Here is a 46,792-nt window from a genome sequence, read left to right as displayed (position 1 = left end):
CGAATGTAGATAGTGATGTTTTGACTTGAACCGGGTTCTAAATAGCCCCAGTTGATAGTGGATACTTCGTTTATGCATGTGTTTTCCCAGTAGACGCCTACTCCTATAGAGTTGACGTTGCCTTGATTGTTGATGGTTCTGTTTCCGAATAGTATTCCGGAAGTGAGAACCACTGCTGTGACTGTCATTGTCATAACTGTTAAGAGTATTATTATGGAGAACCTTTGGTTGAGCATTTTTGGACCCAACCGTGTATGATATATGAAGTCTTAATAAACATTTTTGTAGGAATGTCGCACACAAATACACCAACACATCAATCCTCAAAAAAGAAGAACACTTCACCATTCTGAATCCAAAAAACTGTTCTACTCAAAAAGAAAACCTTCAAGGCTTCTTTAGAAGCACTAAACTAAAATTGCGGGGAAAGATATGTCGTTCCACGTAATATGGAATCTTGCGAAACACCCCTTTTAACACACCCTACCCGAGAATGTTATAGACAACATTTCTAGACAAGGTGTACAGATTGATAAACTGGGATAACCCGCGTAAACGTAGAGACCGCTTATTGATTATTGCAGAAATCCTTGACATTTCTAAAGATGGAGCACTGAAAACTCAGATTATGTATAAAGCCAACTTGAGTTTTTCCCAATTGAATACGTACCTTAAATTGTTGCTGAAAATACAGCTGCTTGAAATTATAGAAGTAAATGGAAAGAATGTGTATAAGACGACGAAGAAAGGTGTTGAATACATGCAAAGTTACAAGGAAGTCATTGAAATATTAAGTGGCAATTCTAGCAACAATAACTGTCCCCGGATTAAGGGCGGCCCGACAATATATTGGATAAAGAAGCCTTAACGATTAGGTTCGCTTAGCGCATCTTTTTCTCTAACGCAGCAAAGACGAGAAATAGTCCAGTGAATAAGAGAAGCCAGATAAAAATGGATACGCCAAGAATATTGCATTCGGCGATGGAGTTAATGGAGTTGAAGAATGATTTTAGGAGAGTGTGTAAATCCAACTTTGCTTCCTCCTCTTCTCTAGAAAAAATGTTTGTAGCTTGATTAATTGTTTATGAAGGGGAAGTATTTATTCAGACTTAATCCGACTAGCCTATGGGAGTGCTCAATCTATATTTTTTGGGGATCTGAGTTATCTTTGGAGATATTATTCGACTTTCTGCGTAAGGCTGGGAATTCGTCGAGAATTGCATTCTAAGTTCTAGATATATGTTCTCTTGCGGGCAGTCTGAAAAACCGCAAAAAAAGAAAAAAGGTGTGGTTTATAGGGTTCCTACGATGTTTAATGCTTTTCTTTTCCAGCGGACAGCTAAGATTACTAAGGTAATGATTGATGCCGTGCCAACCAGTAGCAGAAGTAGCTCGGGGGTTATTAGTGTTGGAAGAGTTTCCAATCCCAGTGAAGGGTCGTGTTCCAGAGTTTTGTTGCCAAAGTATGGGTAGCAAAGGAATAATCTCATGTGGTGACCTGCGGGAATATAGGAGGCTTTGACATCTACCACTGTCATATTTTCGCCGTCTCGAAGTATGGCTTTTGGAACGAATTTGAAGAATCCTGCAAAAGTTGCGTTTCCTCTTTCGAAGCGTAGTCTGAAGCGTTCTCTAAGCCTTGCTCGTGCTGTCATCGGTTGCTCGTGCTCAGTTAACGTTTTGTTTTGAATTATGCCTACTTGTGTTCCTTCAACATACATGCTTTGAGTCATCGATGAAGCCTCTATATTTCCATCTGTAGTTTCTACGTCTTGTTCGGCGAGATTGATTTTTTCTATCGGAATCGATGCAAGGTTTATCCACAAAGCCAGCCCTGCTTTTCTAATGGGCACATCTATGCCGTTTTCTGCAAGCTCTGCTAGTAGTGGTTGTATTAGATCGATGTTCCATGTCCAGTTTTTGACAATGAGGTCCATTTTGAGTTCGCCTCCACCGACGGTGTAAGTGTAGAGATCATCAACGTTTTCTGTTGCAGGAGTGTAGTAAAACCTACATCTTATGATAACGTTGTTTTCTGCGAATTCGAGGTTTGTAAACGGCACTTTGACTAAAGTAAAGTTGAAGGATAGGTATTGTACGTCGCCTTGTGTCACTTCTGTCGGACCCGTTAAGTTCCATTGACAAGCGCTAAAAGGTAAATAAGGCCTGTGTAACCCATACAAAAACGCAAGTTGCTGAAGTTGCTGTTGTATTCTATTTCGTATCGCTGCTTGAAGAATGTGCTGTTTCGGACCAAAGTATCTTTCATTTAACATTGTCTGCATTTTTTGCTCAGTTGCTTCGTATACACGTCTGTAGTATGGATAATCAAAGGTCATGAATTCGATAAGGCCTTTGTATTTAACCACATAGATGTTGCTTGTGTCATTTGCATACCACCACAAAAACATAGGTTTCTTTCCGCCAGATGGAAAAATTATGTTTATTTTGTCGGTTTTGATCCACTGCCATTTCTCACGGTAGGTCAAGATTTCAGGTTTTGTCAAAGTCTGCGCAGACGCTGGTTGAGCAATCAACGGAAGCGCTAGAGACATCGTCAAAATCGCCAAGATTGTTGGTCCGATCAAGTTTTTCCTTGTTTTCAAGCGTTTTTCACCAAAATAAACTTAGAAGCGGCTTCTTTTAAGGAAATCGCTTCTAGAAAACTCGAATATCGCGATAGAACAGTTCTAGAAACCTCGAACTTTTTATGATAACTGCCCTGTTGCTAGCAAGACTGCAGTGTTTAAGTAAAGCACCAACAAGCTCATCACGATAGATTTGTCTATGCGTAGTCCTTTGCTGAAGGAATACGCTGAAGACAGCAACATTACACTCCAAATTATGAGAACTAAAAGAAAGTAACGGGCAATCTCGTAAGAGAGGAACATGTAGATGTAGGGAAACAAAGCCGTAGGAAAGGACGCAATTCCAAGGCAGACAAACAACTGCAAATCTCCACCAATCCGTCTGAAGAACAAATAGATGACCAAGTCTGAGAAGAGAAAGAGGCTGACCCAGTTGAAAAGGTACAGCAGAGCCGTCGTTTCAAATTGGTAAGCGGTAAAGGACGAGTAAAAGAATAATAATGACTGCGATGAGGCAAAAGCGGAGCCGAGAGCACCCAAAACCAAAACTACAAGCGAGAGAGGCAACAGCCTTAAGGGTTGAGTGGTCTTCGCGAAGATAGGCGACAAGAACAGCCACTTAGCCAAGCGATGGCTAAAAGTTTCACCTAGCTGCAGCGTCGACGGCACACTCACACCTTTCAACGATTTATAAAGAAGCCGCCCACGATCATTCAGCTTGTATTTCCGCCGTTTATCTTGAGTTAGGTAGTCTGAGAGCATGTCCAAATGGTAGTAGACAGTGCCAACGCCTAGCCCCAGCATCTGTTTTAGCCCTTTGAAGCCTATCTTCTCCTGTTCGCCCAGTATCTCAATTATTTTTCGGCGAGCAGGGTCTCGGAGCAATGTATGGTAGCGGGATTGTTCGTCCATTGACGACACCGTGGTGTTGTCTCTTCTTAAGATTGCTAATAAGTTATTTATGGCTTGTGTGATGCTTTTTTTGGTGGAATATTGTTTTTTGGGGAATAGGGCTTTATTTCTAGTCTAACCCTAGTTTCTGCTGAAGGGAGAAATGTGGCGTTTTCGAAGCCGAAAACCAGTCGTCTATATTACTTACTGTTGGTGCTACCATTCGTTTTGGCGTTTGTTTCGTGGTGGGGTTTTCCTGTTTTGGCTCAGTGGTTATCAATGAATGTTTTTGGGTATGAGCCTCTGCTTAAGCCTGCGGGTTTGCTGTGGCATGTTGCTGTTATGTTGTATTATTCGTGGTTTACATTCTTAGCCATCGGCGTTGGAGGTTTGTTAGCGGTTGGTGCTTGGCTATCGCGACGCAGGGCGAAGCGGTGGAGGATTGGGTTTTATCCGATGGTTTCGTTTGTGGTACCGGCTTTTAATGAGGCGAGGCAACTACCGCGGTGTATCGGTAGTTTGTTCCGGTGTGCGGCTGAGTATCTTGGACCTGTTGAAATTATTGTGATGGATGATGGGAGTATGGATAATACGTATGAGGTGGCATTTGCTAGTGTGCAGTTGAATATGCAGAAGTATCCTAAGGTTCGGGGGCGGGTTGTGCGGCATATGGTGAATTTGGGGAAGGTGGAGGCTCTTCGGAGTGGAGCGAACCGAGCGTTGGGGCAAGTGATAGCGGTGGTGGATGCTGATTCCTGGTGGCAGCCAGATGCTCTCAGTAGTTTGGTGGAGTATATGCGAGCGGATGGGAGGGTGGCAGTGACAGGTTACGTTCATCCTAGTGATGGCGAAGCCGAGGAGAATCCGCTGGTGATTTTGCAGCAGTTAGAGTATAGCCAAGGATTAGGTGTTTTTCGGTGTGCTCAGGGTTTGGGGGATGCGGTTTTAGTGGTTCCTGGGGCGATTGGGTTGTTTGAGGCGGATATGCTTAGGGATATTCTGAATGAAAGGAGTTTAAAGTCAGTGGCTGAGGATTCTGAGATTACGCTAGAGCTACAGAAGAGGGGATACAAGATAGGATATTTGAACACTGCGAGAAGCGGGACGGTGGCACCTGGGGATTTTAGTAGTTTTGGGAGTCAGCGGTTGCGGTGGTTTGTAGGTTGGTTGCATAACACGTTGGGAGTTCATCGGGACGCGTTGTTGAGTCGGCGTTGGTTGAGTTTGTTGTTGTGGTATAGTTTAGTGGTGGAGTATTTTGGAGCTTTTGTGGAACTTGCTGCAGTTGCGAGTTTTCCGTTTTTGTTTTGGTTTGCCCCTGACAGGATCTTGTTTGTGTTGAATTTGCTGTGGTTTGGAGGTTATGCGTTGTCGGTGGGAGTTGTAGCTCAAGCTATTGCCTTGCGGTTTGCATATGGAGAACATAACCATAAGTGGTTGTTGTATTATACGCCGTTTTATACGATTTTATGGTTTGTGAATTTGTGGGCGAGGTTGTTTAGTTTGGTGAGGTATGCTTTTGGGTATAGAGGACAGTGGCGCACAACAAAACAAAGATTAACAACCAAGAAAAGCTGATGTTCAGTCAATCGCTGCCAAAAAGCGAGTACCAAGAACAACATTTCAAGAACACCTTAAGAAAGCTGAGAACAAGCTTTTCGCAACTCTCGTTTCCTGCATCTAACATATAGTCACGCGCCGCCAGAGAAAAGAGAAAGCCTTAAAATAAATAAACACGCGCAGAAAAGTTATAGGAGAACCAAAAGAACTAATTAGCATCGAGAAGAAACATCAGTAAATAATCCAAGTATTGGAACTCAAAAGTGGTAAAATGTGTATATGGTTTCTCATTTCCATATTAGGCGCGATTGCAACAATACCACTTCATTTTTTGTCGGTTGAGCATCTAAAACTTCAAGAAAGATATGGAAAGGGGAAAGGAACTAAAATTGGTGAGATTTATGGGCTCATTTCAGGATGGGGTTTCTTTTTCTTTTGGATGGGAATCTGGGGTTCACCTCAGCACAGATTTACTATTCCAATTCTTCAGAATTTATCAGTCCTACTTCCAGTTGTCAATTTCCCAATTCCTCTGCTCCACCTGACAATCTGCATATCATTCCTTATAGCCGGTGCTTGGCTTGCAATCAACGGCGTAAAAGAGACAACCCTAAAGGCAGCAGAAACGCATAGAACAGAGAAAATTGTCACCAGAGGGAGCTATTCTATTGTTAGACATCCACAATACCTTGGCGGATTACTTGCACATGTGGGAATCTCGTTTCTATTATCCGCATGGTATTCTTTACTCTCTACCCCCTTGATGATTGTGCTTGTTTTCCTCATATCAAGGAAGGAAGAGGAAGAGCTGATTAAAGAATTTGGCAAAGAATATGAAGATTATAAGAAAAAGGTGCCAATGTTAATACCAAGATTAAGAAGTCAATAAAAAGAACTTATCAAAAATACAGATGTGGAGATTGCTAAGCCGAAAATAGTCTACCCCGGAAAAAGCATGCACTTCTTCGCCTACGAAAGCTTAGTAATGTACACATTTGGATGCAAAAACAACGGCTTCAAACAAAAAGTCCTAGACGCAATAGAGTTCTCAAACCAAACATGGAGCAAATAACCCACACAAACACACCCCTTTTCTATAATGATTACAGCCAATAAACACCGAACAAAACCTTAAGAAACCAACCTACCTCAAGACTTCACAGGTGAGCTAGAATGAAAGAATACATATGCATCCAAGTCGGGCACCACAAAAAAATCGCCAAAGCAATCCAAGAGTACCAAAAACAAGGCTGGCACCTCCACACTTACCAAGCCCAAGGAACCCCAACCCTAGTCAACCACTACCTCCTCTTCGAAAAAGAAACCAAACCCTAACTCCCCCTTTTCTTCAAATGCCAGCCTATTTGCCGCCTAATAGGGCAGTCTAGTCAAAGCACCAAACACACACAAACCAACAGAAAACCATAAGGAAGCCCCGAGCGGGAATTGAACCCGCGACCTACAGCTTACAAGGCTGTTGCTCTAGCCACTGAGCTACCGAGGCATACACATCCACCTCAACAAAATCAACAAACATCTTAAATGTTTTGTCAAATCCTCAACTTAACCGCTACGCTTTTTCCAAACTCTTTACATTTGGGAAACTCTTCCTCTAGAATCGGACCCTTCATTCCCTGAACCTTTATTGACAGCCCAGAAATCAACAATTTAGATTCTGGAATTTTTTCTTTTATTCTCTTCTCCATCTTCTTCACAGCTTTTTCAAAATCTCCTTTGATATGTGTGTGTCAAAAACAGCAAACATCGTTCCCTTTAAAGAAAGCTTGCCGAGTTTGTCGATGAACTTTTTGATGCCTCTGGTTGGTCCGCCCCAATGATTCGGAGATCCAATCAAAATCGCATTATAATCAGGGATTTTCTCAAGATCAACTTCTTTGAGTTTACTGAGGACAACTTCTGTTCCTTCAACTTCTCTCATTCCTTCTATGATTGTTTTCGCCACAAGTTTAGTGTTACCATACTTCGACTCATAAACAATGATGACTTTAGACAACATGTTCACCTTTCACTTTTCCAACTTTAAGAGACTACGAGTATAAAGTTTTCTTCCGTAAGTGTTATTTTTGCAAAGATCTATCTTAGTGCTAATCTAGGTGCAAAAAGTATATAAGCATGACACATGTCATATTATTATGACGCATGTCATAGGCACAATGGAGGAAACTTGTTTTGAAAAAGAACTCTTCTCCTTTCTCCTTTCAAAAAAACAGAAATGGCAATGATCAAAGGCCTGTGACATACGTTCTCCTGCGCTTATCAGATCAGCCTTTAGAACCACTTTATCCTTTTGATCCGTTTGAACCGTTGAATCCTATAAGACGTCGCCCAATGCCCAAAAGACCATTCGAAGGTCCAGAAGGTATTTGAAATCGACCTTAAAATGACTTGTAAATATCACGCGTGCGGAATGATGGAGGAACATTTGTTTGGAAAAACTTCTTCTCCCTTCTCTCCTCAAAGGATAGCTACAATGATGACCAAGTTCCTATGGCAGATGCCAGTGCACATTCAACATCCTTAGTTGATGTTGTTCTTAGCTGCTGAAGCGTCAGACATTATGAGCGGAAGGAAATTCCTAAGGATGTATTATATAAGATTCTTGAAGCGGAGAAACAAGCTCCATCAGCAATGAATAGAAACCATTGCACTTCATCGTTTTAACCGAATATGAGATCAAAAAAGAGTTACCCAAACGACTCTTCACCAAGCATATCAAAGATTCACCAATTACCGTCGTCGGATGTGCAAATATGAGGTTTCTTAATAGAAAATGGTCTATTATTGGGACTTCAATTGCATTACAGAACATGGTCATTACTGCTTGGGTTATGGGAGTCGGATCATGTTGGATAGGAAGCTTCAACGAAGACAAGGTCAAACGACTGTTAAACATTTCTGACAATTGGAGAGTCGTAGCGCTTGTTTATTTTGGATATCCCAGTGAGAAACACCACCAAAAAAGAAGGAAGCCTCTTGAGAAGATAACAAGCTTCAATAAGCTCTAGAAAAGATACTAAACGATATGCATGCATGCTGTTAGAAAATTATAAACTTAGAAAGTTTATGGCTACATGCAACCTAGTTAAGCTCATACGACCTTCTAGTATATTCAAACCATCATTACAGAGAGACTTGAATGTAGTGTTTCAAGCGCACGCGTTATTGTGCTAAAGAGTTTATATTGTGGGATAGATCAGACTCCATATCTGCATCTGGTGGACTTGTGGTAAAGGGGGATTTTAAGCTTAGATTGCTTTTTTTATGTGGTTCTCACACTTTGCTTCATGTCTACACAAATCTCCCCCTTGCTCTTTTACCTATTCTAATTAGTGAATATAGGTTATCTATTGTCATTGCAAGCATTATTGTATCTCTCCCTCGAGCCTTCTCACTAATTTTTTCAGTTCCGAGTGGTTTGCTTGCTGATCGCTTGAGTCACACGAAGCTTATATCGTTCAGTCTATTTCTGGAAGTGCTTGCTGCTTCTTTGATAATGTTATTTCCTACGGTGGAGATTATCGTTCTATGTTTTTCCTTAACTGCTCTGGCATCAACCTTTTATCATCCGCCAGCTTTGAGTGCGACCAGCAGCATTTCATCTTCAGATTTCTTAAGTAGGGGGTTAGGTTTTCACGGTGCAAGCGGTACTTTTGGAATTTCTCTCGGGCCTATTACATTAGGACTTATTCTAAGTTGGTTTGATTGGAGATACGTTTATTTAATTTGGGTTGTGCCAATATCGGTTTTTGCAGTTACAGCCTTTTTCGTGAATGTGAATAAGCCTTCTCTTGTGGAGCATGATGAGAGAAAAGGAAAAGGTCTGACTACACCGTTAAAGGATGTTCTGTCTGTCACTTTCTTGTCTTTTCTTCTACTAATGCTTTTCAGAAGTGCTGCGGATGGAACAATTTCAACATATCTAACAACCTATCTCACTGGAAGTAAAGGGCTAGATGCTAGTCTGGCAAGCATCATTTTCGGTTTAAGTCCCCTAATTGGTTTGACAAGTGTCATTATAGGAGGTTATGCAGGGGATAAGTTAGGATGGAGAAGATCCCTTACATTGATTGTTTCAACGGTGACTATCGCTTTGTTCTGTATGTTTGTCTCAACTTCAACAATCCAAACTGTAGTATTCTACCTTGCTTATGGATTCTTCAATATTATGACTATGCCAATCACAACTTCGTTGGTCGCAAAAATCATACCGCCGAAATCAAGAGGAACTGCTTACAGCCTGCAGTTTATTCCTATGAGCATTATAGGGATAGTTATGCCAATAATATTAGGTGTATTAATCAATTTCCTTGAGATTTGGATAATTTTCCCAATGGCAATAGTTTTCTACATTATTGCTCTTGTTATTACTCAAGTTTTGAAAATGTAAAAGGAAATATTCTGGCGCGCACCTCAAAGTCGCACACAACCTTGAAGACACAAGTAAACCAATGTACTTGACTCGATATGAGTAGCAATGAACATAGAGATTTTGCTCTAGTAACAAATTGTGACTGCAATTTGAGTTTTCTTCAAGTGTCTTCAACATGTGCGTCGCTATTTAAAGTAACTTCATCGTAACGGTTTATTCGAGGTGAAAAATCATGCAAAGTGAATATAAAGCAAAAAAGGCTGAAGCGCTAATGCAATACGGGCGTTTTCAGCGTCTAAGAGCAATTTAGAACCCTTCTCTACTTTTTAGAATTAAACTCTTCAAAGACTTGCTCAACAACAAGTCAAAGGTTTCTAAGTTTCCATTTCTAAACCAATCAAAAAGTTAGAAATCACAAATTAGAAAATCAAGGAAAAAATATATAAAAAATAGGAGTTGCGTGCTCAGAATTTAGTTTACCAGAATTTCTTTTTCCTCGGCATAGCGATGATTTCTCTAAATTCTATTCCTTTCTCTCTATGGAAGAAGTCATTTGAATGGCACGATTTTACAATTACTGAAGTATCTGCTCCCTTTCCTGTCCCAGCAATGGAGACTACATCCTCACCAGGAGGTACTGCACCGACATCAGTCGCCATCATCACTATCTCGGCAGTGACTTTCATACCCTGCGAGAATCTTCTCAGGACATCCTTAATTATCGTGTTCTCACTGCAGTAGCCTGTGTGGAGCTGAGATATAGATTCGGCAGGGGATAAGAAAGAGTGTGTGCTTGTAACGATCTTCGCGTTCATCTCTTCAAGCTTCTTTCTGTTAGCTTCCGTGAATTCCGCCATTCCTGCATATTCGGTTACTACGACAACCTTCACGCCTGTATCCTTTAATGCCTCTGTTGTCTTCACGCCAGTCAATCCAGTCGCAGATGCAACAACTAAGTATTTCAAGCCCAGACTCATGGCAGCATTTTTAGCTGCTTCTATTGTCAGATCGGTATTCTGAGCTCCAGACTCTTCAAAATAGTGAACTTCCCTTTTCACCAAAAATCTTTCACCAGCAATAAAATCCTTACAGAATTGGTATTTAATACCTGCGATTGAAATCCCTTTAAACAAAGAGACTTAAGAGAGGCTAAACCAAAAATCTTACTGCACCGCAATAATCTGTTAAAGCATTTCATCTAAAAACACATTTCGCATTCCAACTTCTTTTCGAGGCAAATGTCTTGAATAATCGATCGAACTCTCACATAGTAGTCATTTTTCGAGCGTAGAACAGTCTGCCATTCACTCACTAGTTGAGGGTATTTCATCTTCACAGTTTCTTCAAGCACATTCCAAAGACCTGGCTTAAGGTTTAGCTTGTCGACGTACACATAGTCAACCTTCAGCTCTGCGAGAGTTTGAAAGTATTCTTCTAGGTTTCTATCGGATAGAAGAGGCAGTATCGGTCCGAAGAAAACATATGTGATAATTCCTTTTTTCTTCAGCTTCTTTATTGCATCTAGTCTCTCAGAAGCAGGCGAAGAGTGAGGTTCGAATATCTTCCTAACGCTTTCATCAAGACTAGTGATGGTGAAACCTACTTCGCAACTGTCAAACTTTGAAAGCAAATCCAAGTCTCTGAGCACTAGAGAAGATTTCGTTTGGATTGAAATTGGAAACTGATAATCTAGAAGAATCTTCAGAATTTCCCTAGTGATTCCATACTTGCTCTCTAATGGTTGGTAGGCGTCTGTAAGGGAGCTTAAGAATACTCGACCTTTTGGATGTCTTGGAATCGCTTTCTCTAAGACTTGTAGGGCATTAACCTTAACATCTACGAATTGTCCCCATAGTTCCTTATGCCTTGTAAAACGTCGAGTATATGATTCTGCATAGCAATATTTGCAACCGTGACCACAACCAACATATGGATTAATACAGTAGTCTGCCAAACGACTTCGATTAAGTAGAGACTTGCATGTTATCTCACTGATAAGCATCAAGAGGCACTAAACTTCAAATCAAAGTCGCTATATATTTGCTTTAGCATTTCAACCGTGTTAGCAAAGTTAGAACTTTTTTTCGCGTAAGGATCTATAGCGGAGTAGTGTGAGCGATAGAAAAATCTTCAGAAATGACCGTTGGCGTTGGTAGCATCTCTTTTAGTTCTTTGATTCGTATGTTGACTGTTGCATGTAGTTTCATTTTCAAATCGAAAGTGTTAGGGTTGATGTTGCCAATTCTTCTCGCTAGAGCAGAATCTCTTATGACATCTCTAATCCAATTCCCAAAATCTTTTCGCCTCAGATGAAAGACTAGTGATGCGGACGGGACAGTGTTTACTTTATCGCGGAAATCAATTAGGCTTGTGGCCACTTGTTCAGTGGGCTTTCCTATTCCTTCGTAGAAGTAAAAGGCCTTATCGCGACGTACAGTTCTCAAGATTGTCTTGATTTCAGACAATGATAGCTTTGCATTACTGCCTTGTGGATATGTTTCTGGTTTTTCCTTCTTATTGGAGAACATGTTTAATCGATGAAAGTTAGATTCTGATCAAGATATGTTTTATGAATCTCTGATTAACTTGCACGTAGCGTGAGCAGTTAGGGTTTCTAAGTTTCTATTTCTAAACAAATTGAGAAATTAGAAATTATAAATTAGAAACCTTAACTTGGCGGTGTGGATATGAGAATGTGAGCAAATATGAGGTTCTGTGATGAATGTGGCTCTTATCTGAGGGAAACAGCGGAAGGATTATGGTGTCCAAAGTGCAAGAGACTGATTTTCTCGAGACCAAGAGTAGAAGCTAAAAAGGTTGAGAAAAAGAGTCCTGCTATCTACGTTGTTGATAAGTCCAAAGAACATTATGCGAAAGTTTCACGTACATGCCCTAAATGTGGAAACGGAGAAGCGTTTCGTTGGTTCTCAAGCATTTCTGGTGAACATGCAGGTATAAGACGAGAAAGAACTTTGGAGCATTTCAAATGTACTAAATGTTCTCACTCGTGGAGCAAGAGTTCTTGAAGTAAGAGCGTTTGAAAGATTCTAATTGAGAGCATTACAAGGAATCAGAGTATGTTTGAGTTTGAGAAAGTGTTAGCCAATAGTTTTCTGGTTTTTGACTTAGAGATTCCTTTGTTTATAGAGTTCGCGCGCGCACTGGACTCTAACGAATCTTACCTAGATGATGTGCCTCAACAACTGTTCCGATCATTAGAATGACAAGACCGCCAACAATTAACGATAGTCCAAACGCTAATTGTCCAGTGGTTATTGAGGTTAATAATCCGAGAATGATGGTAATTATGCCGACTCCTATGCACATTCCGTCCACAAGTGCTGAGAACCTATGTCTCTTTGTTTCTTCAATAGTGTCTGAAGGCACGTATTCATTTATGGCTGTCTGAACAGGTTTAGAGTAATTTTCTGCTCCCACTTTAGAGCACCAAGAAAACATGGTGTTTCTTGTCGATATAATTAGTTTATTAATTGTGTATCCTTATTCAAAATCAAATTAAATGCGTGCGCATTATGTGTTTCTACTTTCTACTTTGCAACATGATTGAAATTTTATAAACTCCTATTTTTTCTCCAGTCAGAAAGTTATAAAATTAGAAAGTCCATTTAGATTGTGAGTGTGTATAGGTGAAATGTAAATGAGTCTACACTCTGCAGGCAATATGGTTGCAGCATATTCTCTTCTAGTTGGTCTTATGATGATTGGAATGTGGCTTTCTCTCTTTTTGAAGAAACAAGTACCAGAACTGCGAGAAAAACCTAAAGCGATATCATTTCATCTTATAGCTGAAGTCTCCACTGCTGTTCTGTTGATTGTCTCTGGGATTGGATTATTCCTGAGTAGTGAATGGACATGGATGCTGTCACCTATATCGCTTGGAATGTTGCTGTACAGTATCATCAACAGCCCAGGAAAATATGCTGATGAAAATAATTTGCCTATGGTAACTGTGTTCTTAGTACTCATCATACTAACAGTAATAGCTATAGTCGCACTGTTCATACTAGTCTAATAATACAACGCTTCAGTATGTTCAAACTATCAGTATAGAGAGACTAGAGGGAAGAGAGAGGCTGAGGGAAGGCTAAACCAAACGATTGTGAGTAGTGGTGATCCATAGATAGTGTTTTATTCGCTTTGACACCATATGTGTTATTGGTGTTTGAGTGTCTCATAGAAGAGCGAGACATGATATAATTATGGAGATTCTGAAAATCGGTAGAAAGGGAGCAAAGAAGACAAACATAATGTACAAGGCTAGACTGAGTCACACTCAGCTTGAGAAATATCTAAGAGCTTTAGAAAGGGAAAACTTCATAGCTGAAGAGTCTGGTGTTTGGAAAACAACTGAGAAAGGTCTATATGTTATAGAAGCTTGTAAGTTATGTCAGCGTCTAGTAGAAGAAGTTCCATGAATACACAAAGTTTTCTAAGTTTCTATTTTCTAAACTAGCTAAAAGGTTAGAGAATTCTCAAATTTTTTCTTAGCTCGGAAATTATAAATTAGAAGAGAATCTATTTCTACGAACAAATAAGAACTGCCATTAAGAATTAACACTGAGGAAAAGGAAATGAAAAATCCATCCGAGTGGAGCGCAAAGATAGCATTGGCTTGTTACTTTGCCCTAATCGGCGGAATCTTAATAAGTTCAATAATGGTGTCACTCGTACTATTTGGCATGGGAATGGATTTCATAGACTTGCCTTTTCCGATTGCACTAATATCTCTACCTATAAATGAGACGATTCTTCTAGGAGTTACACTTTTGTTCGCTAGATATAAAGATGTCAGTTTGAAGGAATTAGGTTTGAAAAAGGCGAGTTTTAGAATCCTAGTGATCGTTTCGGTTCTTGCAGTGTTTCTTTTCCTTTTAGGTTTAAGTATTTCCATCGGTGAAGAGATTGTTTTTGGGCCCGATCCTATGGCAGAGCCTTTTTCTCAGGCAGTAATACCCAAAGACTTTTCTCAACTGGCTATTCTAATTGTTCTATCTTTAGTTCTGGTTGGACCTGTAGAAGAGTTGGCTTTTAGAGGATTTGTTCAGAAAGGCTTTGAAAACTCATTTGGGAAGATGAAAGGTCTATTGGCCGCTTCTGTTCTATTTGGGGTTTTACATGGTCTCAATACTCTGTATGCGATTGTTCCTGCGTTCATTGCTGGTATGGTCCTTGGTTACGCGTGGCAGCGAACTGGTGGAAATACCATTGCTTCAGCATTAATGCATGGGATAAACAACTCGATATCTATTGCAATAGCGTATTTTGCTACTGTCTGAAGACAATGTGCTCGCATTAGAGTCTCCTAACGCTTGCTAGAGAAGTATTGGCATCGAATCTTAAAATTGAGAGAAACGAAGCATACACTCATTTTGCTCATAACTTGACTTTTGGAAATTTCTTATATAAAAAATTAAATAAGAAAACTCTTAGAATAACCTACAAAAATTCCAAGCACCAGCCCACCTCTCTTTAGCCCTTTAGTTCTCTTCAGCCTCTACACGACCTAAGCCTCCCTCCAGTCTCTCTATTAAAACATGTATGAAAATTGTACGAATCTTATACATTTATTCTTTAAACCAAAAATCGTAAATTCAACTTTGACAGATTGTTAATTATGCGAAAAGATCTACCTAAGAAATTATTAATAGAATTACTAAGAAACTCTAAGGAAAGCGATAGAAAGTTAGCTAAAAAGCTAGGAGTTTCACAGCCAACTATAACACGAACTCGTAGCAAAATTGAACGTGAAGGTTTCATCAGAAGTTATACAATCATCCCTGACTGGAGAAAGCTAGGCTTTGAAATGCTTGCTTTGACATTCACAAAAATGGATCCGAAGATAGTTTCTGAAGAACTAATTGGAAAAGTTAGAGCCTATGCAGCAAAGTTTTCAAACGCAATTTTCGCTTCTTCAGGTGAAGGATTAGGAATGACTGGAGTAATAATGTCATTGCATAAAGACTACAGAGACTACGCTAAGAAATTAGCTCTATTCCGAAGCGATTGGGGACAGTACATGGAGGATATTCAGAGCTTCGTTATGGTTACTGATGAAGGCGTAATCAAAGAATTTTCATTCAAATATCTCGACGAAAGCCTTCTTTAGCGAATTGAACGAATACCACTCTATAATTAGTCTATCTTCAACTCTTAGTCTCCCTTCAGTCTCCATATTCAAACAGATTTGAAAAATGATCAGTCACCTAAAACCTCTTAAATAGTCAAGGTTTTCATGAAACAAAAGCAAATAACACGTTTACTATGCATTGTGTTGTAGTGCCGGGGGCGGGATTCGAACTCGCGACCTCTGGGCTTGGGCTCACAAGGCCCCTTTCTTCGCTCTCCAGATTATGAGTCTGGCGCCCAAACCAGGCTAGGCTACCCCGGCTCAACCAATCTTTTTCCACAAGCTACAATAAAGCCTTTCCGAAACAAAACCATCCTTTTTTAATAAAAACTTATCTAAGCAATCACTTTCTTAACTCTTTTAGTCAAACCTCACAAAAAATAACAACAGGAGAAAAAACCTATGGATTACGAACAATGGTGGAAAACCCTAGAAACCCTCATCGCCGAATTTCGGAAAAAGCAATTAACAATTCCCACAGAAGTTATGACGTCCTTGCGATCTGCAAAAACCATGATAAACGTTTACAACGCAGACCAATCCTACCTAGAGTCCATCCCAACCATAGAGAATTACCTAATAAACGTCGAATCCAACCTCATAAACATGGCGAAAGAAAAATTCGGTCAGGCCTTCATGGAGCGTTGGATTAAAAAACTGGAAGATGCTAGAAAGGAAGTGAAACCAAAAGCCGAATCCACAACTTCACGATTCATTCTAGGGCTTCCAAAAGGTGAGCATTGGATAAGAGTTCTTCCCTCAGACGACGTTCTTAAAGAAAATGTGGAAAAGTTGGCTGGCGAATTAGGGCTTTCCTGCAAGATGCAAAAGGACGGTTATATGTTGGTGTATGGTAGTAAAGAAAAAGTAAAGGGTTTTGTCAAAAAGATGGCGGAGAAATGTCGAGGAACCCGTAAAAATTAGACTTTTTTGTTTAAAAAACTGTTATACAAGAGATGAAGTTATTTATAGAAGAGTTCTATAGAAGAAACTCTAGCCAATAGACTGGCTTGAAAGCCAGAAGGCGGTGGAGCGACCTCAGAAAGATGCCCTATGTCAAAAAAATCGAATTAAAAGGCTTCAAATCTTTTGGACCAAAAACAGTAACTGTCACAATAGACAAGGGCTTCACAGTCGTAACAGGACCAAACGGCAGTGGGAAAACAAACATCGTGGACGCAATTCTATTTGTTTTGGGTGAACTTAGCGCGAGGAGAATGCGCGCTGAAAACCTAGCCAAACTGATTTTCCATGGTTCTCCAGATGCAGGAATAGGAAAAGCGAAATCGGCTAAAGTTGTGCTTCAATTCGACAACAAAGATGGACGCATACCTATAGACACAAGCACTGTAACGATTTCTAGAGAGGTTTTCAGAAACGGGCAATGTGTCTACCGACTTAACGGGCGAAGAATTTCAAGAACAAACATCCACAACATGCTTTCCATAGCTGGAATCACATCAACTGGTCACAACATAATATTGCAGGGCACAATTACTCGCATGACAGATATTTCTTCAAAAGATCGCCGGAAAATTATTGAAGACCTGGTTGGCATTGCCCAGTACGATTCTGAGAAGGCAGAAGCGGAGGAAAAACTTCGAGTAGCTGAGATTTCAATTCGAACTGCCATGGGACGAATTGATGAAGTGCAGAAGCGAGTTGACGATCTTGAAAGAGAAAGAAACGAGTTGCTTCGATACAACTTCATACAAAATGAGATAAAGCGATTTGGAGCGATGAAACTTTCTCACCAAATCACAGTCACTGAAGAGAAACTTGCGGAAATCTCTTCAAAACTTGACGAAGCTCGGGGTAAAGCTGAAAACCTACGGCAAGTGCGCGATGATATGCGGGGTCATCGCCGTTCGATTGAGGGCGAGTGGAGAAGGCTTAGTTCAGATATGGTGGAGGAAGGCGGTTCACGAGTCCTTGAAGTTCAAATCAAAATAGGAGATCTGAAATCGAGACTTACTGAACTTTCAACAAAGATTGGCGCAGGCACAACCACTCTTGAAGGTTTGAAGAAAGTTAGAGAGAACAACGTTCAGCGGCGCGACTCGATGCGGGAGGAAATAGATAAAAGTCGTAAGAGAATGCGACAGTTAAAAGGAAAACGAGAGCGGTTGTTGAAGGAGATTGACGCTAAGCAAGTTGAACACGATACTTTTGCTAACGAGACTACGCAGCTGTGGGGAAATATTGGAGAAAACAGTAAAGAAATTCGAGAAACCGAACAGCAACTTGATAGATTTTATCAAGAACTTGCTGATTTAAAAGCTGACTATGCTCGAAAGCAAACATCCCAGAAAGTTCTACTCCGTAGACTAAGCGATCTGAAAACTCGAAAAGAGAGATTCACTGCTAATCTAGAAGAGCTTGAAAAATCCTTCACCGACTTGAGGGAGGTTCAAAAGGAACAGAAGACGCATCTGAATAATCTGCAAAAGTCGCTTGAACGAAGAGGTATACAGAGAGAAGCAGTTGAACGAGAAATTGATGAAGCAGGAAAAATTGCTGGCACAGCACGCGAAGCTGTTGTTGAGTTTGCAACCCAGCGCGAAATCGCCGAAACAATCGCCTCGGAAGAAAACGCCTTGAGAAACATTGAAGAATTAAGCGCGCTCGGAGTCATCTCGGGCGTCTATGGTCGTCTTAAAAACTTGATCAAAATTGAGAGACGCTACAGAAAAGCTTTGGAAGCAGCTGGGGCCGATTGGCTGGACGCCCTTGTGGTGCGTGATTTCGACGCTGCATTTACGTGTGCTGAGACAATAAGACGTTTAAAGCTGGGTAGAATTAAAATTATTCCAGTGAAAGGGTCAACGAGAAAAGTTGTGAATCCGCCGGAAATAAGAAATGTAGAAGGGTTGGCGACGGCCTTTGTGAAGTGTGCGAAGGAACATGAGCCGGCTGTTGATTTTGTTTTTGGCGACACGCTTGTTACGAGGAATGATAAGACAGCGTTAGGTGTTTGTCGAAACGGGTATAGAAGTGTAACGATTGACGGAGATATTTATGAAACTGGTGGAGGGCTGGAAAGCGGCTTTTTCCGTGCACCTCTCGATTTCTCCACTATAATTCCCAGCGAAACTGCTATCAAAAACCTAGATGAAGCAGTGAGAGCCCTTCAAGAACATTTAGCGAGAAGAGGAAAAGATATTTCATTTTTCGAAGAAGAAATAGAACGAACTAGAAGTGAGATAACAAGATTATCCGAAGCCATAGCCACTCTCGGTGCTGAAATAGTTAGAGTGAGAAAGAGCGTTAAAATTACAAAACGAAACATTCGACGAATAGGCTTTTACACTCAAGGCATTAAAAAGAAGTTGGAAAAGGAAAATATGGAAATTGGGATTCAAAAAACTCAACGTCGTGCAATCCGAAAAGAGATGCAGGAGCTACGTGGCAAATTAGCTGATTTGAGGCGTAAAACCGACCCAACGCACATTCAAGAGTTGGAAGTTCAAAGGGACAAATTGGCTGAGAATATTATTGCGTTTAGACAAAACCTGGGAAGCATCGAAACAGAACTGTCAACTTTGCAATCTAAATATGTCAACGTTTTGAAGTTAGGCTACGAAAACGTAAAAGTTCAACTTAGGAAAGTGGAAAAACAGCTTACAATTGTTGAAAAAGAAGTAGATGAGGCATTACACGAGAGGGAGCAGCTAAAAGAAGAACTTCTTAAGCTTGAAAAGTCTCGAGAGGAACTTTCTCGCACTGTCCTGAGTGCAAGAGAGGAAGCAAAGAAATTCACTGCTCAAATTGACGACATTGATAAAGAACTCAAAAAGATAGATTCTGAATATGAACTTGCAGACCGTTTGTGCAATCAACTTCAACTTTCACTTCAAACATCACAGCTAGAGCTGAACAATTTTAAACGGCAGTTGAGAGAATTCGGCTATGACAAAGCAATACCTATAACTCCTAGACAACTTGAAGAGGCCGAAACTTCTCTCAGAATGATGAAATTTGAACTGGAACGCTTAGGAGCAGTTAACCAGCTTGCTCTTTCCCACTACGCTGAACAAATATCACGCTACAAAGAACTGTCACTACGTATGAATGAACTGGAACGCGAAAAACAAGCTATAATCACCTTCATGGACGAAGTTGAACGCAAGAAACGCACAATATTCATGGAAGCCTTCGAAAAAACAAACAAAAACCTAGAAAAATACTTCTCAAAAGTAACAGACGGCGGTCATGCAGAGTTGAAGCTAGAGAACCTCGAAGAACCGTTCGCTGGGGGTATCGACATGATAGTTCAGTTCCCCAACAAACAACCCTTGCTCGTAAGCGGATCCAGCGGCGGAGAAAGATCAGTTTCGGCAGTTGCATTTTTGCTTGCCATACAAGAGTTTATGCCTGCCGCATTCTACATTCTCGACGAAGTTGACGCCCACTTAGACGCTTTCCACATTGCTAAACTCGGAGAGCTTTTGGCAGAAGAATCAGAAAAGTCTCAGTTCATAGCAGTTACATTGAAGCCTGAAATGGTTAACAAAGCCCAAAAAATCTACGGAGTTTATGAACGCAACGGAGTCTCCAACGTGATTTCTACCATGTTCACGGAGGCTAAAGCCTAGTGTCCATGCAAAAGCCTTTCTATCTGCAACCCCCTTGGAATATTCTCTTTGAAATTCACAAGCTTGAGAAAGTAAAGCCTTGGAAAGTCAATATATCCTTCCTGCTAGCATCTTTTTTGGATGAAATGCAGAAACAAGGCGAAGTTGATTTCCGCGCGTCAGGCGTAGCTTTGGACTCTTCCGCTTTTATATATCTGATGAAGTCGAAGCTTCTGCTAAAGCTCGAAGAGCCGCTCGCTCCACCTAAACTTCCACCAGAATTTATCCCACCACCGATTTTCCTCCCACTACGATACGAATTGACCTCCACCACAATTGAACAACTGCTAGGAGCTCTAGACTCAGTTTTGAAAGGTGAAAAACTATTACCATTAAAGCCTCGCTTAGAGCCTATTCTGCCGCCGCCAACCGACATCTTGCCACAAATTGACCGCTATTTAATGGAAATCGAAACTTTAATGGAGAAGCTGTACAGTAAAATGCTTCGCCTCGCCAAAGGAAAGCCGTTCTTAAACTTCACAAAACTTATGCTAGGCAAGGACAGGGTTGAAGCAATCCGCACCTTTATTCTTCTTCTCTTTCTAGCTCAAAGACAAAAAGTTCTGCTCTGGCAGAAGGAGGAGTTTGGTGAAATCTACATTTCTGTAAATGGAGCGGCAGTTGTTGAAGGAAATGGAGCAAGCGTCGCCTGAGGCAACATCGCCCGAAATGGAGAAGCAGAAACAGCGTCTAGCGTTGATAGAGGCCGCATTGTACGTCGCGGGAAGACCGCTAGACTTGAAAACTTTGGGTTCTATAATTAGGACACGTTCCAAGAACCTAGTAAAACAGCTAGCACGCACTCTAAAAGAAGAGTATGACAATCGAAACATGAGTTTGGAAATACTAGAATACGAAGATGAACGCTTTGTAATGCAGCTAAAGGCAGAGCACTCCCCACTAGTACAGAGACTAGCCATGCGTGGCTACGTACATCCCCTCCTGACACCTGGTCCATTGAAAACGCTTTCCTATATCGCTTACAGGCAACCGATCTCCCAAAAACAAGTGCTAAACGTCCGCGGTCACCATGTTTATAGTCATCTGAAACAACTAGAGGAATTAGGACTGATTACGCGGGAACGTATAGATCGGAAAAAGGTTCTACGGACGACCCCATTTTTCGCGGACTGCCTTCGCCTAAGCCACGACCCACGCACTATGAAACGGCAACTTAAAAAACATCAGCTTAAAAAGGTGTTTGAATCCGCCGAACACGTGTCAAAAGAAAAAGAAGAGAAATAGCGCTAAGCTTATATGTCGAATTTAGGTAGTCTCATCAAGTTTCCAATGGAGATATAAAATTGTCTGTTTGGCACGGCGATTCACACAAAAAGAAACCTTCAGGCGGTCGCAAACGATCTCACCGCAAAAAGCGCCGCTTTGAACGAGGCTCTTTTCCAACAGAAACCACGCTGGGTGAAAGAAAACTAAAAAAAATTCGCAGACGAGGGGGCAACCTAAAAACACGAGCCTTCAGCGAAAAACAAGCGAGCATTTCCAACCCAGCAACAGGAAAAACAGAAAAAACAGAGATTTTGCGTGTGGTGCAAAACCCAGCTAGTATAGACTACGACAGACGCGGTGTAATCACAAAAGGAACAATCATAGAAACAAAGCTAGGACTTGCACGAGTAACCTCACGTCCTGGACAGCATGGTCTAATAAACGCTATTTTAATGCCAAAAGAAACAAAAAAGTAAGAGTTCTCATTTTTTCGCTTGCTGCCGAATAGTCACTATCTCTTTAGCAATTTTCAGTAAAGTTTGCATTTTTGACCCACTTTTCTGCACCCATATCCGTCCAGTTTTTCGCCAAGGAACTGCTGGATGAGCGGCGTTTACTTCGGCTTCCGGCTTTAGTCCTAACTGTTCTGCCGCTCTTTGAAGTTCTGCTAAGTTCGGGTTTGAAACCGCAACGCTCCTCGGAACTTTTCGTCCTTCTTTTCTTGTCTTGGAAGAATCGAAATTGACTGGCCAAACAATTGCCTTCTTCTGCTTTTGCAAATCTTTTTCCTCTTTAGAACATTACATTTATTTTGTTCTTTTGTATTTCTATTTTCTTGCCGGATGATGAAAAGGTATTTGCTTGACTCGATGATATTTCAGAGTTACACAGACGGCAACCCATAAAGCTCTGGAACACTACACTCGCTGGGCGAGTTAGAACTTCCTTAAAATTGATGATTTCTTGTTTTTAATCCAATGCCTTTTCCTTTTTTTGCGCAGCAATTTTTGGCTTTTAAGTTTTTCGGTTGCACAAGGTTTAAATAAGGCGCGGTTTTTGAAATTTCTGTCCTTTTGTGAGGGGGATCCAGAAAAGTTGAAGCGTTTAGGCCGTGTGCTTCACGTAAGTTCAAGTCGGAATCTAATTCTAAAAGCAGAAAATTCGCCAAAAATCGGCAACAAAGTTGTAGATGAAAACCTAAAATTCGTTGGCACAGTTTTTGATGTTTTCGGTCCGGTTTCCCAACCTTACGTCTCAGTAAAACCTGTAACATCAGAGCCACAACGGCTGATTAGAAATACATTATATACAATTCCCTCTGCTAGAAGGAGAAAGGAGAAGAGAAAATATGGGAGATAAAAGAGGCTCTACATCCACCACTGCTTCCCCACAACCAGTAAAAATACGAAAATGTCCCGAATGCGGAAGCGACCGCCTTATACGTGATTATGAAACTGCTGAAATAGTTTGTATGGATTGCGGCATTGTCATCGCCGCAAAGCTCCAGGACAGAGGACCTGAATGGAGAGCATTTGACCAAGAGCAACGCGCTAAAAGAACACGGGTAGGTGCGCCGTTAACGTATACGATTCATGACAAAGGCTTGTCTACTATGATTGATTGGCATGACCGAGACATTTATGGTAAGCGTCTTTCACCTGGCCAAAAGGCACAGGTCTATCGTCTTAGAAAGTGGCAACGACGTATTCGAGTTTCAGACGCTACTGAACGTAATCTAGCTTTTGCGCTTTCGGAAATCAGCAAAATCGCCAACAACCTCAACTTACCCAAGAACATTATTGAAACCGCTTCTGTAATTTACCGAAAAGCTGTAAAGGAGCGTCTCATTCGCGGTCGATCCATTCAAGGTGTAACTGCAGCCGCAATATACGTTGCATGTAGACAGTGTGGTCTTCCAAGAACTTTAGAAGAAATTGCGCAGGCTTCAAACATCAGTAAGAAAGAAGTTGGGCGTAGCTACCGTTTCTTAATTAGAGAGCTTGATTACTTTATTCCGCCGCTTAAGCCAAGCCAATATATCGCGAAGTTCTCAAATCAGTTGACGATGCAGGGCAAGGTGGAAGAGATAGCTCATAAAATCTTGGCAACTGCAAAAGAGTTGAGATTAACCTCTGGAAGAGGCCCCACGGGTATCGCTGCAGCCGCAAGTTACATCGCGTCGGTCTTAACAGGAGAAAGAAAAACACAGCGGGAAATTGCAGAGATTGCGCAAGTGACGGAAGTAACAATAAGGAATCGTTACAAAGAACTTGTGGAACAACTCTCATTCATAATAAGCATCTAGTCTCCACCGTTTCCCTTTTTTTGGTTTTTTGCGTCATAAATTGCGGCCTTACGTATACCAAAACATTTTAGCATAGAATTACCTAGTTAGATTGGAGCGGTATGTCTTGACTAACTGTCCAAAGTGTGGAGCTGAAGTTGACGTCCCCTTCAAGACATGGTCTGTATCAAGAAAAACTTCTAAACCGGGCGGTGCAACCGAGATTTTTTTTGGAATGTTTGAATGCCCAGAGTGTGGAAACAAGTTTCGTGCTGGTATGAAAAAAGAAGAGGAGAAGAAAGAGATAAGCATAAAAGGTGTTGCTGAGAAGATTAAAGGAATTGAGGGAGAACTTGTGAATACGCTGAAAAACCTGAGGGAAAAACTCAAAACTTTGGAAACCGAACGAGCAAACCTCCTATTGGAGATTGACGGACTAAAAAAAATGGCGGAGTCAAAGGCTACTGCTTTGGAAAGCGAAATCGGCATGTTAAGAGAGGAGGTACAGTCGCTAAAGCAGTTGCTTGGCGTCGGCGAAATGGACACGTAATAACAACAGCCTACATCTTTAGGTATTACTTAACTTTCACCAGAAAGAGACTTTGTATGCCAATCTAAGTTTATTTCGCCTTCTTCATTTCTCTCTGTTTGTTCAAAAATCTTTTTATGACTTATTTTATCCTTCTATCTGACATGCAGATATTACGATTGTCAACGGCTGTGCCTAAAGATGAGCTTTCAACAGAGGAGCTTATAGAAGCTTTTCCATGCCAAATTCCCGAAGTCGTTAATCAGAACATACTCAACTTAGGAGTCTCAACTAGACACTTAGTCAACTATGCTGATTCGCCGTTAAAATCGGAGACAATTTTGAGCGAGAGTGGTATCGTTGATCTTTGTTTGGAGGCTTGTGAAAAAGCTCTAGAAGACGCTGGTCTCTCTGTTAAAGATATAGGCTATTTTGTAGTGGCTTACGATGTGAACCCATTCTTGTGTCCAGGTCTCAGCCAGCTTCTGATTCGGAAACTTGGTTTCAATCCTTACATTAAAATTATTAATGTTCAAGGAATGGCTTGCACAGCCTTCACTAAGGCTCTTGAACTCGCTAGAAACCACCTTGCGGTGCGTCCGAAAGACTTTGTTTTGCTCTGCATTTCTGGAGTGAACTCATATTGGTTCTACAATCAGGTGCGGGGCATAAAAGACCTTATGGGAATCGGTAGAGTCAAGTCGATAAGGCATAAAAAGAGAAGGCGTATGGAGTTGAGGAAATGGATAGCAACCATGGAGTTTTTCCTTTTCGGAGATGGAGTTGCTAGTGTTATCGTGGCAAACGAGGGAAACGGGCTGTCCGTTGACAAGATTGTGGAAGTTACAAATCTTAGAAAAAAGGATTATTTGGCTGGTTACACTAGACTTGTAGCTTTAAATGAGCCATTCAAGTTTGGCTTTTACTCGTATTTGGACAAAAAAATTCCGAAACTTGGTGTAGAATACATTTCGGTGGCCCTTGAGAAGCTGTTTGGGGAAAATGTTGGAAACTCTATAAAAGCTGCAAAGAAGTTGGCAGTTCACACTGGTAGCCAAAAAATACTTGACCTCATAGCTGAACGCTACAAAGTTCACCCTGAAAAACTTGAGGAGTCGTTTGAGGTGCTTAGGGAATATGGCAATTTAGCTGGAGCGAGTTTACCGTTTATCCTTGAAAAAACAGTTTCTGAGAATGAATTCGTAGAAGGTGATGTCGTTTTGGCGCTTGGTTATGGATGGGGTTTTTCAGCTTCGGCTTGTTCGCTTGAGTTCAAAAAGATAATAGAGCCTTAACTTTAATGTCAAAGTTGCGCGTGTGCCTCTAAAACTAATATAGGTTGGCAAACTATAACAAAAAGCGATGTTAAAATGGTTGTCTTTATAAAATGGTTGGCTCACGCCAGCTTCCAAATTAGGGCTGAAGGAAAAATTATCTATGTTGACTTGGAGGAGTATGGTGAAGCCTCTGAAATGGCAGACTTGATTTTAGTGACTCATTCGCATACTGACCACTGTGACCCATCTAAGATCAAAAAAGTTCGCAGGAAGGGCACTGTGATAATTGCTCCTAAAGACTGTGTTTCAAAAATTGGCGGGAACATTAAGACACTTAAACCAGGTGAAGAGACAACAGTAGATGGCATAAGGGTTAGAGCTGTGGACGCTTACAATTATAAGCGTTTTAGGTCTCCTGGAAACCCTTATCATCCTAAGGAGTTTGGAGTTGGTTACTTGATAACTGTTGAGAACAAAACTGTTTATCATGCTGGGGACACGGACTTTATCCCTGAAATGCGACAGCTTGGGCATGTAGATGTGGCTTTGCTTCCAAGCGGAGACACATACACAATGGATAATGTCGAAGCTGCTGAAGCTGCGATAGCAATTAACCCTAAAATTGCGATACCCATGCACCGATGGAACATAAATCCTGAGGACTTCCGAAAGAAAGTGGAAGTCAATTCAAATGTCAAGATTATGCTGTTGCAAGAAGGTGAAGAATTCCAAGTAGCTTAGGAAGGGCGAAAACTAAAAATGCATTATATGGGCGAAATATGAATGCATTAGTTACCAACTTTGCTAGTACATTGGCAACAGAACTAAGTGTACATATCGTTTTGAGGAAAGAGATTGCTTTTCAACCTTAAACTTTCTAAGCTGGCTCATAAAGGGCTAAAGTCTTAAAGGGGAGAATGCTTCAATCTAGACTTATGCCCTACAAGTTTAGCTTCGATCTTTCAAGAATACCTAAGGCTTTCTTCAGAGACCTCGCAAACATAACTAACGAAAAAGGTCTGCACAAAAAACTTGGGGGTCAAGCTAGGCATTTAGCTGAAAAATTTAAAATACAAGAAATCACCGGCTTGGATGTTTCCGACGCTCTAATGCTCGTCGAAGACCTCGTCGACATATACGTCAGAAACATTTCCCAAACGCAAAAATTTCACAAAACCAGCAAACGAGCTCTTCTTCTGCCACACTGTGCCCGTAAATACATGGATAATCGCTGCCAAGCAAACTTCATTCCAGACATGCCCTCTTACATTTGCAACCACTGCTCAGAAGACTGCCTAGTCAACCAAGCTACACAGTTAGCGGAGAAGAGGGGCTACGACGTTTTTGTCATTCCAGGTAGTTCTTGCGTTCCTCATATCCTGAAGAAAAACGGTTATGGAGGAATCATAGGCGTTGCCTGTAGCAACGAGTTAAAAATTGGTGACGACTATCTCCAACACCTTGGCTTGACCGGGCAAGCAATTCCTCTTACAAAGAACGGCTGCGCAAACACCAAGTTTAACATGGAAACTTTGAAGAAGATTATGGCTTATCCTTAGATCCATATTTGGTTTCTTTTATAATCTATTTGGACCCAAATATTATCTAGAGAGGTCTAAGAGAGACGCACACACCAAGCCTCAAAAAGGCAAACGTGTGCGCACAAAAGCTATAAGACTGAAACCTTTACAACTAAGCTCTCAAACCCAGGAGAAAGACCCCTTGAGTTTAGAAAAAACAGTAGAAAACGTAGCAGTTAACCTACTACGCCTAGCAGTTACAGAATTACCAAAAGACGTCAAAGAAGCTCTCCAAAAAGCCTACCGAGAAGAAACAAGCGAAGCAGGAAAAACACAACTCAAAGCTATCCTCGACAACGTCGCACTCGCAGAAAAAACCCGCACACCCATGTGCCAAGATACAGGCACAATAATCTTTTACATAAAAGCCGGAGCAGAAATCAAAAACCTAGACAAAATCGAAAACGCCCTACGCAAAGCCACCAAAAGAGCCACAACCGAAATCCCCTTAAGACCAAACGCCGTAGACCCGTTCAAAAAGAAAAACACGGGTGACAACACAGGCAGAAATATCCCTTACATAAACTGGGAAATAGTACCCGGCAACACCCTCGAAATCACCGTGCTTCCCAAAGGCGGTGGCTCAGAAAATGTCTGCGTAATGAGTATGCTAATACCAGGAGAAGGAATCAAAGGACTAAAGAAATTCGTCATAGACACAGTAATCAAAGCAGGCGCAAAGCCTTGCCCCCCAAACATTCTAGGCGTAGCAATTGGAGGCGGATCAGACATCGCCATGAAACTAGCAAAAAAAACCTTGCTGCGCCCCCTCAACCAACCAAATCCCGACCCAGAAATAGTTAAACTTGAAAAAGAACTCTTAGAGGCCGCAAACCAAACAGGCATAGGACCCATGGGACTCGGCGGCAAAATCACAGTCTTGGGTGTAAACGTTGACTATGCTGTAAGACACCCTGCATCATATCCTGCAGCGGTAGCCTTCAACTGCTGGGCGGCAAGAAGAGCAACAGCACGCATCCATCCAGACGGATTTGTTGAATACTTAACTCACAAGTGAGGTGAAAAAAAATGGCAATATACAAACTAACCACCCCAATCTCTGAAGAAACTGTTCGAAAACTGAAAGTCAACGACGTGATATTCGTCACTGGAACAATAGTAACAGCCCGCGACCAAGCCCACAAAAGAGCCCTCCAATTCTACAAAGAAGGAAAACAACTCCCCATAAACCTAGATGGCTTAGCAGTTTTCCACTGCGGCCCTATAGTCAAAAAAGAAGGAGACAAATGGACCATAGTGGCAGCCGGCCCCACAACGAGCACGCGCATGGGCATCTTCGAAGACGAATTCATCAAAAACTTCAAAACTCGTGTTATCATCGGTAAAGGAGGCATGGGTAAACGCACGACTGACGCTATGCAGAAATATGGCGCCATCTATGGAGCTTTCACAGGTGGAGCTGCAGTTCTCGCAGCAAAAGCGTTAAAAACCGTAAAAACTGTTGAATGGTTCGACTTGGGTATGCCTGAAGCCCTTTGGATATTGGAAGCTGAGGAATTTGGTCCTCTAACGGTTGCTATAGACTCTTATGGCAACAACCTCTTCGAAGAAGTCAAAAAGAAAACAGAAGAAAATCGAATGGCAATCTACAAAAAACTCGGTATCCAACAATAGCAAAACGCAGCACACGCATTTCTAGTAGCCGTCACTATTTGATGTAGTGTTTTTCATCTTTTTTCGTTTAGCTTGCCCAGCCTCACATGATGATTAAGCCGATGAATTTCATGTCTCGCCGTTATCTCCACCTCTTCTGCGGTGACGATTTTTTCGGAAATTGCAAGCCTTCACAAGTTTCCTTTTTACTACTCGCATAGCAGCAAGCATACCAGTGCACCACCATCCCCGCTTCTCACCTTAACTAGATATAAACATAGAAAACTCTATTGCTATGTCAACAAAAGCACACTCTCTCCTAACCATCCAAAGCTAAGCACGGCGTGAACTCTTACTTTAATAGTCCCACCTTACTAACATTTTTTATTCACTTCCTAATCTAAATATGAGGAAAATGTATGAAGTCTACGATAGTTTCTGCAAAGATTCCTGAGGAAGTCTATAAGGAACTTGTTCTACGCATATCTGAAGGTGAAAGAAGCGCTTTCATTCGAGATGCAATTATGGAAAAACTACAGAAGATTCCAAGACCAAACAAAATTTTAGGATTAGAAAACCGAGTAGGTAAGCTGGAAACTGAATTTTTTGAAATCAAAAAATATCTTGCAAAACTGGAAGTGCTAACTTATGAGCGGGGAAAAATTAATCCTCATACTTTCTGCATCGACGAGACAGACCACAAAATCATAGACTATCTTTTACACTATAAAGGCGCAACAACCCCTGAACTAGCCGAATACTCAAAAACAAATCGGTGGCTCATCCTTAACAGATTGCGGAAAATTCAGAAATCATCCAAAAAACAGCTTGGAAGACCAATAGTCCAATACTATCCGGGAGAAAAAAGGGGGAAAAGGAAGGCATGGTGGCTTAACGAAGAACTGATTGAGGCCTGAAACAACATAACAGCTTTATCCTCAAAAATACGATTTTTGCAGTGAGGGCCCGTAGCCCAGTCAGGATTAAGGCACCGAACCACTAACTACGGTGTGCAAGCCTCCGGTCTATGAAATGGGTGAAAGCCGGAGATCTGGGGTTCAAATCCCCACGGGCCCGCCACACTTTTATAGCGAATCCCTTGTACTCCACGACACTGCAGGATCTATAGAGGGCTAGGATGAGCAAGAAAGCGAGGCTTCTCAGAGATTCTGATGTGAAGCGTTGGTATACGAACGTCGCACGCGGGAGTCCTATCACCGCAGAGGTTCACCTCCGAAGATTAAGTCTTTTTTGTGAGCAAAATGCCCTGACACCTAAAGCACTTATCGATTTGGGAAGAGTGCACCGAAAGAAACTCGAGGATCTCATCCAAGACCACATAACGAGGATGGAATCAGAAATTAAGTCACCGGGATACATCGCAGGATAATAAAGGGTGTCAAATCGTGGCTTGTCCACAACGAGGTTGAACTGAAACGCCGGATTAGGATATCCAACCGAGGAGCTACGCCAACTATTGAGAATGAAAGGATTCCAGAAGAGCAAGGCAAAGGCTCAACAAGTCATTCGGCAACTTCAGCTTAGAAGTTAAAAACCCATTTTTCCTAGAAATATTTTTTTTAACTCCTACACCCAGCTTCTTCAGCATCACTTGCCAACTCAGCTAGCGTGATAGGGTGAGAATAGTCGCCAAAATTAGGAACACTAATCGCATATCTAACGTTATTAGTCAACACTTTCATTTCCAATGCCCTTCTTAAGGCGAGATACTTGATGGCAAAGCTACGTATAAAACATTTTCAGGCGTATCTCATTGGATATGGAAAAAATGGAGATTTGCGAGTGATATATCCACTTTTAAGCAGATTTGGGAAATCCTCTGCTCCTTATTTTTTGTATGCTCGCGCATCAAGGAAATTGATACATCGTCTCATTGCTAAGGCTTTGGCTTCATTTAGGAAGTAAGCCGTTTTCATTTTGTCTTTTGCTCGTTGAATAATCCCAGCTCTCTCCAAACGGCTTATCTGCCATGTCAAAGCTTGAGAAGATATAGAGAGTTCAGAAGCCAATTCGTTGTGCGATACATATTTTCTTTCCAATAGAATTGAGAGGATTCCTTTTGCAGTTTGGTGTCTAAGAAGAGAAATTATAGTCATCTCTCTCTTCGTGAACCTGTTTGATTTGAAATATCTTTTGTATCGTCCGTCTCGGAATATTGAAAGCAATCCTGCCTTTGTAAGGAGGCCTAGATGATACTGTGCTACTCCAATGGAGATGTTTAGGCTGTTGCATATACCTCTAAAATGAATCCCAGGATTGTTCTTGATAAAACTGCAGATATACGTTCGCGTTGATTGGTTGAGAGGGGGCAGTCTGTCGTTATGTTCTACTGTCAGAACGAAGGGGATGGAGATTACTAATAAATTGTGTTGGTCTATTCCAAAAGTAACTGAAAAGGGCTTGTTTCTATGTGCATAGACTATCGCTGAGAAAGAAGAAACTATAACCGTAGCTAAGAGAAATACGAACAAAGCTCGGTTTAGCTTCAATGTGAAACCTTCACTTGAAATATTACGTTTTCAAACTTTTATTATATTCGCAAATGAATGTACTAGTAAAAGAGTGTACCAAAAAGGTTATTTTTTCGCGTTTTAAGATTCTGTTCTAAAGTATAGCTTTAAAAGAAGCCTCAGTTGAATGTTGAATTGTCTGGTGTCAACCAGTGTTTTCCTACGCCTTGAAAAGAGTTACGCGTTCTTTAGGACTGTTTGCTGCGTTGCTTTTAGGCGTTGTTCTAGCATCTACTTTTTTTGCGGGCATAAACATTGGTGCGGATACAACTGCTAAAGCCGCTCTGAACCAGCAGCTGAGTCGAGTTCTAGTGGACATTACATGTGGGCGATATGGCTTACCACTAGCCTCGGCTAACTGGACGAATGCTGCTGAAAATGTTACCTTAGTTGGCGGTGTAGTTGATACAGAGATTATTTCCAGAGTTGAGTTGTTTGAAGAGGTGGTTGAAGAAAACTATACCTTCTCCAAGATAGTGGGAATATTTGAAGATTCACGAGTTTATAGTGGTTTGAACGTCACATCTGGTGCTAGCCCACTTCAGGAAAATGAAACTTATGTGTGGATTGGGTCTCAAGATGTAGATAAACTGAAGATAAACGACACGTTAATATTCAACTATACTTTTCGGACTTACCCATATACTGAGAAGAATATAAGCTTGCAGCTCAAAGTCGCAGGCTTTGTAGACTTGGACGAGACAGCGTATGATCTTGTTTCCGGGCAATATTGGAGCAGTGACGGCTCGATAGTCTACACACCCTCGATACAGGAAGATGCTAAGGTGATTTATTATGGCAATCTTCTCATCGTAAGCTGGGAAAAAACATTTGCCAAACTTCTAGACGATATCTATGCAATTCATCCATCATATAGCCCCTTCGGCACTGATATTCTAGTGTTCATCGACCGAGAAGCAGTGATAAATCCATGGGATATTGGGGCTTCACAAGAAACTATCAATCGCATTATTCTGCAGATAAACAACGAAGTGGCAGAATTTGGCATAACTGCCTACAGTAACCTGCGAAATGTTTTGATGAGTGCCCAGTTTAATTCTGTAAGGATGAGGATCGCTTTCTTAGTTGTGGCTCTTCCTGTGTTTTTTGTGGCATGGTATGTCGGATCAACCGTCTCCGATGTGTCTTTCAACTTGAGACGACGAGAGATAGGCCTACTATCAGCCAAAGGTTTCTCTTCTGGACAACTTTTCCGCTTATTTTTGTCAGAATCATTACTAGTTGGGATTGTAGGAGGTCTCATCGGCGTCGGCCTAAGCTTCTTACTCAGCCCCTACTTCGTTACCGCAATAGGAAGTGAGTTTGGCGGAACATCTCCAATATTAACACCAGAGGTCATAATTTTGGCCATTATTTTTAGCACTGGCATAACCCTTCTTTCGACCTTTAGACCCTCAAGAAGAGCTGCAAAGCTGCCTACCGTAGATGCTTTGAAAGAGTATATGTATGTAGAGGAGACGAAACCCTACAAGCAAAAATGGCCTTGGGCAGCTCTCTTCCTAGGCAGCTACAAGATAAGCATGTTTCTCATGGGCATACCAGACTTGATGCAATACTTTATGGGACGCCCTCCGCCAACGACAAACATATTCCTCACAATCCTATTAGCAGCATGGATAATCATCGATAGCATACTAACACCCATCGGACCGTTGCTTTTCTTCTGGGGATTCACAAAAATCTTCGTCCGCGGATCTTTAGGATTTCAAGAACTAGTAACAAGAGCAGCAAAATTTCTTGGAGACTTGGGAATGTTGGCAACAAAAAACGTGCGAAGAAACCCAGCAAGAACCGCTTCAGTTGCCTTCTTAATCGCCATGATAATTGGCTACGGCTTTCAAACGGTTGGCGCCCTCGCCAGTGAAGAGGACTATATAATTCGCCAAGTCAAAGCAAATGTAGGTGCAGATATAAGCGTCTCGCTAAACAGTCTAGCTAACGCCACGGGCGTCATGGGAGACATAGCAGATTTACCAAGAATAGCGTCTACAACCTTAGAATATTCCTTTTATGGAGAAACTAGTTTTCAAAGTCTGAAACTAGTTGCAATAGAGCCTCAAGAATGGCTTTCTACAGCATACTACGAAAATGAATGGTTTACAGGAAACGATGTCACAACAGCATTTCAACAAATGACTACCGACAACAGCACAATCATTCTAGAACGGGCAACAGCAAGCAACTTGGATCTCGAGATAGATGACTATATTACTCTCAAAATGGGCTACACAACGATGAAGCTAAGAGTGGTGGGATTTTTCGGTTCTGAAATCAGTGGAGGGTCTCAACCTGTTTTCAGACCTAGCGATTTTTACCTAGGTTCCTCATTTTGGTCTTATGTCCCCACAAACTTGTATCACTCATTGGATGGCTCTGTCTCTGCGTCGGGAAGAATTCTAGTCAAACTTGAAACAAATGCGAATGGAACAAGTGTAGCTTCTCAGATTCGAAATCTCAACTCAAGTGATATTAGTTATGTTTACTCTGTTGCGGAACAACTTGGGCAGCGAGAGGGCAATTTATTGTTGAGTGGCACCGCAAACGTTCAGCGAATCGGTGTTATCTTTGCAGTAGTAGCGGCTTCAGTAGCCACAGCTCTGGTAGCGCTGGTAAGTTTGCAAGAGCGTAAGAAAGAATTAACTATAATGAACGTTCGCGGTCTCTCTTTCAAGCAGTTGATAACAATGCTTCTTGCAGAAAACCTGTCCATTGTAGTTTTCTCAGTCACTTTGGGAGTCGTGGTCGGCCTAATCATAGTCCATGGCAGAATAGTTGCCCTTAACACAACTCAATATGTCACACTGGTAGCTCATCGCATGGTATTTCCACCAGACGCCATACTAACTCTGTCAGCATCGTTGATTCTGGTTTTTGCCTCCTCGATATTCCCAGTAATTGCCATCACAAAAAGATATGTTTCAAAACTGGATAGGATTGTGAGAGCTTGAAAGGCATGAAAGTGCTAGTGAAAGATTTGATCCGGGTATACCGTTTGGGAAATGTTGAAGTTCAAGCCCTTAGAGGCTTAAATATGGACGTAAAAGAGGGAGAAATGATCTCTGTTATCGGGCCGAGTGGAAGTGGCAAAACTACACTACTCAACATAGTAGGAGGGCTTGACAAAGCAACCGCTGGCTACGTGCAAGTAGGTGATGTAACGGTGACCGCTTTGCAGCCTTCACAATTGGTAGATTTTCGAAGGAAACATGTAGGTCACATTTTCCAAACTTTAAATCTTATTCCAACACTAACCGCCGCCGAAAACATCGAACTACCCATGATAGCAATGGGAGCCTCTCGTGGATCTCGTCATGAGAGAGTTAAGCAACTATTGGAAATAGTGGGTCTAACAGAACGCGCCAACCACAAGCCAGACGAGATAAGTGGGGGTGAGCAACAGCGTGTAGCTATGTCTGCGGCATTGGCGAATGACGCTCCAGTGTTATTGGCAGACGAGCCAACAGGCGAGTTGGATACGGTCAATGCTAAGATTGTCGTGGACTATTTGGTGAAGGTGAACGAGGAACTTGGCAAAACTATCATAATGGTGACCCATGACCCTAACATGGCACGGGCAGCAGACCGCATACTGAAAATAGAAGACGGAATAATCAAAGCTGCACTCACCCCAGCACAAATCGTGAAAGAAGAAGCGGCAGTCTCATATGTAGATCAACTCAGAGCAAGGATAACAGACATTGATGCACAACTAGTAAAACTTGACGAAGACTTCAAAGCCAACAAGATAAGCGGTGACGAATATGTAGAGAGAAGACAGAATCTGAAGCAAACGAAAACCAGTCTAGACGAAGAGCTCCATCGCATGGGAGTCGTCACCTAACCTTTAGCCTATCCTCAATAGGAGAATTATACTTATGAAAACAAAATTCTGGCGTAGTAAGTGGTTTGCTATTATACTTGCCATTATTGTTCTAGTTGTTGCTTTGATATCAGTTGCTCTGAGAATCCGCTTTGTAGAGAGAGAAGATGCTGTTCTCAAGTACTTCTCCCAGCAAGAAGGGATGCCAGAGGCTTTCGCTCAGCTTGAACAACTCACGCCTCCTAATTCAGTAATACTTTGCTGGTGGGATTACGGCCGTGCGGTTAGAGAATGGAGCCATAGAGAAGTAATCGAAGCTTATCCGTCAAGAGATATATGGTACACTGTTGGGTCAAGTCGAAATCCGTGGCATAACTTGGGAGCACAACTTTTCGGAACATGGGGCTCTTCAGAAAAGATTCATGACTTGGCGAGGGTATTCATGTTGCCAGAAGAACAGTCTTTGCCCATTATGAGAAATTACGACGTATCGTACGCGTTGGTTTTTACACCAGACGACTTACAGAAGTTCTGTTGGATTGCTGAAATCGCCGGCTATAATGCAACAGAGTACCTAACTCTACAAGGCGATGAATATCACCCTACAATGCTTGGTTCCCAAGCGACATTGTTACGTCTTCTATTTGATGATACGCTACACCCGCAACACTTCACCAAACTCTTCGACAATGGCAAAGGCAAAATATACCGCGTTGATTATCCATAGTATTTATGCGCGCGCTGCTATTCGGACTCATAACAAAATTCAATGCGCGCACCACAACTGAAAAGAGGAAGATGTTTTCGCGGCGATAGTCGAGAAAACTTGGCGAGCCAGTTCGCTGAAGAAATAATCTTTCGAAGAAAGTAAAGGGCAGAGAAAAAAAGGGGAAATTGCTTTTGGTTGGCTTGTCAATGTTTCATTCTGTATTGGTTAGAGGCTGGTGCGATTGTTATGGAAAATATCCATAGTTTGTGCTTGCTATGTCTATGTCATTGTCATCTATGACCCAGTCGCAATTAAGATCAGCACGTGCATCCCATCTCGGGTCGCAAATTGACCCATAAGCCTGCGATACTATATCTAGATCTACATCGTCTACTGTCCAGTCATCGTTCAGGTCGGCTCGTGGATCCCAGCTCGGGTCGCAAATTGATCCATAAACGCTACTTACTATCGTAATATCTATCATGTCTACAACGCCATCCTGATTAATGTCGGCTCGTGGGTCCCAGTTTGGATCCCCAGGTGTTGATCCATAAGCGCGTGCTACTATTGAAACATCCATAATGTCTATTATCCAATCGTCATTTAGGTCAGCTCGTTGGTCCCATTTCGGATCACAACTTGTTCCATAAGCGCGTGCTACTATCACAACGTCCCTCATTTCTACAATGCCGTCATGATTAATGTCGGCTCGTGTCCAATTCGTTCCGTAAGCGTATGCTACTGCCGCAATATCGGTTATATCTATTATTTCGTCATCGTCTAAGTCACCGGGCATCCAACACATGTTTAGTGCTAGATTGCCGTCACCACCATTTGGTAATGGTCCACGATGTCCTACTTCATCACCGTTATCATCTAATGTCGGATGCTGAGTTGGTCTTACTTGTATAACATGTTGGTACGCTACGTTAAAGGCGTCGCCAATGGAATCCATAGCTGCTAGCCTTTGGAAAAACGTGTGAGAAAATGCAGGCCAGTCAGTGTTTGGATCAGGCCAGGCGAGTTCATTTGCCTCACATGAGGACACTATTATCCTATTGGTTTCGCTAAGTTCATCTATGAAACTTCCAGAGTGGCAAGCCTCCAGCGTGAATATGAGTTCACCATAGGTCACGTGAAATAGCCAACCGGCCATTTCATAGGCATATATGGGTCCACCTGGAATAGTAAAGGCGTCTACGTCGCCGTGGTTGACGAGATACAAGAAGCACACGTCATTACTGTCCGAGCGAGTTTTCAACCAACTTGTGATGGCATTTTGCACATTAGCTTTATTCGATACGGCATCAACATCGTTAATACCATCTCCGGTAACGTCTCTCGGAAAAGTAATATCCAAATAGTAGATATGATCAGCATCATAGGCCCGACTCAGCAAAGTATTATAAGCTTCTGCGATCTCATTTTCGAAATCTTCCTGCTGAGAACCTCCTGAAGATCCTCCACAAACAATCACGGCCCATGTCTGAATACTGTTTGGTGTGTATATTGCTGCGGAAATCGAAGCGATATTCGACGAGGCGAGAGCAAAAATCACAAGGCATACTAACGTAATTTCACAACCTCTAGCAAGCGATTTTGTCATTTTCAAATTTTTTCCTCCATTCATCTTGGGTACTTTTTCATTGCGCCCCTCACTCGGCGCTCGCAAAAGCTGATTGCTGTTATTCTTACTTAAAGAAGACGAATGGTTTCGGAAATTGAGAGATGAGTGAAAGTCGTCCTATTTTCTATAGGTTGCAGATTTGTATCTAATTGAGGATGTAAAAGGTGGTAGGTTAAAGAATGATTAGTTCTGCAAAGGAACACTTTCACGTTGCTCTCCCTATCTCCATTGTCACTGGTTTCGCTTTCCTTTTAAGTCAAAAACACATAAGTATTGGGTAGGGCTGGATTACCTTGCGTCTCAGACAGATACTGGCATCTTCATGCAGGCAGAAAATGCTGGAGACTCTAGCGAAAATTGAAACGATCCACGTGATGGAACTCGTCAGGAAAACAAACAGCACATACAACCAGATAAACCGCAACCTCAGAATCCTTGTGGAAGAAAACGTAGTCATGGTCAAACACTATGGGCGACTGAAGATTATCCAGTTGAACAGAGAAAGTGAAAAGACGCGACTTCTTTTAAGAGCCTTGTATCTACTTGACAGACCTATTCCAAATTCTCAAAATCTGGTTAGTATGAACAAATCATAGCTATCTTTACACTTGATGATAAACTCTCTAGCTTTCCAAGTGCAGGAAATGTGGAGAGGCCTACCAATGTTTTGCTTGGGATTATTCTTTAATCACACCACAATTAGTATCTTGGTTTTACCCTTCTCTACTAAAAGCGCCTAAGCATCAGCTTTATTTTTCCTTAGTAACAACCAAAATCTGAGGAATAACGTCTTAGATCAAGAATCTATAATCCGAAAACAAGGCGAAGTAGACACCGTCAATTTAGCTCTCCATGAGGAAAATATGGTAAAGAGTAGTAAGGAACTAATTAGAAGGTTGGATCACATCCAATACTTAGCCAAACAGAAGAATTATACTAAGATTGAGATCCTGTTGCAAGAAAGTTACATCTAACTCAAGTTTGTCTGTTTATTGGAATTTTAGCCATAATGGCTCTTGAATGGATTGCAGAAGAAAAGAGCAGAGTGTAGTGGAATTCCTTACCTTGAACAAAGGCCATGCATCACGGTACCGTAGGGTTCAAGGAAAAACCCCATGTAAAGGGAATTGAAAGGTGTGCATATGGACTTGCACCCTTTTGGGTATTAGTCCTCACGGGGCTCTCCACAACTTTGAGTTTTGGGGCAATAATGTTATACGCTTCGAAACTAGACAAAGGGGTCATTATTTGCGCGCTTAAAAGCCATCAAAGGTATCCTGAGGAAAAGACGAGTTTTAACAAGTACCCTTTTTCTCCATCTTTTATGAGAGAATGCTCTTTGAGGAGAGCATCACTCCATTCTAGGTTGTGTTTTTAACACTTCAGAAAAATAATTCTATTATACTTGCTCATGAGAGTTTATCAGCAGTTAAAACAATTCTATGACTGTTATTTTTCTGGGTTGCCAACATTTTCCTTCATGGCTGTGCTTCATTTGATTGGGTTTATGGCAGATATATATGTGTGTTTCAAAAACATCTGAATTTTGATATATAACTTATTAGCCTTCTCTAACTGCTAAGGTGAATTTATGAAAGCTTTACTTGAAGCAAAGGGTGTAAAAAAGGCATACAAACCCAATAGTTCAATGTTCATTTTTAGCAATCTTCCCATTTAACTTTCACTTCGCACAATTAATGGAAGGCTGAATCTGTTGAATTCATACACAAGTCTTTTATGCGTTTAACAGCTTCGCCTATTTCAGTCAATTTGTGCGTTCCAACATCTTTGGAAAAATCTTTAGCTGAGCTTTCGGAATATACGTTGTCTACTGCACTTTTCATGTGTGTTAATACAGTATCTGAAGCTCTTTTAATAGCTCGCGGGTCAACCTTTGCGTTTTTAACCTCTAAGTTTGAACAGTTTTCACGTTTTTTGATAATGAAGGAACGACTTACAAGCGTGTAAGCTGTTAAGGCGCCGAGTAGGGCCATGAATACGTCTGCCACGCCATTCCAAAAGAAAACATTTACTACTCGTGGAGTGAACTGCTCAGCAATCTCTTCTAATCCTTCCCAAACCAATCCAACGAAGACAGCGGAGTAGCAAACAAAGGGAAGCTCCGCACTTGTCTCAAAAAGTAAAATTTGATTACTTGACTCAATTGAACTGAGTATCGTTAAAGCCTTGCTGTAAGATATGTGGCTTATGAATGTTCCATAAGCCTTGACTGCAAATAATCCTATCCCGAAGCCGCTTATATAATGTTCAATAAAGTCTAAGTTAGGAATTACGTGATACAATGGCACGAAGGGTGCTCCAAGTATGGAATGAGAAGACAAAGCCAATCCAACGATAGCGACAACTTTTGTGTCTGAAAGCGCCTCTCCTATAACATTAATCACGCTTCCTAGAAGACCTTTTACAGAATTTTGATGTTTATTAATTAGCTCAGACGCAAATCCGAACAGTAAAGAATACAAAACATAGGATACGATACAAACGACAACCCAATAGATATCTCTGTCCAAAGCACGAGAGATGCCCACTATTAAAATAATTGTTTTAGTCGCATCAAGGAACACAGCGCTTGCAAGATCCTTAGTGTGTCCAGTTTTTATCCGGAGAAAAATTTGCCCCCCTGGTAATATCTTTATAAAAACATCGCGAAGCCCACCGATTTTTTTGGTGTTTGAGGTTTGAGTTTTGGTTTTTCTTTTCAAAAACCCTTCGAATATATAATCTTTGGCAGAGGCATATTCCTTCGTAAGCGTTTCAGTGATTTTGTCAGGGAAACCTATTTCCAAGAGTTTTTCTCTGAATATTTTACTTGCTTTTTTGACAGTCCAGCCTGTAGACAACCATGCGATAATGAACTTGTATAAAACGAATGGAACAAACGCTAGACCTACAAAAAAATTGTAGATTCTTACATGGAAGTTATCTTTATCCACTTTATTTCATCTCTTGGGATGTGAAGCTGGGGATTACCGTTTAGGTTTATCCAAAGATTATTCAACTGAGCATTTAATTGTTTTTTCTCTCGCACAGAGCAATCTACCTACTTGAGCCGCTAAAAGCTAAAGCCATAAAGCGTACGCTTTACGCTAAGTGGTTGCTTCATTTTGTTGTTTAGAAAAGAAGTCTTTAATTACTTCTCGAATTGGTTTGTCAAAGAAGTCGCGTACTTTGCTGAGAAGGTTTTTGCCCTTTACAGTCAGGGAGTAATATCTTAGTTTGCGTTTACGATCTTTAACCCGTTCACTTGTAGCCAAACCTTCTTCTTCTAACCGGTGTAGAAAGGTGTATCCCACGCTTGGTTTTAACTTGTAGCCTTTTAGGTGTTTAATCTCTTTAATGAGGCCATATCCATGCTTACATTTTCGAGACAAGAGTCACAACATAACAGGTTTGTCAAGGCCGTGGACAAACGAAACCACGATGTTGACAAACACTTCTTTGCCAGAAAATATATTTTAGATTTTGATGTGTCAAGTTTTCGCAAAAATGGTATCTAAAGAAGCAGATAAGTTTAGGTGAACGCGGAGAAATTAAAGAACTCAAATTTTGGCTGTTTCTGAAAAGGGCAAAGAAAGATAGAGCGATTAATGTTTCCGCTTTTTTCGAAGATACATAAGCGATGCGATTACTATGATGGCTGTCACGATTACGGCATATAGGACAATGTATAGGGGTGGTTCTTGTTCTATGGTTACGGGCACGACATTGCTTTCAGCAGGTAGTGTTTCTGAATCGCCTAGCCAACTTGTTTTAATTTCGTAGTTGCCCGTTTCTGTGGTTTTCCACGTATAGTTGTAGTAGCCATTTGAATAAGTCGTAACTGTGTCAAGAATGTTCCAAGTACTGTTCAAGAGTCTATAGTGGATGGTCACGTTCACGTTTACACATGGGGGATTGATAGTTCCACTTATCGTTACATTTGAACCTGCAGTTGTTGTTGTGCGATCTAAATTAATAGTTAGGCTACTTGAGAGTTTGGAGACAATTATGACAACAGAGAGGCTTTCTGCTGGAAGAGCTTTTTCGTCTCCTAACCAGCTTGTCTTGATTTGGAACATTCCTACTTTAGGAGTCAACCACATAAAGGAGTAGGAGCCATTGTCGTACGTTTCTACTGTTTCTAGTATAGTCCAGTCTTCATCTTTGAAGCGATGCCAAATTGCCACGTTGACATGAGGTCGTATTGGGTCAATGCTACCACTTATTGTTACTGTTGAGCCAACTAGCATTTCTGTTGAGCTAACCGTTATAGAAACGTTGCTTGTTATCTTCTGTACCGTAAGCGTCTCTATCAGGCTTTCTGCCGGGTAGGTGGTTGAGTTGCCTGCCCAACTCGCCTTAAGCTCATATATTCCCTCGTCTAGGTTTGTCCAGAGATAAGAGTACTTGCCTGCGTATGTAGAAATTGTTTCAAGAGTTTGCCACTCTGTTTCAATTTGGTTACGGTAATAAATAGTTATGTTAACTTCATCGAGTTTAGGCCATAGGAAACCATAGATTAACACGTCGTCTCTAGGCTTTATGGTTTTGTTTTGTAATGCTAAAAATATGACGCTACCATTGGTTCGCGGGCTCATAAGAGAGTAATTGTCTTGATGATAGGGTGACTCAATCACATGTGGAGTATCACCTATGCCATCGCTTCCTATTTCATTCTGGTAAGGACCACTATAGTTGTCTCCATCAGAATAGTCGCTCCAATAGTTACCGCCAGACGGATAACCAGAGTCCCACAAGATTTCCGAGTTCGTTGCTCTAGCATTTAATGTGTTGTTGGCTACGATATTATGATAAATCACGCTGTTATTTGAAGAACTACACCATATGCCAAAATTCTCGTTTCTACTAACATTATTCCTCCAAACAATACAGTCGGTTGAGCTTTGAAGCCCTATGCCATCCCAAAAGTTTCCAATCGCAGTGTTTTGAAGCAACGCAATGTTCCGAGAGGCATTAGCGTTTATGCCGTATTGCTTACCGTCCGTGTTGTTGAATGCAACGTTTTTGTAAACTATTGAATCCCAACATGAGTTAAGAAAGATGCCACGATTCAGGTTGAAGCTTGAGTTGTTTTCGGTAACACTACAGTTTTCAGAATTATCGAGTCTAATACCTTCTTCATTGTTAAAGACGTTGTTTCTACTAATGGTCACATCATTGGTGTTCTCGACCAAAATTCCATAAACACCATTTTGCATAGTCAAATTGCTAACTGTGACATTGCTTGAAGTTACTAACACAGTTATGCCCGTGTTACTTCCATCAATAATAGTTGTTTCAAGCTGTTCACCTATTAACGAGATGGACTTGTTTACAACTACATGTTCATGATATGTTCTGTTTTGTACGAAAACTGTGTCACCTGGCGACGCCGCGTTTATGGCTGCTTGTATTGTAGTGTAGTTGTTAGGAACATAAATCACCTGTGAATTTTGATTGACGCCAAAAGATGAAGTGGATGGCAAATTCCAAGAAAGGCATTGGAAAAAGAGGCATAACAGAATTAGGATTACCTTGCCTTTCATGGTAAATGAACTCCTATGCACTGTAAAGCTACGAGATATTTAATGTTAGCCTAACGAATGGAAATATAAAGTTTAATCGCTTTGCTACGAAGAAATTGAATGTCAAAATTCGTCGCGAAACCTCGAAGCAATAATTACATCTTTTCAGGCGCCACAATACCAATCAAACTTAGGGCGTTTCTAAGCACTATACTAATCGCCTCAACCAATGCCAGCCGAGCATCACTTAACGCTTTCGGCTTCGCTTTTATTACAGGCAAAGCATTGTAAAAACTGTTGAATTTGTCGGCTAAAATGTTTGCAAAGTCAGCTATTGCGTTGGATTTCAAATTTTCTGCAGAATCAACAAAAACTTCTGGAAAGCGTGCCAACGCCAAAACAAGATCACGTTCCAACGGTTCAACAAGCAGTGAATAGTCTGGTTTTTCCGGTTCTTTTGGCGCTTTCCTTAAAATGCTGCGTGCTCGCGCATAAGAGTACTGAATGTATGGAGCGCTGTTTCTCTCAAAATTTATCACCCTATCCCAAGTGAAAACTACGGGTTTTATGGGATCCACTTCAACGAGAGCATATTTGAGAGCCCCAATTCCAACGATTTTCGAGATTTTCAGTTTTTCTTCATAGGATAGTTGAGGTGACCGTTTTTCAACTTCTTCACGGGCTCTCTTTATAGCTTCATCCATTACTTCGTCAAGGGTTATGTAGTGTCCTCTGCGACTAGACATTTTGTATCCTGGTAGGGTTACTAAATTGTAGGCGAAGTGTGTAAGGTTTTTTGCTTTGTTAGTGTGTCCTAAAGCCCATAACGTCAGTTTCAATTGCTGTTGTGACAGTTTTTGCTCCATTCCAACAACGTTGATTACTTTTGTAGCTTTTTTAAACTTCCACAGGGTGTATGGGATGTCTCGTGTTGTGTAAAGCGTTGTGCCATCTGCTCTCACTAATGTCAAAGAAGGAATTTCATAATCGTTTTTTAAGCCAAGCGTTTGCTTCAGCTTCAAGTCCTCGGCAACTTTGTCAGCATCAAATTCAAGTACGGGGCCTTCCCGGAAAACATAGCCAGTCTTTTTCAGTGCTTCTAAGGTTTTGGCAACGTCACTATTCCAAGCGAAGTCGCTTTCCCAATCCCAAGAATCAAAGAAAACTTTTATGCTAGCAAGCGTTTCTTTTATGCCATCTAGGGAAAGCTGGCAGACTCCACGGATCAATTTTTTCGCTTTTTCTTCACCAGTCTCATATGCACGGTTCAAACTATTTACTATAATTTCGCTATCTTTATCTTTGCCTATTTTCTCGAGAAGTTGACTGAAAAGCTTCGGATATTTGTTCTCCAATTCAGCAGCAATAGAAATCCACTCATCCAACTGTTTACGTAGTTGTTGAACAGTTTCCGATGTCGTCTTTCTCTTTTTTTCTATTGCTCGCTTTAGCCTATTGATCTCTATAATGCAGCTAGTTACAGTGTAGATTAGACCGATGTAATGATCCGATTTTCCTTCTAAAGAAGATTTTCCAAGCTTTCTGTATCCATAAGCAATGACCGCGGTTTGGCGTCCCACATCATCAACATAAAAATGTCGAAAAACCTTGTGTCCTCTCGCAGTTAGGATACGCGCAAGTGAATCTCCCAAAACAGGATTTCTCGCTTTACCAATGTTGATAGGAGATATTGGATTTGCACTTGTATGCTCAACGATAACTTTTTCTGGCTTTTCTGTCTTAACATACCCATAAGTAGTATCCAAAGTTCGAACTGCATCGATTGTTACTTTTGAAAGCTCAGAAAAGTTAACATAAAAATTGACATACCCCTCACCAGCAGCCTCTACTGCGTTTATAAGCGGAAAATCCTTTACTTCAATAGCATTCACGATTTGATCTGCTAATTTTCGTGGTTGTTCTTTCATTTTTTTTCCGAGTTCAAAAAAAACCGCCGAAGCTAATTCTCCAAATTCTGGGTCGGGTGGAATATCTAACAAAAAAGATTCACCAGAGATGGATGGATGAAATTTAGTAAACGATTTTCTCAAAGCTCTCTCGCAATCTTTCCGAAAGTCACCGAAAGGATTAATGGAAACCATGTTACAACCACTTATGAAAACTTATGCAACCTCATAAGCCTTGCAGAACATCCTTTTCTGATGTAACTAATAAACTGTTTGACAGGTAGAAAAACTAAGAAATAATTTTCTCTTTAACTACGTTCTCAGCAATTCTGGCCGGATATTATCTAAATCTAAACTCACCTGTTTTCCTGCTGTTTTTTGCACAGCCCAATGTAACACTTCATGACTCAGAACATCTTCAATTTTGCCATCGTGTTCACCGAAAACATAGATCACGCTTTTACCAGTGTCGTAAATCCCATAAATAGGCGGAAAACAGAAACGAAATTGCAACCTTCTACGCATCTTTGGAGTCCTCTTCAGTAAACACGTGGAAAAGAGAAAATATATCCATATTTGCGAATCACAAAATATTCCCGCCACCGATACAACTCTAAACGCAGAACCGATCGACCCATTATGGCCAAGATAGTGGCGGGCCCGTGGGGATTTGAACCCCAGATCTCCGGCTCCGCAGGCCAGCGTCCTAATCCAGACTAGACCACGGGCCCTTTCAACTAGGCTATAAGGTCTTGAGCATACTAGAGAGAAGGTTATTAACACCTTAATAAAACTTAGAAATTCTGCGCTGAGTAAAGGGACGCTTGAACGTATCTTTCATTCTTGAATAAGTTATATAGTCTTTAAACCTCTTCTTTAAACGTCATGCATGCTAAGTCTTAAATAAACGCGGGTGAATTCTACGATTATTGGAGGCATATGAGAACTGGATAAGTATTTTTTGAAGCTTTATGCTGAATTATTATTTGTCTTCTTCTATCCACTCATCATACTATTTTTCGTGATATCCATTCAGATAGGGGTATTAGGATGGCTTGTCATTGCCTTGTTTCTGGCTCCTCCTACTGCCTTGTGGTATTATGTAATGAAGAAAAGAGTAACAAACTATTTGAGACTGCTAATGGCTAAGCCGAGACCTTGGGACATCAAGAAGGCAATAGAAGAATATGTTGAACTGCAAAAGAAGCAGAAATCCTAAGAAAGAAGTAAACACAGTTTCATTATTGGAACAAAAAATTAACAGTTCTTAAGGCAAGAGAAATTAAGAGAGGAAAACGAAAGAACTTTAGAATTATTGTCGGTTAATTGCTCGCTGCAGAGCTTCGGTGACGTTTTGTTTGCTCATAGCAATTATGTAGGGGCCTAGTCTTGGACCTGCATGTGTTCCGAGAAGAATTGTGTAGAGTGTTTTGAAGAATTGCCTTGGCAGTATGTTGTGTTTCCTAGCGATTTCAAAGATTGCGCTTTGAACGGTTTCCGCGTCTATTTTGCCTTGAAGAGTTTTAACAAGTTCCTTTATTGCGGTTGTTTCGTTTGTCATAAGCTTCAGTGGTGTTTCTTTTATTTCCACGAAGTCATTGTTCCAGTTGAAGGTGTATTTGATTCTCTTCTTTAAACTCTCGAGCTGTAATTCTTTATCTTTTATGTAGCCGTATTCTTGCAGCTTCTTTGCGGCATATTCTGTTTCTTTTCCTTCAGGTGCAACTTTGACCAAGTATGCTAGTAGGTTGTAGGGTACGTGAATGCTGGGTTTTGATGGAGGGTTGAGCCACCAGCAATACTTGTAGAGCCCTGTTAGTTTGGCGAGTTCTTTCTTGTTGGCAATTTGTTTCTTGCTGAAATAGATGTCTTCTAGTTCGTCGAATTCGTTCATGTATTGGGGGATGTCGACCACTGAGAGCTCGCGGGT

49 protein-coding genes and 4 tRNA genes are annotated in these 46,792 nt (G+C 41.2%); 32 read left to right on the top strand and 21 right to left on the bottom strand.

Going from position 1 to position 46,792, the window contains the following annotated elements; translation table 11 throughout:
* A partial coding sequence (locus tag OEX01_04350; protein MDH5448217.1) for a hypothetical protein occupies positions 1–194 on the bottom strand: 194 nt, incomplete at its 3' end.
* A gap of 335 nt (positions 195–529) precedes the next feature.
* Here OEX01_04350 and OEX01_04345 point away from each other — a divergent pair.
* Entirely contained in the window at positions 530–868 is a 339-nt protein-coding gene (locus tag OEX01_04345) for a winged helix-turn-helix domain-containing protein (GenBank protein MDH5448216.1), read from the top strand.
* 424 nt (positions 869–1,292) lie between these two features.
* Here the strand turns inward: OEX01_04345 and OEX01_04340 are convergent, their stop codons facing one another.
* Positions 1,293–2,606, bottom strand: coding sequence for a hypothetical protein (locus tag OEX01_04340; GenBank protein MDH5448215.1), 1,314 nt, complete (start codon positions 2,604–2,606; stop codon positions 1,293–1,295).
* Positions 2,607–2,708: 102 nt separating this feature from the next.
* Complete coding sequence (locus OEX01_04335) at positions 2,709–3,500, bottom strand: winged helix-turn-helix domain-containing protein (protein MDH5448214.1); 792 nt, start codon at positions 3,498–3,500, stop codon at positions 2,709–2,711.
* Between the two features lie 240 nt (positions 3,501–3,740).
* Here OEX01_04335 and OEX01_04330 point away from each other — a divergent pair, with 240 nt between their 5' ends.
* The 5 genes from OEX01_04330 to OEX01_04310 all read left to right on the top strand — a co-directional run bounded on the left by OEX01_04330 (position 3,741) and on the right by OEX01_04310 (position 6,374).
* The gene (locus OEX01_04330) at positions 3,741–5,057 is read left to right on the top strand and encodes a glycosyltransferase family 2 protein (protein MDH5448213.1); all 1,317 of its coding nucleotides are present in this window, start codon (positions 3,741–3,743) and stop codon (positions 5,055–5,057) included.
* A gap of 10 nt (positions 5,058–5,067) precedes the next feature.
* Positions 5,068–5,163: a hypothetical protein gene (locus OEX01_04325; protein MDH5448212.1), complete on the top strand. Its 96-nt coding sequence runs from the start codon at positions 5,068–5,070 to the stop codon at positions 5,161–5,163.
* Positions 5,164–5,310: 147 nt separating this feature from the next.
* Positions 5,311–5,928, top strand: a complete 618-nt coding sequence (locus OEX01_04320) for an isoprenylcysteine carboxylmethyltransferase family protein (protein ID MDH5448211.1) — start codon at positions 5,311–5,313, stop codon at positions 5,926–5,928.
* A 24-nt stretch (positions 5,929–5,952) separates the two neighbouring features.
* The gene (locus tag OEX01_04315; GenBank protein ID MDH5448210.1) at positions 5,953–6,111 is read left to right on the top strand and encodes a hypothetical protein; all 159 of its coding nucleotides are present in this window, start codon (positions 5,953–5,955) and stop codon (positions 6,109–6,111) included.
* A gap of 101 nt (positions 6,112–6,212) precedes the next feature.
* Positions 6,213–6,374: a hypothetical protein gene (locus tag OEX01_04310; protein ID MDH5448209.1), complete on the top strand. Its 162-nt coding sequence runs from the start codon at positions 6,213–6,215 to the stop codon at positions 6,372–6,374.
* A 96-nt stretch (positions 6,375–6,470) separates the two neighbouring features.
* On the opposite strand, the gene OEX01_04305 is transcribed toward OEX01_04310, so the two are convergent.
* From OEX01_04305 to OEX01_04295, 3 genes are all read right to left on the bottom strand, one after another.
* A tRNA-Thr gene (locus OEX01_04305) sits at positions 6,471–6,543 on the bottom strand.
* Between the two features lie 46 nt (positions 6,544–6,589).
* Complete coding sequence (locus OEX01_04300; GenBank protein MDH5448208.1) at positions 6,590–6,745, bottom strand: hypothetical protein; 156 nt, start codon at positions 6,743–6,745, stop codon at positions 6,590–6,592.
* Between the two features lie 5 nt (positions 6,746–6,750).
* Positions 6,751–7,053 (bottom strand): flavodoxin domain-containing protein, encoded by a 303-nt coding sequence (locus OEX01_04295; protein ID MDH5448207.1) that lies wholly within the window; start codon positions 7,051–7,053, stop codon positions 6,751–6,753.
* A gap of 649 nt (positions 7,054–7,702) precedes the next feature.
* Between OEX01_04295 and OEX01_04290 the strand changes: the two genes are divergently transcribed.
* Together OEX01_04290 and OEX01_04285 are read left to right on the top strand one after the other, a co-directional pair.
* Positions 7,703–8,065 (top strand): nitroreductase family protein, encoded by a 363-nt coding sequence (locus OEX01_04290; protein ID MDH5448206.1) that lies wholly within the window; start codon positions 7,703–7,705, stop codon positions 8,063–8,065.
* Positions 8,066–8,283: 218 nt separating this feature from the next.
* Positions 8,284–9,447 carry an MFS transporter gene (locus OEX01_04285; protein ID MDH5448205.1) on the top strand — a complete coding sequence of 388 codons (1,164 nt, stop codon included), beginning with the start codon at positions 8,284–8,286 and terminating at the stop codon, positions 9,445–9,447.
* 458 nt (positions 9,448–9,905) lie between these two features.
* Here OEX01_04285 and OEX01_04280 read toward each other — a convergent pair whose 3' ends face one another.
* The 4 genes from OEX01_04280 to OEX01_04265 form a co-directional block, all read right to left on the bottom strand.
* Positions 9,906–10,487, bottom strand: a complete 582-nt coding sequence (locus tag OEX01_04280; GenBank protein MDH5448204.1) for a hypothetical protein — start codon at positions 10,485–10,487, stop codon at positions 9,906–9,908.
* Between the two features lie 140 nt (positions 10,488–10,627).
* Positions 10,628–11,383, bottom strand: a complete 756-nt coding sequence (locus OEX01_04275; protein ID MDH5448203.1) for a radical SAM protein — start codon at positions 11,381–11,383, stop codon at positions 10,628–10,630.
* Positions 11,384–11,525: 142 nt separating this feature from the next.
* Entirely contained in the window at positions 11,526–11,894 is a 369-nt protein-coding gene (locus OEX01_04270; GenBank protein MDH5448202.1) for a DUF5752 family protein, read from the bottom strand.
* A 703-nt stretch (positions 11,895–12,597) separates the two neighbouring features.
* Positions 12,598–12,867 carry a hypothetical protein gene (locus OEX01_04265; GenBank protein ID MDH5448201.1) on the bottom strand — a complete coding sequence of 90 codons (270 nt, stop codon included), beginning with the start codon at positions 12,865–12,867 and terminating at the stop codon, positions 12,598–12,600.
* Between the two features lie 220 nt (positions 12,868–13,087).
* Between OEX01_04265 and OEX01_04260 the strand changes: the two genes are divergently transcribed.
* From OEX01_04260 to OEX01_04245, 4 genes are all read left to right on the top strand, one after another.
* Positions 13,088–13,462, top strand: a complete 375-nt coding sequence (locus tag OEX01_04260; protein ID MDH5448200.1) for a hypothetical protein — start codon at positions 13,088–13,090, stop codon at positions 13,460–13,462.
* 154 nt (positions 13,463–13,616) lie between these two features.
* The gene (locus OEX01_04255; GenBank protein MDH5448199.1) at positions 13,617–13,865 is read left to right on the top strand and encodes a winged helix-turn-helix domain-containing protein; all 249 of its coding nucleotides are present in this window, start codon (positions 13,617–13,619) and stop codon (positions 13,863–13,865) included.
* A 156-nt stretch (positions 13,866–14,021) separates the two neighbouring features.
* Complete coding sequence (locus OEX01_04250; protein MDH5448198.1) at positions 14,022–14,726, top strand: CPBP family intramembrane metalloprotease; 705 nt, start codon at positions 14,022–14,024, stop codon at positions 14,724–14,726.
* Between the two features lie 338 nt (positions 14,727–15,064).
* Complete coding sequence (locus OEX01_04245) at positions 15,065–15,556, top strand: winged helix-turn-helix transcriptional regulator (GenBank protein MDH5448197.1); 492 nt, start codon at positions 15,065–15,067, stop codon at positions 15,554–15,556.
* Between the two features lie 171 nt (positions 15,557–15,727).
* Here the strand turns inward: OEX01_04245 and OEX01_04240 are convergent.
* Positions 15,728–15,838: transfer RNA gene (locus OEX01_04240), tRNA-Met, on the bottom strand.
* Between the two features lie 141 nt (positions 15,839–15,979).
* Between OEX01_04240 and OEX01_04235 the strand changes: the two genes are divergently transcribed.
* From OEX01_04235 to OEX01_04215, 5 genes are all read left to right on the top strand, one after another.
* Positions 15,980–16,501, top strand: coding sequence for a DUF2096 domain-containing protein (locus tag OEX01_04235; GenBank protein MDH5448196.1), 522 nt, complete (start codon positions 15,980–15,982; stop codon positions 16,499–16,501).
* Positions 16,502–16,587: 86 nt separating this feature from the next.
* Entirely contained in the window at positions 16,588–20,172 is a 3,585-nt protein-coding gene (locus OEX01_04230) for a chromosome segregation protein SMC (protein ID MDH5448195.1), read from the top strand.
* Entirely contained in the window at positions 20,172–20,864 is a 693-nt protein-coding gene (locus OEX01_04225; GenBank protein MDH5448194.1) for a hypothetical protein, read from the top strand. The genes OEX01_04230 and OEX01_04225 overlap by 1 nt, the downstream gene beginning before the upstream one ends.
* Positions 20,845–21,456 carry an SMC-Scp complex subunit ScpB gene (locus tag OEX01_04220; GenBank protein MDH5448193.1) on the top strand — a complete coding sequence of 204 codons (612 nt, stop codon included), beginning with the start codon at positions 20,845–20,847 and terminating at the stop codon, positions 21,454–21,456. Before OEX01_04225 ends, OEX01_04220 begins: the two co-directional genes overlap by 20 nt.
* A 59-nt stretch (positions 21,457–21,515) precedes the next feature.
* Positions 21,516–21,914 carry a 30S ribosomal protein S8e gene (locus OEX01_04215; GenBank protein MDH5448192.1) on the top strand — a complete coding sequence of 133 codons (399 nt, stop codon included), beginning with the start codon at positions 21,516–21,518 and terminating at the stop codon, positions 21,912–21,914.
* 6 nt (positions 21,915–21,920) lie between these two features.
* On the opposite strand, the gene OEX01_04210 is transcribed toward OEX01_04215, so the two are convergent.
* A complete protein-coding gene (locus tag OEX01_04210) occupies positions 21,921–22,217 on the bottom strand; it encodes a signal recognition particle protein Srp19 (protein ID MDH5448191.1) in 297 nt (98 codons plus the stop codon).
* Between the two features lie 277 nt (positions 22,218–22,494).
* On the opposite strand from OEX01_04210, the gene OEX01_04205 reads away from it, so the two are divergent.
* The 11 genes from OEX01_04205 to OEX01_04155 all read left to right on the top strand — a co-directional run bounded on the left by OEX01_04205 (position 22,495) and on the right by OEX01_04155 (position 30,112).
* A complete protein-coding gene (locus OEX01_04205) occupies positions 22,495–22,797 on the top strand; it encodes a Gar1/Naf1 family protein (protein ID MDH5448190.1) in 303 nt (100 codons plus the stop codon).
* Positions 22,787–23,743, top strand: a complete 957-nt coding sequence (locus OEX01_04200; protein MDH5448189.1) for a transcription initiation factor IIB — start codon at positions 22,787–22,789, stop codon at positions 23,741–23,743. The genes OEX01_04205 and OEX01_04200 overlap by 11 nt, the downstream gene beginning before the upstream one ends.
* Positions 23,744–23,849: 106 nt before the next feature.
* Entirely contained in the window at positions 23,850–24,272 is a 423-nt protein-coding gene (locus tag OEX01_04195; protein ID MDH5448188.1) for a keratin, read from the top strand.
* Positions 24,273–24,430: 158 nt separating this feature from the next.
* Positions 24,431–25,546 (top strand): hypothetical protein, encoded by a 1,116-nt coding sequence (locus tag OEX01_04190; GenBank protein ID MDH5448187.1) that lies wholly within the window; start codon positions 24,431–24,433, stop codon positions 25,544–25,546.
* A gap of 75 nt (positions 25,547–25,621) precedes the next feature.
* The gene (locus tag OEX01_04185; GenBank protein MDH5448186.1) at positions 25,622–26,269 is read left to right on the top strand and encodes an MBL fold metallo-hydrolase; all 648 of its coding nucleotides are present in this window, start codon (positions 25,622–25,624) and stop codon (positions 26,267–26,269) included.
* 176 nt (positions 26,270–26,445) lie between these two features.
* Positions 26,446–27,087 (top strand): DUF116 domain-containing protein, encoded by a 642-nt coding sequence (locus tag OEX01_04180; GenBank protein MDH5448185.1) that lies wholly within the window; start codon positions 26,446–26,448, stop codon positions 27,085–27,087.
* A gap of 163 nt (positions 27,088–27,250) precedes the next feature.
* Entirely contained in the window at positions 27,251–28,126 is an 876-nt protein-coding gene (locus OEX01_04175) for a fumarate hydratase (GenBank protein ID MDH5448184.1), read from the top strand.
* 11 nt (positions 28,127–28,137) lie between these two features.
* Complete coding sequence (locus OEX01_04170) at positions 28,138–28,743, top strand: FumA C-terminus/TtdB family hydratase beta subunit (protein MDH5448183.1); 606 nt, start codon at positions 28,138–28,140, stop codon at positions 28,741–28,743.
* Between the two features lie 398 nt (positions 28,744–29,141).
* Positions 29,142–29,639 (top strand): ribbon-helix-helix domain-containing protein, encoded by a 498-nt coding sequence (locus OEX01_04165; protein MDH5448182.1) that lies wholly within the window; start codon positions 29,142–29,144, stop codon positions 29,637–29,639.
* A 45-nt stretch (positions 29,640–29,684) separates the two neighbouring features.
* Positions 29,685–29,802 (top strand) — tRNA-Arg (locus OEX01_04160).
* 58 nt (positions 29,803–29,860) lie between these two features.
* Entirely contained in the window at positions 29,861–30,112 is a 252-nt protein-coding gene (locus OEX01_04155) for a hypothetical protein (protein ID MDH5448181.1), read from the top strand.
* Between the two features lie 457 nt (positions 30,113–30,569).
* Here the strand turns inward: OEX01_04155 and OEX01_04150 are convergent, their stop codons facing one another.
* The gene (locus OEX01_04150; GenBank protein ID MDH5448180.1) at positions 30,570–31,232 is read right to left on the bottom strand and encodes a winged helix-turn-helix transcriptional regulator; all 663 of its coding nucleotides are present in this window, start codon (positions 31,230–31,232) and stop codon (positions 30,570–30,572) included.
* A 188-nt stretch (positions 31,233–31,420) separates the two neighbouring features.
* On the opposite strand from OEX01_04150, the gene OEX01_04145 reads away from it, so the two are divergent.
* From OEX01_04145 to OEX01_04135, 3 genes are read left to right on the top strand one after another with little or no spacing between them, the layout of a single operon-like run.
* Positions 31,421–34,222, top strand: coding sequence for an ABC transporter permease (locus OEX01_04145; protein MDH5448179.1), 2,802 nt, complete (start codon positions 31,421–31,423; stop codon positions 34,220–34,222).
* 5 nt (positions 34,223–34,227) lie between these two features.
* Positions 34,228–35,115 (top strand): ABC transporter ATP-binding protein, encoded by an 888-nt coding sequence (locus OEX01_04140; protein MDH5448178.1) that lies wholly within the window; start codon positions 34,228–34,230, stop codon positions 35,113–35,115.
* Positions 35,116–35,149: 34 nt separating this feature from the next.
* On the top strand, positions 35,150–35,821 hold the full coding sequence (locus OEX01_04135; GenBank protein MDH5448177.1) for a hypothetical protein: 672 nt from the start codon (positions 35,150–35,152) through the stop codon (positions 35,819–35,821).
* Between the two features lie 226 nt (positions 35,822–36,047).
* Here OEX01_04135 and OEX01_04130 read toward each other — a convergent pair whose 3' ends face one another.
* Positions 36,048–37,409, bottom strand: a complete 1,362-nt coding sequence (locus OEX01_04130; GenBank protein ID MDH5448176.1) for a dockerin type I domain-containing protein — start codon at positions 37,407–37,409, stop codon at positions 36,048–36,050.
* A 314-nt stretch (positions 37,410–37,723) separates the two neighbouring features.
* Here OEX01_04130 and OEX01_04125 point away from each other — a divergent pair, with 314 nt between their 5' ends.
* On the top strand, positions 37,724–38,026 hold the full coding sequence (locus OEX01_04125; protein MDH5448175.1) for a DeoR family transcriptional regulator: 303 nt from the start codon (positions 37,724–37,726) through the stop codon (positions 38,024–38,026).
* A 1,098-nt stretch (positions 38,027–39,124) separates the two neighbouring features.
* On the opposite strand, the gene OEX01_04120 is transcribed toward OEX01_04125, so the two are convergent.
* The 7 genes from OEX01_04120 to OEX01_04090 form a co-directional block, all read right to left on the bottom strand.
* On the bottom strand, positions 39,125–40,384 hold the full coding sequence (locus tag OEX01_04120; protein ID MDH5448174.1) for a hypothetical protein: 1,260 nt from the start codon (positions 40,382–40,384) through the stop codon (positions 39,125–39,127).
* Between the two features lie 153 nt (positions 40,385–40,537).
* Positions 40,538–40,822, bottom strand: a complete 285-nt coding sequence (locus OEX01_04115) for a PadR family transcriptional regulator (protein MDH5448173.1) — start codon at positions 40,820–40,822, stop codon at positions 40,538–40,540.
* A 213-nt stretch (positions 40,823–41,035) separates the two neighbouring features.
* A complete protein-coding gene (locus OEX01_04110) occupies positions 41,036–42,976 on the bottom strand; it encodes a right-handed parallel beta-helix repeat-containing protein (GenBank protein MDH5448172.1) in 1,941 nt (646 codons plus the stop codon).
* 134 nt (positions 42,977–43,110) lie between these two features.
* Entirely contained in the window at positions 43,111–45,057 is a 1,947-nt protein-coding gene (locus OEX01_04105) for an arginine--tRNA ligase (protein ID MDH5448171.1), read from the bottom strand.
* Between the two features lie 117 nt (positions 45,058–45,174).
* Positions 45,175–45,387: a hypothetical protein gene (locus OEX01_04100; protein MDH5448170.1), complete on the bottom strand. Its 213-nt coding sequence runs from the start codon at positions 45,385–45,387 to the stop codon at positions 45,175–45,177.
* 127 nt (positions 45,388–45,514) lie between these two features.
* Positions 45,515–45,593 (bottom strand) — tRNA-Arg (locus OEX01_04095).
* A 581-nt stretch (positions 45,594–46,174) separates the two neighbouring features.
* Positions 46,175–46,792 (bottom strand): lysine--tRNA ligase (locus OEX01_04090; protein ID MDH5448169.1); only part of this gene is annotated, 618 nt, incomplete at its 5' end.

It is taken from the genome of Candidatus Bathyarchaeota archaeon (genome assembly GCA_029882535.1).
Classification (GTDB): Archaea; Thermoproteota; Bathyarchaeia; order Bathyarchaeales; family SOJC01; genus JAOUKM01.
This window is presented reverse-complemented; position numbering and strand designations above follow the sequence as displayed.

Coding starts and splice junctions, on each gene's coding strand:
- OEX01_04235 (MDH5448196.1), top strand. CDS start 15,980: ATGGATTACGAACAATGGTGGAAAACCCTAGAAACCCTCATCGCCGAA.
- OEX01_04165 (MDH5448182.1), top strand. CDS start 29,142: ATGAAGTCTACGATAGTTTCTGCAAAGATTCCTGAGGAAGTCTATAAG.
- OEX01_04170 (MDH5448183.1), top strand. CDS start 28,138: ATGGCAATATACAAACTAACCACCCCAATCTCTGAAGAAACTGTTCGA.
- OEX01_04100 (MDH5448170.1), bottom strand. CDS start 45,387: ATGCGTAGAAGGTTGCAATTTCGTTTCTGTTTTCCGCCTATTTATGGG.
- OEX01_04300 (MDH5448208.1), bottom strand. CDS start 6,745: ATGGAGAAGAGAATAAAAGAAAAAATTCCAGAATCTAAATTGTTGATT.
- OEX01_04140 (MDH5448178.1), top strand. CDS start 34,228: ATGAAAGTGCTAGTGAAAGATTTGATCCGGGTATACCGTTTGGGAAAT.
- OEX01_04110 (MDH5448172.1), bottom strand. CDS start 42,976: ATGAAAGGCAAGGTAATCCTAATTCTGTTATGCCTCTTTTTCCAATGC.
- OEX01_04335 (MDH5448214.1), bottom strand. CDS start 3,500: ATGGACGAACAATCCCGCTACCATACATTGCTCCGAGACCCTGCTCGC.
- OEX01_04250 (MDH5448198.1), top strand. CDS start 14,022: ATGAAAAATCCATCCGAGTGGAGCGCAAAGATAGCATTGGCTTGTTAC.
- OEX01_04180 (MDH5448185.1), top strand. CDS start 26,446: ATGCTTCAATCTAGACTTATGCCCTACAAGTTTAGCTTCGATCTTTCA.
- OEX01_04155 (MDH5448181.1), top strand. CDS start 29,861: ATGAGCAAGAAAGCGAGGCTTCTCAGAGATTCTGATGTGAAGCGTTGG.
- OEX01_04320 (MDH5448211.1), top strand. CDS start 5,311: ATGTGTATATGGTTTCTCATTTCCATATTAGGCGCGATTGCAACAATA.
- OEX01_04310 (MDH5448209.1), top strand. CDS start 6,213: ATGAAAGAATACATATGCATCCAAGTCGGGCACCACAAAAAAATCGCC.
- OEX01_04220 (MDH5448193.1), top strand. CDS start 20,845: ATGGAGCAAGCGTCGCCTGAGGCAACATCGCCCGAAATGGAGAAGCAG.
- OEX01_04135 (MDH5448177.1), top strand. CDS start 35,150: ATGAAAACAAAATTCTGGCGTAGTAAGTGGTTTGCTATTATACTTGCC.
- OEX01_04185 (MDH5448186.1), top strand. CDS start 25,622: ATGGTTGTCTTTATAAAATGGTTGGCTCACGCCAGCTTCCAAATTAGG.
- OEX01_04200 (MDH5448189.1), top strand. CDS start 22,787: ATGGGAGATAAAAGAGGCTCTACATCCACCACTGCTTCCCCACAACCA.
- OEX01_04245 (MDH5448197.1), top strand. CDS start 15,065: ATGCGAAAAGATCTACCTAAGAAATTATTAATAGAATTACTAAGAAAC.
- OEX01_04130 (MDH5448176.1), bottom strand. CDS start 37,409: ATGACAAAATCGCTTGCTAGAGGTTGTGAAATTACGTTAGTATGCCTT.
- OEX01_04260 (MDH5448200.1), top strand. CDS start 13,088: ATGAGTCTACACTCTGCAGGCAATATGGTTGCAGCATATTCTCTTCTA.
- OEX01_04105 (MDH5448171.1), bottom strand. CDS start 45,057: ATGGTTTCCATTAATCCTTTCGGTGACTTTCGGAAAGATTGCGAGAGA.